Below are 56,394 nucleotides of genomic sequence, written 5' to 3'. Positions count from 1 at the left end.
GGAACACCAGAACACCACCGCCGCGCGGCAGGCCATCACCGGTCCGGATGGACACGTCATGAGATTCGCTACCTGGTTCTGCTGCAGCCCCGACGAGCTGTCCGTGTGCTAGCGCCAATTGATACGTCATGAGCTGAGTGTTGTCCTGAGCGCTGGTCGCCGACGGGACTTTTGTCCCCGTCTTGAGATCCACCACAACATAGTCCTCGCCGGCTTTTGCCAGCCGGTCGATGAACCCACGGATGGTGACATCAGGACCGATATCCACGGTGACGGGAACCTCGACGCCCACGGGCTCGAGCGAGACTGAACTCGAGAGCACCCAGCCATGGGTGCGGTCGATGAGGCGTTCAAAGTCCGCGCGTTCAGCTTCCCGGTGCCACGCTGGGCCTTCCACAAGCGAGTCGAAGGCATCGAGCACCAGCCGCTTCGCAGGCTCTGCGGCCGCGCCGCGGCCTAAAGCCTCCAAGAAGGCATGCGCCAGGTTGCCCCGCACGAGGTTGATGTTCGAGGAATCATCCTCCACCAGCTGCCCCAACACGGCGTTGAGCGGGCACGTGAGCAGGGCATCGACCCGGGACGGCGATACTGTGCTCGAACCACGCAGCGGAAGCTCGGAGGCCACGCCGCGCGCGGCCCACCAGTGATCCGGATGCGCCCCTGGGACCCCGGCCTTTGCCAAACGTGCCAACTGCCGTACCGCTTGGGAGCGCTCCGCCTCTCCGGTTTCCGGATCGGTAGCGCAGCGGCGTAGCTGCGCCACGAAGGAAGGCACTGACAACACCGAGACATCGAGGGGATCCACTTCCTCATCGCCACGTGAACCGCTATGCAGTGTGACCGGGCTCGGATCCGGAACCTCGAGGCCCAACTCGCGCGGCCAGGCCTGGCGCGCCAAGCGCTTGCCGGCTTCCCGGCGCGCTTGTGCACCGGGAACATCGACTCCGCGTGCAGAAAGGAATTCGTCGATGAAGCGGGAGGGCTCCTCCACCACATCGCCCTCCGGTGAATCCACCGCCACGATGAGCAGGCGGCTCAAGTGGCGGGTGGTAGCCACGTGGAAGAGGCGGCGCTCCTCCGCTAAGCGCCCGGACACGTGGCTCACCGGTGTGCCAGGCGTGATGTCGCGGTCGATGAGATCGATGAGGTCTTCTTGCCCAAAGAGGGAGCCGGTCTCCCCCACCGAGGGCCATGTGCCCTCTTGAACGCCCGCCACAATGACGGTGTCCCACTCGCGCCCCACCGCGCCGTGCGCAGTGAGGATCTCTACAGCATCGGGCAAGGCAGCGCGGCGATCGCGCACGCCGGTAGGCAGCTCCTGCTCCGTGATGTGCAGGATGAAGGATTCCAACGATGCCGCCGGACGGCGCTCGGCGTAATCACCGGCAGCGTCGAACAACGCCATCATCGCATCCAGGTCGCGGTCCGCCTGGGAGCCCGCGGCACCACCGCGCAGAGCCGCTGCCTGTAGGCGCGTGTCCAAACCGGTGGCCTGCCACACCTCCCAGAGGACTTCCTCAACGGCAGCTCCCGCGCGCAGGGCCGCACGCCCAGCAGACAGCACACCGCGAATGCGCGCCAGAATCGCTTCCTCGCGCTCCGTGAGAAGGTTATTGAAGTCCGGCAACTCACCGTCCAGCAGCTCACGCAGCGATTCCATTCCGCGCTGCTCCGGCTTCCAACGGCGCAGGCCGCGGATGAGTCGGCGCAATGTTACCGGGTCAGCTCCACCGACAGGCCCGGTAATTAGGTCCTCGAGCTCTGCAGGATCGAGTTCGTTCTCCAAGGCGCGCAATGCTAAGAGCACTGCTTTGACCAAGCGCTGCTCTGCAAGCACAACGTCTGTGGGATTGATATGTACCGGCACGCCAGCGCTAAGCAGTGTGCGACGGGCGGGACCAATATCCCCGGTGGAGCGCACTATCACCGCGATATCGCGCCATTGCACCCCGTCTTCGAGGTGGCGGCGGCGAACCGTATTAGCCAATACATCACGCAAAGTACCGCGGGAATCCACAACGCTGACGCACGCCGGGGAAGGCGTGCGGTGCGTAGAGTTCAGACGCAGCTCGTTCTCTGCTTCCCAAGTGGTGAGGAATTCCGAGTTGGCACCGCGGAAGGCAAAGACCGCTTGGTCGGGGTCACCACCAATCACTGTGAGTCGAGCGGTCTTCGCCAGCTCAGCAATCAATTGCCCTGAGGTCGGGTCCAGCAGCTGGGCATCATCGACCACGATGGTGTGCCATGGATGCTCACGCAGCAGCTCCGGGCGCAGAAGAACCTGGCTAACCAGCTCCGCAGCGGAGTAGGAATGCGAACCCGCCAGCGCCTGGGTGCGCTCATATTCGCGCAGGAACTCGCCCGCGGCTGCCCACATGGGCCGGGAGTAGCGCTGTCCCAGCTCTTCCAAATCTGAAGGCCCCAGGCCGCGTTCGATGGAGCGCAGCAACAGGTCACGCAGTTGGCGCGCAAACCCCACGTACTCAAGGGCTGGGCGCATCTCCTCCGGCCACGCGCCCCTGCCATCGGCAGCATGCCCCTGGAGCAATTCACGGATCACCGCATCCTGCTCAGCACCGGTAATGAGGCGCAGCCCTTCCTCGCTGCCTTGGCGCAGGAGCGCAAAAGCCAGCGAGTGTACCGAGCGCACCATCGAGGTCTGTGCGGCGTAGTCATCGAGGTTTTCAGCTAACTCGCGGCGCAGCAACGAGCCGGATTCCTTGGACGGGGCAACGACAAGGATGCCGGAGGCATCGGCGCCGGCGTTCAGTTGTGCCAAGACAACGTCGATAAGCAGGCTCGATACTCCCGATCCCGCCGCTCCCAGGACTCGCCACGTGCCCTGTTGCGGCAATGGCACGTCCCACGTGCGCGTGGCGGCACGACGTCTTCGGGGAATAAGGCGGACATCCGGCGAGGGGGGAAGCGTGACGCCGGTACGTGTGGGGGATTCGCTGCTGTACTTCACGCCCTACAGTCTGTCAGATGTTGCGGACACGAGGGCCGCTTCTACCCTTTCGATGTTCGAACGCACGGTCGCCTTTGACCGCGGGTGCAGGATATTGACGTAACGGCGGTATGCCACAGCACGCAAGAGCAACTGCTGTATACCGGGCACTGACGCAAAGCGAGCACAAATCTCATCGTCCACCGCCCCCGCAATGAGGCCATCCACCATGACCACCGCGGCGGACCAGCCCACCGGGCGCGGGGCCGCGGAAGGCACAATATCAGTCAGCGCCGGCGGGTTAGCCCCGGAGAACACCGTGGTCCCCAGGACATCCACGTGCGCGGTGACCAGCGGAAGCCCTGCAAGCTCAGTATCGGAATAGGCCTCACCGCTCTCCTCCCAGGCAGCCCTCTCCGCCCGCGCAAAAACATCTTCGCGCCTATCCATCGTGGGCAGCGGCGCCAGATCTAGGGCCTCATCGAGCCGCAGCGCCAACTGGGCAGTCTCATCAATGCGCCCGCGCAACTGCCCCTCCACGAACTGCGTGGCCTTCCACCCGGCAGCTGTGTAGCGCCCATCCGCCGTCAGCACCGGACGGGCAATGCGCGCTCCCGGCAGGCTTAGCTTCTCACGCACCTTGGCGGACCAGCTGGTCCACGCGCGAGCTTCGGCAAAGACAATATCCCCGACGCGAATCCCGTTATCCCAGGCAGGCCCCACGAGCTCTCCCTGCGTTCTGCGGGGATGGAACTCAGCGTTAAAGGCTGCAAGAACGGGCTCAGGAGGCAGTGGCATTGGGGAAACAGTCCTTTTTAGCTTCGGGCCGATTTACTCGGGTTTAGTGTGATCGGAACTTGCGGGAGTCGGATAGGGCCAGGGGTTCGGCTCACAGGCGACATCCTCATCCGGATAGATCTCGTTTGGCTCTTTCTCAAAGAGCTGCGCGTTATTTAAGCTCAGCGTCTGCTGCATCATGACCGGTGCGAGTTTACCGGCGCCGCCACAGGGCTGGTGCGCGGCGAATCCGATGGCGTGACCAAACTCGTGGTTGATCAAGTACTGGCGGTAATTGCCCACATCCCCCTCAAATGGTGCAGCGCCCCGGACCCAGCGGGACTCGTTGAGGTTCACCGTGGACTCCCCGGTAATGGTGGTATGGCACGAGGTTTCTGATTCCAACTGCGCGCCGCACAACTTCGCCGTGGTCCCCAGCGAGGTCAGGCGGATGTGCGTATCGGGATTGTCATCAGCCTTGACGTGGATGAACTCAAGGTCGCCGTTGGCGGTCCACCCGCGGGGGTCGGCCAGGGTGGCGTCGACCAGCGCTACGACGGCCCTATCGCCGCCATAGGCGGAGGTGTCCACACCATTTTCGATTTCGACTGAGAACCGGATGGTTTGCTTCCCGCCTTTACCCGCATGCATAGAGGATGGGCCCGCGTCGCGGTAGCTTTCGTCTCCTTGTTCAGTGAAATCACCGCCGGCGGGCAAGCCATCCTTGGCTGCGGCAACTGCGCTGGCATTGGCGGGATCAGGCCCCTTGCGCGAGGATGCGTCAACAGCCGCAGTGCTTGCCGACGTCTCCCCTGCCGCCGAGACCTCCGCTTCCTGGGCCGGCGAACGAAAAACATCAACCACCACCCACACCGTGATGACGACCATGACGGGGATCGCCACCACTCGCCACCAGCCGTACTCGCGAGCGAAACGCTCCACCGCCGAGACGAACTGTGGGCGCTGCTTAAGTTCCGCGGGATTATCCATGGCCATTTAGGCTACCCGCTGAGGCAGCGAGCGCGTACTTAGCCTGCGAATCCTACGGTGTGGGCGCGCACGGTGCCGATTTCCACGTAGACCACACGCTCGGTCCGCACGATATAGGTGCGACCCTTGGTGTCCTTCAATTCGAGAGTGGAGTTCTCCCCCAAAGCGTTGTTGATGGTCTGGGTCAGCTCTTCTCGCTCACCATCCGCGTGAATGACCAGTTCGCGGGCGGTATCGGCGAAGCCAAATTTGATGTCCATGTGGTGTCTACTCCCTTGAATCGTGTTCTTTAGTCCGTGCCATGAGGCCTGCGCCCCCGGCGCTCTAATGGCCCCACTATAGCCACGTCCTCTACTATCAAGGTGTGCTTGCCCCGAAATCATCCCGCGATTCCCGCGAATCCCCTACCTTTGCCGAGCTCGGCGTCGCCGTAGAGATCTGTGATGCCCTCGCTGAGAACGGGATTACGCACACCTTCGCCATCCAAGAGCTCACCCTGCCCATCGCCCTGAATGGCCACGACCTCATTGGCCAAGCGCGCACCGGCATGGGCAAGACCTATGGTTTCGGCGTGCCGTTGCTGGATCGCGTTTTCGATGACGCCGACATCCCGGAGCTCGACGGCACTCCCCGTGCACTGGTCATCGCGCCGACCCGTGAGCTGGCCATCCAGGTCAGCGGGGACCTCAAGGTTGCTGCCGCTAATCTTCCGCTCAGCGTCGTCACCCTGTGCGGCGGACGTCCCTACGAAGAGCAGATCACACAGATCAAGAGGGGCGCGGACGTCGTCGTGGGTACTCCGGGCCGCCTGCTCGATCTCTGCCAGAAGAAGCACCTGTCCTTCGACCAGGTCAGCGTTCTGGTTCTGGATGAGGCCGATGAGATGCTGGACTTGGGCTTCCTGCCGGATATTGAGAAGATTCTCTCCCTCCTGCACGGCAACCCGCACCAGACCATGCTCTTTTCCGCCACCATGCCCGGGCCCATCGTGACGTTGGCCCGCACCTTCCTCACCAAGCCGGTCCACATTCGCGCCGAGTCCGGCGACGCCCAACAGACCCATTCCTCCACGCGCAAGGTCACCTTCCAGGCACACCGCATGGACAAAATCGCGGTCTTGGGAAAGATCCTGCAGGCAGAAGGCCGCGGGCGCACCATCATTTTCACGCGCACCAAGCGCTCGGCAGCCGCCGTCGCAGACGAGCTAGCGCAGCGCGGCTTTAGCGTGGGCGCGGTCCACGGCGATTTGGATCAAAAGGCTCGCGAGCGCTCGCTCTCCGCCTTCCGCGAAGGCACCGTGGAAATACTCGTGGCCACGGATGTCGCCGCTCGCGGCATCGACGTCGATGATGTCACCCATGTCATCAACTATCAGGTGCCGGATGACCCCATGACCTTTGTCCACCGCATTGGCCGCACCGGCCGCGCTGGCCACACCGGCACGGCGGTAACGCTCGTCGGCTTCGATGAGCTGAGCAAATGGCAGATTATCAACGATGAGCTTTCTCTGGACCAGCCCGAGCCGCCACAGTGGTTCAGCACCTCTCCTGAGCTTGCGCAAGCGCTCGATATTCCCGAGGGTGTTTCTGACACCGTTGGTCCGCCCACCAAGGTGCTGGGCGCAGCGAAGCGTTCGGGCTCGCGCGGGGAATCGCCGCGTGGAGGCTCCTCGCGTTCCTCGGCGGCTTCCGCCCGCGCCTCTCGCCGCACCCGTTCCCGCAAACGCAATCCCCGTCAAGGAGGGCACCGATGAGCACCGAGCACACCCAGGAATCCCAGCTGGATAAGGCCCGGGCAAAGGTCGACTCGTCGAAGAAGGCTCCCATCCTGCGCTCCACGAAGGCGGACTGGATTGCCGTGGGCGCGATCAGTGCGGTCTGCGCCATCGCCATCGGCGGCGCGGTCATCACCGCACCCATTCATAAGGCGGAGCTCACCCCGGCGGTGGACGCCGCGTCCGGCGATGAACCGGCGCTTCTCGATGCCATCCCGAGCTCCCTCACCGAAGCCTTCAGCCTTCCCAACACTCTCGTGCCGGGACAGGCTCGCGCGGTATCCTCCAGCGGCCTGTTAATCACCCATGACGGCGATATGCTCAGCGCTTCGAACGCCTCCGGCGACGAAGTCTGGACCTATCAACGCCGCGATGCCGACCTGTGTTCGCTCACCACAGCGTGGAACAAAATTGTGGCTTCCTATGACGCAGGCAATGGTTGCGGCGATGTAGTGGCGATCGATGCCGCCACCGGCCAATACTCCGATACCCGTAGCGCCCGCAATTCCGAAGAGGTGGTCCCCATCATGTCGAATGACCGCGTGGGCACCGTTTCCGCAGAGCGCGTAGAGCTCTGGCGCTCGGATCTCGTGCGCTCGGTTGAGTACGGTGATGTCGACGCCAAACAGGAGCCAAACCTACAGCCCCACGAGGACTGCGCCATCACCTCAGCGCTGACCCGCACCGAAACACTGGGTGTCACCGAAACCTGCCCAGATTCCCCGGACTCCACGTGGCTGCGCATCCAAAATGCCACTCCTGAGGATTCCCGTTCTCCGGAAATTACAAAGGACATCGAAATTGAGGATCCTGGTGCGCGCCTCATCGCCTACGGCCAGGAGGCGGCCGCAGTCTTCCTCCCTGGCGATTCACCGCGCATCGTCTCTTATAGCTTCGAAGGTGAAACACTGTCTTCCACGGACGTTGAGCCTTCGAAGTCCATCACCAACGCCGCGTCCCCCTTTGCGCCCGCGATTGCGGATCTGCCGCACCACATGTCGTGGTTCGACGGCGAGCGTCTCTACCTCTTTACCCCTACAGAGCTCAAGGTGGATCACATTCTCGAGCAAGCGGTGGGAACCGGCGTCGCAGTCGACGAACGCCTACTCGTCCCCACTGAGGAGGGGATCGACGTGGTGAACTGGTCTACCGGGAAAACCGAGAAAACCATTCCCGTTGACCGTGACGGCTATTCCGGCCCGATTTCGCTAACGCTAGCGGGCACGGTCATCGTTGAGCAGCGCGGCGACACCGCTGTGGCGCTCACCGCCGCCTAGGCGTGCCCTACTAAAAGTGGCTTTCAGCCCACTGCGCCGTCTCGGGCCGCGCCATAAGCAGGTATAGGACGAGCCCGGCGCTTGCCAAGGTCACGATGCCTAGCAGCGCTGAGCCGCCGCTAAACATCTGAAAAGCCATGGCGCCCAGGATGAATTCCACCAGCACGATGGCTCCGCGGCCCCAGCGTTTGCCTTTGACGAAGGCCCACGAGCCGACGATGACAAAGCCAAACACGATAAAGATGAAGATGGCAGTGCCCAGGCCCACGAAGCTCGATGCGCCGGAATCAGACACCATGGAGCCGTTCTCAGCGCCAGCAACCTCACGGACTATGAGGAAGATGCCGAAAATGATAACCGCGATGGATTGGACCACGGCGATGCCGGCAGCCGCCATCACCGTACGCGGTGCACGGTTTTCGGCAGCTCGGTCAGGTGTCGTTGAGGGCTGGTTCTTCTTCTTATTCACGGGCGTTTAGTCTACTTCCCTGCCCCATGGTTTAGGCAGTCTCCACGCCAAAGCTTCACCCACTGCCAATTCAATTGCCCAATTCAATTGCCGCAGTACTCGCACGTCCTGTACTCAGCTTCGACTTTCCTCCTGCTGTGTTTTCGGGGGCAGCGAGGAGGTTGATGGATTTGACGCGATCCAGGTCACCACACTCACCCCAATCTCCCCGTCGCCGCAGGTAGGGGAACTACTGACAGGCTTCTTACAGCCGCCCACCCATTAGAAAAGTGCAAATTGGAAGAATTTATTTAGTGACGTTGGACACTTTTCGCCCTTTACCCCTAGCGGACTTTGAGTAAACGTGTCATTATTCTCAGGTAGCAAAAACAACGAGCTGTTAAATCAGTTCTTAACTCGGAGAATCCTTCGAGTTAACAGAAAGTGAACCACGGCGGCGTCGACGCTGGCCCTAACTCGAGACAGGGCCCCACTGACCGCAGACCAGTCCACTTACACCCAGTAGCACTCAGTTCAGTTCACCACCGTGGACTGCCCTTGGTGCGCCTACTTCGCCCACTGCTGTCAAAAATTTGTTAGGAGATTTCAATCATGGATTGGCGCCACGAAGCCGTTTGCCGCGACGAGGACCCGGAGCTCTTCTTCCCTGTCGGTAACTCCGGCCCCGCACTCACCCAGATCGCTAAGGCCAAGCTGGTCTGCAACCGCTGCCCAGTTGCCTCTTCCTGCCTCAGGTGGGCCCTCGAGTCCGGCCAGGATGCCGGCGTGTGGGGCGGCCTTTCTGAGGAGGAGCGCCGCGCTATCAAGCGCCGCAACCGCAGCCGCGGCCGTGCCCGTGTATCTGCCTAAACAGACACACCCCCGATTAACACCCAGGCATACCCTGCCGCTACAGTTGAATAAGTTCATTTACCCTTAACAGAAGGAGTACGCGATGAGCAAGCGTGGCCGTAAGCGCAAGGATCGCCGCAAGAAGTCCGCTAACCGCGGCAAGCGTCCTAACGCATAACGTCAGCATTCAGGGCTCGTTCCTCACCCCACCACCGTGGGCGGGAACGAGCCCTTTGCTTATCCCCAGGTAATTTCAGTCCTCGTAATCTGCACGCTAATGCGCTGGCGCAGCGACTGCGGCGCGGCCTGTCCCCCACAGCACTTGCGTACGAGTGCCCGAACTACTTCCTCGCTCTCAAGGCGTTGCTGGCAGGCATCGCACTGCGCAAGATGCTCGCGGATTGCCATAGCTCGCGCGTAGCTCGTCGATTCATCGAATAGTTCCCTAAAGAGCGCTTCAACCTCCGGAGAGTTACACGCACCGCAATTGCGTCCTGTTGCGCGTTCCATTACTTCTCCTCCATCTCTGGGTGGTTGCGACCAATGCCTTTTTCACGTGCTACGTCCTTCAACGCCGCGCGGAGCAGTTTTCTTCCGCGGTGGAGGCGGCTCATCACGGTTCCCAACGGTGTGCCCATCACGTCCGCAATTTCCTTATAGGCCAGACCCACTACATCCGCGTAGTACACCACCATGCGGTAGTCCTCCGGTAGGTCATTCATGGCCTCGGAAATCTCCGAATCCGGCATCTGCTTGAGGGCCTCGACCTCTGCCGATTCCAAGCCCGTGGAGTCATGCCCGGCCGTGGTATACAGCTGAAAATCGCTCAGCTCATCCGCTGAGGATTCCACCGGACGGCGCTTGGCCTTCCGGTAGGAGTTGATGTAGGTATTCGTCATGATGCGATACAGCCAGGCCTTGAGATTCGTCCCCTGTTTGAAGGAATCAAAGTTGCTATAGGCCTTGAGGTAGGTCTCCTGGATGAGATCCTCTGCATCCTGGGGGTTGCGCGTTAGGCGCATCGCTCCGCCATACAGTTGATCCAGCAAGGGCAAGGCTTGCTCCTCAAACAATCGCTGTTTCTGAAGCGTCTCGCTCGTCGTTTCGGTGGCCATGCTCACCATCCTAGCGCTCCGGTCTAGGGTGGATTCTATGGCCAAGAAGACCCCGCACGCCGCTACCCCCGCTCTCAAAATCCTCGAAGAGGCAGGCATAGACCACAGAGTCTCCACCTTCGACGGTGGCCGCGAGCACTTCGGCGACGCAGCCGCGGCGGCGCTCGACGTCGAGCCTGAGCGCATCTTCAAAACCCTCGTCATCGACCTGAGCGCCGGCAAAGGCCCCAAGCGCCAGCTCGCCGTGTGCGTCCTTCCGGTTACCAACCAGCTCAGCCTCAAGAAGGCCGCCGCTGCCTTCGGCGCTTCTAAGGCCACGATGGCCGCGCCTGCCGACGCCTCCAAATCCTCCGGCTACATCCCCGGCGGCATCTCCCCGCTGGGACACAAGCACATCCTCCCGACAGTGGTTGATGAAACGGCGCTGCTTTTCGACACCATCTTTTTCTCCGGTGGCAAGCGGGGACTCGACATCGAGATGAACCCGGAGGATCTCCCCCGTGTGCTCGACCTTTCCTTCGCTGACGTGCTCGCCGCCTAAACCTCACGCGCTAGAACTGTGATGTCTAGTGGCTTTTTGGACGTTTACGGCAGTGAAATAGCCGTACTAGTCAAAAATCTTGACATCACGGGGACGTGCCACCTATAGTCAGAGTCAGAAAGTAAGGACATGGTCCCTTGCTATGACTAAAAAGGGTCTTCTGGACGTATGCGCCAGATGGCTCTTTTTTATTGACTAGGACGCTTATTAAATACCTTTGATACCTGGCTTCGGGACGACACCCACGTTGCAATTTGGTGATCCATCGAATCAATCAATTCAAACGCTCTCCGCGATTCGACAATCACGTTCACATTCAGAAGACTGTCCATGTGAGCGACTTTATTACGCAAATCGTTACAGTGCGATACGTTCCAATACGTAATCGATCCGTCGGGGTCGGTCACATTAGGGAACGCAGACTTAATAGCCTGATTCCATAAAACTTGTCGTCCTACATTCTCGGGTGCAGCGTGATTAGCGTTAGGGTGATGATTCGGTAGTAGCGTACGCCAAAGACCGAAAGTCGTATGGGAAAGCACATCATCATGAGTGATAGCACAACCGTGACGAGGATGAGATGAAGGACGGCAATCTACCGCTGCTTGTGCACACCTAATCGCCGTTGACCTCTTGGAGCCGACAATCGAACGCAAGGGGCGAGGAGGCGGATCAAGTAGCCAGCTTTGAGGACCATTATTACGGGCGTTCCAAGCAAGCAATTCCTTGTCAATTGCGTTTCTCAGAAAGATTTCTGTTAACGCCAAAACATCTTTAACAGCAGACGATAACTCTGCATGCCATCCATATAACGCCAGCGCGCGCTTACAGTTCCCGCCACACTCATCCAAAAACGGTTGCATGCGAGCATCCGACAATCGGTCGACAATATGCCTTCTGTCCATACCAGTATCCAACCACATGTCTGGCAAATTCCACCGGCGTTAGCCGGTCGCCTTACGCCACTATGGACATAACACTCACACGCTAAAACAGGGTGAGCTAGAACAGGGTGGTCGACGGTGTTTCGTCGATAAGCTCTGCGTAGTCGTTGCGCACATTACCCACCGCCGAGTCCGCGGGGCGTGCCTGAAAGCCCCGTACGGTGCTCGGCTCCAGAAGCGCCTCCCCCGCCAGCCAGGGCGCGATTTCCTCCGTGGTCAAAAACTTGGGCAGCCGGTGGTGCAGCCATGCCATCTCCTCCGTGGCGTCCGTGGTCACCATCGTGGCCGACAGTCTATCCATCCCCGTGGCCCATAGCCCCGCCGCCCACAACAGGCCATCAGGGCCGGTGACGTAATAAGGCTGCTTCTTGGATTTCTTATCCTCCCCGGCCTTCCACTCGTAATAGCCGTCCAGAGGGATGACGCAGCGCTGTGCCTTGAAGGCATCGCGGAAGGAGGGTTTCTTCGCCACGGTCTCCGCGCGTCCGTTGAATAGCGGCGGGCCGTCCGGATCTTTCTTCCAGTGCGGAATAAGCCCCCAGCGTGCGGGCTCCACGCGAGCGGTATGCTCCTCGGTTCGGACGATGGCGATGGGCTGGGTTGGGGCGATGTTATACCGCGCCGGTGGCAAGCCTTCCGGCGCGTGGACCTCCGTGATGGACTCCCACGCGCCTACTTCCTCCAGTAGGGACTCGGTGAACAGAACAAATCTTCCGCACATGCCCTTTATTATGGACTACATGTCTGATTTCTGGAGCGCACCCCAACCGTCTGGGCCATTGTCCTGGGCGCAAAACCTCCCCGGGTCAAAATCGATGACCAACCGCGCCCTCATCCTTGCTGCGCTGGCTGACTCCCCGTCTATCGTCTATCACCCGCTGGTCTCCCGCGATACCAACCTGATGAAGGAGGCCTTGCAGGCCATGGGCGTGGGTATCTCCGAACAAGGCTCGCATCTTCATGTGACTCCCGGAAAGCTGCATGGAGCGAAGGTAGATTGCGGCCTAGCCGGCACAATTATGCGCTTTTTACCACCGGTGGCAGCGCTAGCGGATGGCCCCGTTGTCATCGACGGTGACCCTTATGCCCGCAATCGCCCCATGTCCACGATGACCGCGGCTCTGCGTGAGCTGGGCGTGGACATTGTGGGCGACAGCCTGCCGCTGACCATCACCCCCCACGGCGTTCCGGAGGGCGGCGAGGTCACCATCGATGCGTCCGCCTCCTCCCAGTTCGTCTCCGGTCTGCTCCTAGCCGGCGCACACTACCGCAATGGACTGATCGTGCGCCACGAAGGCGGCACAGTGCCCTCCCAGCCACACATCCTGATGACCGTCGGTATGCTGCGCGAAGCCGGTGTCCACGTCGAGGTGGGCGAGGACACCTGGGACGTGCGCCATGGTGAGATTGAAGGCCGCGAGTGGCGCATTGAACCGGATCTTTCCAACGCCACTCCGTTTCTTGCCGCTGCCGCCGTCTCTGGCGGCAGCGTGAGCATTCCGAACTGGCCGGAGGAAACCCACCAGCCGGGTGATGCCTTCCGAGGCATCCTGGAGCAGATGGGCGCGAAGGTCGAGTATGTCCCCCAGGCTCCCGGCGAAGAGTCTTACCTAAAGGTGACCGGCCCGCAGGAAGGCTTGCACAGCCTGCGCGGCATCGACCTCGACATGGGCGATATCGGTGAGCTCACCCCCACCGTGGCTGCGCTGTGTGCTCTGGCCTCAACGCCGTCGACACTGACTGGCATCGCACACCTGCGTGGCCACGAGACGGACCGCCTGGCGGCTCTCGCTGCGGAGATCAACGCCCTTGGTGGCAACGTCACCGAACTTGACGACGGCCTCCGCATCACCCCTGCCCCACTCCACGGCGGGGTATGGCATTCCTATGCGGATCACCGCATGGCGACAGCCGGAGCCATCATTGGTCTGACGGTCGAAGGAGTCGAGGTCGAGGACATCGACACCACGTCCAAGACTCTGCCTGGCTTTGCTGATATGTGGGAGGCCATGATCCGTGGCTAGGCGCGCAAGCAGCTACGACGAATCCGACGTCCGCATCCGGCCCGGAAAGGGGTCGCGACCGCGCACGAAGGACCGCCCGAAGCACAAGGATGCCAAGTTTGGCATGGTCATCACCAAAGACCGCGGGCGCTGGGGTGTCGCGCTTGATAACGACGGCCCCGTGGTTACCGCTATGCGCGCCCGCGAGATGGGCCGCACTCCGGTCGAGGTTGGTGATCGGGTCGGCGTCGTGGGCGATACCTCGGGTAAGAAAGACACCCTCGCACGCATCGTGAAGCTCGAGGAGCGCCGCTCCGTCCTCCGGCGCACCGCAGATGACACCGACCCTTATGAGCGCATCGTGGTAGCAAACGCCGACCGCCTACTCATCGTGAGCGCCGTGGCCGATCCGCCGCCGCGCTCCGGGTTCGTGGAGCGTGCTTTGATCGCTGCCTTTGCCGGAAATATCCAGCCGGTGCTGTGTCTGACGAAGACAGACCTCACTGATCCCACTCCGTTTGCACAGGAGTTTGCGGATCTGGATGTCACCGTGGTGGAGGCTGGCGTCGACGACGGGCTGGAGCACGTCTGTGCGGCCATCGACGGCCACGTCACCGCCCTCATAGGCCACTCGGGCGTGGGAAAGTCCACCCTGGTGAACCGGCTTGTTCCGGATGCCAACCGGGAGACCGGCGAGGTTTCCGCCGTGGGTAAGGGACGGCACACGTCGACGCAGTCGGTGGCGTTGCGTTTGCCCGCTGAAGGAAGCACGCCACACGGCGGCTGGATCATTGATACCCCCGGCATCCGCTCCTTCGGCTTAGCCCACATTGACGCGGAGAACGTCATCGAGGTCTTCGACGATCTTGCCGAAGCCATCGAGGACTGCCCGCGTGGCTGCACGCATGCCGGGCCACCCGCGGACCCCGAATGCGGGCTCGACCTAAGCATCGAAGAAGGCACGGCTTCTGCGCGCCGTCGCGATGCAGTGCGCACCCTGCTGACGTCCCTGCGCACCAATGTTGACTGGGCTTAAGGCCCATAGCGCCTTAAGCCCGAAGCTTCCTAAAGGAAGGGGCTTGCGCGTTCTTAAGGCACCGAGGCTTTAGATCGGGAGCATTGCCGTCAGCTGCGGCGGCAGGACGGTCTTCAGGTAGGGGCCTGCCGCGCGAAGCGCCATGAGGATTACGGCCAAGCCACCGGAAACCCCGAGGATGATAGCGCCGCCCGTGTCAATGTTGGAGGAGGTGTTGCCACCGCCTTCCTGTTCCTTATTGAGCTCTTCTTTCTTCGCACAGGCGTTGAGAGCTTTAACGTAGTCGGGCGCAATCTTGCGGAAGGCCTCCACCACCGCAATGTTGTTCTTGGCGCGCTTGGCGGATTCCTCACCACCGAGTTCAGCGTCTACCTCATAGCCAGCTAGGGCACGGTAGAGCTCTTCCGACTGATTCTCCACGTCACGTGCACGCTTTTCGGCGTCCTTGGGAAGAATCTTAAGGCCATCCTTCAGCAGGCTGCTATCGACATCGTTGTCCTTCGACTCCGCATTCTTAAGATCGCTCGCCTCCTCCTCGCTCAAGGTAATGGTGCACTTTTCATCCTTGATGGAAGTGGTCACGGCTCCGGCCGTGGGGGCAACGGCACCGCTGGCTAGGACAGCAACAGACACAGTAGAGACGGCAACTACCCGGCGAAGACGAGAGGAAGACATGCTGAGGGGACCTTTCGATCAGGCTGACTATTACCCCTGCAGGCTATCAGCATTTAGCCCAGCTTGGGCAGGTAATCACCGAACTCCTTGTACGCGGCCAGACCGATGCTCACGATGCCGAAAAGGATGGCGATAATAACGCCTGCCGGCCCCTGCGAAGAGCCCTCAAGAATTCGCAGCCACGGAGTCTTAGGCATCACGGCCATGTCGGGGTCCGGATTGCTGGGGTCCGGTTTGTTGTTAGCAGTTCCTTGAAGAGAGCTCCCCTGCGCGGTCTGGTTAGTCTGCACTGTCGGCGCTACTGCTTCCTCAGCTCCGGCAGCTGGCACTGAGACGAGAGATGCGGTGCTCAGGGCCGCAGCGGTGACAAGGCTAGCTAAGCGAGTTGCCTTCATGGTGGTGCTCCTTTTCTGGCGACGACAATAAAGGCTCAGATTAGCACCATGCATGAACCCACGGCGATGAAAGCCCAGAAAATACTTAGAGAAGCTCCACGAGGATAGGCAGTTCAGTCGGGTCATAGAAGGCCATGAAATTATCCAGGGCATCACCGACGGCGAGCTCAGCATCTTCGTCACCAAGGTCGGCGTTATCGATGGCGTCGATAGCCTTGGCAGTAGTGGCTTCGGACTCTTCGATGTCCACGTGGATGGCCTGAAGATTGTCCTTCGTGATGGTCGCGGGCTCCAGCGCCACGACCGGTTCCCCCATGTCCGGCTTCGGGGTCACCACGGACTCGTCCACGTCGACGGAAATGACGACTCGGCGGTGCGGAAACTTCTCCTCATCACCGATAGCCAAGAGCCTCAGCGAAGCCATAGATGCTTCGAGGAACGCGGAGTATTCGATCTCTTCCTCGTCACCCTCGGTGTAGAACTCGCGCAGCGCGGGGGTTAGCGCAAAACCCCAACCGCTGCGGGCAGCAAGCTGGCCGGTTTCCTCGAGCTCAGCCAGCATAGAAAAGGTTGCCGGCAGGAAGACGCGCACATCCTTCGACACTTAGAACTCACCTTCAATGTCGAAGACTGCCTGAACCTCTACGCTCGTGCGGTCGAAGACGGTGTAGAGCATGCCGACCATGCCGTTTTCCACCGCCGCACGCACGTTAACGATGGAGTCATCCACCATGACGCAGTCATTAATCGGCAGATCAATGGCATCCGCTGCGGCTTGGAAAGCAGCGCGCTCCGGCTTCTCAGCGCCGACCTCACCAGAAAGCACAACGGCATCAACGATGCCGCGGTATTCCCACTCACGAATGTGCTCAGCGCCCGGGCCGCCCGGATCGTTGGAAAGGATTGCGGTGGCAACTCCGTTTGATTTCGCGGCGGCGAACAGATCCCGCCAGCGCTTGACGTCTTCTTCGGTGCCGTCAAGAACGCCTACAAAATCGACGATGAGTCCACGCATATTATCTACCCTTCGCATTGAACTGTGTTTATCGTCCGAAAGTATAGCGAACATACCGCCTGCCCGCTCTCACCGGCTTATGCACTGCAGTGCTCTAGCCGCATATAGGCCTACCGTGGCACAATGAACGTGCGTCCACCTTCCTTCACCGCGCCCGCCCCGAACCTAGCCTTCGTGCACTCCTCCGCCCCGCTTATCGCGGAAGAGGACGCGATCCCCATGTACACCCCCATCCCTGGCATGAGCCATTTGCAGCTGTATGTCGCCCCACAGCGTATCCGCTACGAGCGTCAACCTACTGCGGGTGACCTCGCTACGCGGAAAGAGATCCACGGGCTTGTAGTCATAGTTCTAGAAGTTGCCGCCGCGCTGCGGCCTTTAAGCCACCTCAACAACCCACGTTTTGCACCGGAAATTGCAAACCATGTCCGCGCTTGGCGGAAGGCCCAGGCGTCCTCGGAGTGGCGCGGAGGGATGGCGCTGCGTAGCTTGCATGCGCGCTCGAATGGCGAGTTCTTCGGCTCAGTGCTGATGGGATCGACGCGACGCGCCTTTACCGGCGCCGCCGTTGGACGGCACCTGAGTTCCTTCCGGTTGCTTTCAGTCGGCATGCATCCCCACGGCAACGGGGAGCCGGAAGTTTAGAAAAGCGACCCCAGCTTGATCAAGATTGGCGTCCAGTCGATGCCCGCGAATGCAGCGGAAGCACTCACCAAAGCCAAACTGATACCGCCGAACATCGTGGCCCCCACTACCGGTGATTTCTTGGTGGTTTCTTCCACACTTTCCGGCGTGGCCACTGCGCCACACTCGGTGGGGACAATGTCCTGGGAGCTGAGTACCGTGTCCTTGGCGGATACATCTCCCTGCGAGCTCAAGACGGAAGAGAGCTGGCACTGTTCTTCGGGAGCAAGCTCCACAGCAGATGCAGCCGCGCCGCCACCCAGCAGGGTGGCAGATGCGAACACGGATAGACCTACTCGCACAGACAAGCGGCGCATACTCACTCAACCTCCGAAGAATAATAATTACTAATTTGCCAGTATATACCTAAGTGCCTCCAATAAAAAAGACGCCGCGGGGAGTACTTCCCACACGGCGTCTCGGAAGTGCCTCAGCGCTCAATAACGCTGTGGCGTTGGCATTTACTAGGCTTCCGCCTCGTCCGCGGCATTCGCCTCTTCCTGCGCCTTGAACTGCTTACGCAACATAAACAGCTGGCGCACAGTTTCTTCCTTCACAGCTTCGTTCATGGCGTTGAACATGTCGCCGCCCTCCTTCTGGTATTCCACCAGAGGATCACGTTGTGCCATTGCACGCAGGCCAATGCCCTCCTTGAGGTAGTCCATCTCATAGAGGTGCTCACGCCACTTCTGATCAATGATCGGCAAGATGATCATGCGCTCTGCATTGCGCATCTGGCTCTCGCCGCCGATGGCGCTGACGGACTCTTCAAGTTTGTCGTACTCGGAGTTGGCATCAGCCACCAGTGCATCGCGCAGCTGCTCAGCGGAGATTTCGCCGGCGGAGCCGTACTCGGTACCGTCGACAAGCTCCTCATGCGTCTTGGTCGGCCCATACAGGGACTCCAAGGCATTCCACAACTCGTCCAGGTTCCAGTCCTCCACATAGCCGGTGGCCGTAGCACCCGCCACGTAGGCAGACACGGTGTCGTCGATCATCTCGCGGATGTTGTCCTTGATGTCGCTGGCCTCAAGGATGTCGTGGCGGGTAGCGTAAACCACCTTGCGCTGTTCGTTCAGCACCTCGTCGTACTTGAGCACGTTCTTACGCATCTCAAAGTTCTGGTTCTCGACCTGCGCCTGTGCGCCCTTAATAGAGTTGGACACCATCTTGGCCTCAATTGGCACGTCATCCGGCACGTTGAGGCGGTTCATCATGTTCTCCATGGACTGGCCCACGAAGCGCACCATGAGCTCATCACGCATGGACAGGTAGAAGCGGGTCTCGCCCGGGTCACCCTGGCGTCCGGTACGGCCGCGCAGCTGGTTATCAATACGACGCGACTCGTGACGCTCGGTGCCCAGCACGTACAGTCCGCCGGCCTCGCGGACCTGGTCACCCAGCTTCTTGGAGTGTTCCTTTTCGCGATCGATTTCGGCGTCCCAGGCCTCCTGGTACTTCTCTTCATCTTCGAAGGGATCGAGGCCGCGATCGCGCAGCTTTTCATCCAGGATGACCTCGGGGTTACCGCCGAGCACGATATCGGTACCACGGCCAGCCATGTTGGTGGCTACGGTAACGGTGCCGGGGCGACCGGCACGGGCGACGATCTGACCCTCTTCCTCGTGGTGCTTGGCGTTAAGCACCGAGTGCTTGATCCCGCGCTTGCTCAACAACTGGGAGAGGTATTCGGAGCGCTCCACCGAGGTTGTACCCACCAGCACCGGCTGGCCTTCGGCGACGTGTTCCTCAATGTCATCAACCACCGCGGCGAACTTCGCCTCTTGGGTCTTGTAGATACGGTCGGAGTGGTCGATACGTTGGTTCGGCTTGTTCGTCGGAATCGGAACCACATCCAGACCATAGATGGAGTGCAGCTCGGCTGCCTCGGTCTCTGCGGTACCGGTCATGCCGGAAATCTTCTCGTACAGGCGGAAGTAGTTCTGGAGCGTAACGGTGGCCAGAGTCTGGTTCTCGTTCTTAATCTCCACATCTTCCTTAGCCTCAATGGCCTGGTGCATGCCCTCGTTATAGCGACGGCCAGCAAGCACGCGACCGGTGAAGCTATCCACGATGAGAACCTCGCCGTTGCGGACGATGTAGTCCTTATCACGGGTGAAAAGCTCCTTGGCCTTCAGGGCGTTGTTGAGGTAGGACACCAGCTGGGAATGCTCTGGGGCGTAGAGGTTCTCAATGCCCAGCTGGTCCTCAACGAATTCCACGCCTTCCTCCAGCACACCGATGGTGCGCTTCTTGTGGTCCACCTCGTAGTGGATGCCTTCGCGCATCTTCGGCGCCAGCTGGGAGAAGACGCCGTAGAACTGGGAGGAGCCGTCAACCGGACCGGAAATGATGAGCGGGGTACGGGCCTCATCGATAAGGATGGAGTCAACCTCATCCACGATGCAGAAATTATGGCCGCGCTGGACCGTGTCATTGAGCGAGCGGACCATGTTGTCGCGGAGGTAGTCAAAGCCCAGCTCGTTGTTGGTGCCGTACGTAATATCGCACGCATATGCTTCCTTGCGATCCGCAGGGCGCATCTCAGAAAGGATGACGCCCACGGTAAGGCCCAGCCAGCGGTGGACACGGCCCATCATCTCGGCGTCACGCTTGGCCAGGTAATCGTTGACCGTCACGATGTGCACGCCCTTGCCCTCCAGCGCATTGAGGTAGGCCGGCAGCAAGGAGGTCAGGGTCTTGCCCTCACCGGTGCGCATCTCGGCGACGTTGCCGAAGTGCAGGGCTGCACCGCCCATGATCTGCACCTTGTAGTGCTTCTGGTCGAGCACTCGCCAGGCTGCCTCACGCACGGTGGCAAAGGCTTCGAGAAGAATGTCATTCATCTTCTCGCCGTCCGCCAGGCGCTTCTTAAACTCGTCGGTCTTAGCCTTTAGCTCATCATCCGACAGCGCCGCGAATTTATCTTCTAGGGCAATAACATCATCTGCAATTTTAGCCAGGCGCTTGACGGTGCGTCCCTCACCGGCACGGAGCAGCTTGGAAAGTCCAAACACGTCTAGATAATCCTTCTTGTCGCGACAAATAAGTTAACTCGTCGCCATTGTACTCACTAGCTTTTCTGTAATGATTCGCCACCCAACCCAAAGTGCGAATCCGGCCACTGCCCCGCGCCCCTCTTGCGGCCGCCTCCTCCCCACGCAAAGCTCAGCAGACAGGGATTAATGGATGTTAATAGAGACTTAAGAAAGCTCCCTGCCCCGCTGCGCGCGTGCGCTGCGGGGCAGGGAGCCTGTGGGTTGGGGCGCTAAGGCCCTTGGAGGCTTAGGCCTTAAGCATCAGCATCCGTCAGGGAGATGAGACCGTAGTCGAATGCGTGGCGGCGGTAGACCACGGAAGGCTTGTTGTTCTCTTCGTTGATGAAGAGGTAGAAGTCGTGGCCAACCAGCTCCATCTCACTGAGTGCATCATCAACAGACATCGGGGTGGCGGGGTGCTCCTTGAAGCGCACAACCTGGCCCGGGCGAACATCCTCGACGGTCTCTGCGTAGGGGTCGATGTAGCGCTCTTCCTTGGCCGGCTTGGCTGCTTCAGCCTCGGCGACCAGCTCAGCGGCAATCTCACCAGTACCCTTCTGCGCGCGGTGGCCGGACTTCACGTTCTCGCGACGTACCTTGACCTTGCGCAGGGAGCGCTCCATCTTGCCCAGGGCGGTTTCGAGCGCGGCGTAGAAGGAATCTTCCTTAGCCTCGGCGCGTGCGATGTGGCCCTTACCAGTGGCGGTGATCTGCAGGCGCTCAGCCTCGGACTCGCGGCGCGGGTTCGGCTCGTGCTGCAGCTCCACGTGGAAGAACGTCAGGGTCGGATCAAGACGCTCGATCTTGGCCAACTTTTCAGTGACGCGGTCCTGGAAGTGCTCCGGAACCTCCACGTTGCGGCCGGTGATGGTGACCTGAGCGTTGGTCTGCTGGGACATGAAATGCCTCCCTATTCTCGTGGGGACTGAATGACTGCACATTCTGCGGACGCTCACAGCCCTGTGATGAGGGGCTTGATGCCCGCTTCCCTGTGACACCCCTCATGCTACCACTGGTCATAACCAACCCGGTCAGTGGCCCCCTCTGCGCATGCTTGGCGACGCCCCTCCTTACGCATCTGCCAGCACAATCGCGCCGGCCACGTCACCCCCGATGGCCCACACGCGAGCGGCGCTGGCGCGAAGAGTTGCGCCGGTCGTGATGACGTCGTCGACAAGCAGCACACTGCGTCCCTCCAGCTCGCGCGCACAAGGCCGCAAGAGCACTGCCCTGCGCATATTGTCGGCGCGTTCCACCGCGCCGAGCTGCGACTGGTCCGCACTACCTTCGGCCGTGCTCAAGGCATTGAACACGTCCCAGCCCGGAAGCCGGGCGGACGCCGCCTGGCACAGCGCAGCGACGGGATCACCACCGCGCTGGCGGGCCGACGACGCGCGTGTGGGCGCCGGCACGAGCAGCGCGGTCTCCGGAATATCACCGCGTGCGCGCAGGTACTCGATGCCGGCAGCCAACACCGCACCGAGGTGAGCTCGCACCGCCTGGTGCCCGCGTTCCTTCATAGCGATGATGACCCCACGGCGAATATCGGAATAGGGGCCAAGGGCCCAGGCCGGAAAACCTAGGGGCTGCGGGCGTTCCACGCGACGTGGCACCTGTCGAAGGTGTTCCTGGCAGGCCGTGCACAGCACCCCGCCTGCAGTGGTCTCACCGCCACACCCCGCGCACGGGCGCGGCAGGAACAGTTCCAGAAGTGCGGCGGCGGCCTCCCCTATCCCCCGGTTTTTCGGCATGCGCCCCACTCTAGCGCGACTCTAGCGCGCGATGATGGGTGAGGAGCGCACGCCCTGCAGACCTTCGACCTCACGCCAATAGGAGCGCTCGGACCCGCCCGCAGGAAGCTGCAACAGGGCATGCGCATCGGTGACGTAGTGCGTCGACGGTGAGGACGCCACCGCCACCACGGGCGCGGTGATGTTTCCGGTAGGCAGTGTTGTTGCCGAAGAACCATCTTGCTCGATGCGCCACACCGGAGAGTTCGAAGCGGAGGTACCCACGAGCAGGGAGCCGTCCGTCTGCCACTCCACCGACAGCGCCGAACCGGTCAGCTCCGGGCCCACCTGGTGGACGTTGACTATGCGGCGCTCTCCCGACGTCGCGCGGGCAACCACGCCGGTGTACACGCTGCCGTCGATAATCATGGCGATGCGCGCTCCCGTGAGTGACAGACGGATGACCGAAATCTCTCCCTCCACGTTCTCCAACGCGGAGGTGTCAACCTCGGCGGTGCTCAGCTCTCCGGTGGCCGGAGAACGCGTCACGCGGACCACGTGTTTGCCGTCGACGACGGTCCACGCCACCTGGCCGCCCACCTCAAAAGTGGGGCGGGCCAAAGTCTCGCCCTTGATCGAATTCTCGAGCTCGTGGCCCAGCTCGCCCATCGTTAGCTGCGACTCCTTCTCGGAGCGCTTGCGCACGGCGGCCACCATCCCCTCATCGGAGATATCGGCGGACTGAATGTCATGAATCTGTCCGGCCATGCCCGGCACCTCGGCGCTGCCTTCACCCTTAACCTCAAGCAGCGAACCATCGTTGACTGCATAGAGCTTGGGCACCGATTGGGCGGCTACCTCGGGGTTAAACTCCGCGAAATCATCAATGGTCATCTCCTCCATGCCATCCACAAGCGGGCTGCCATCGATGGTGGCGCGGACGGAGTTCGTGATCTCGGCGTTGTTGAGGGTCCACACCAGCTGGGCGGCGAACTTAAGGCGCTCCTCCTGAGTCATCGAAGCCATGCCGCTGAACTCATAGACTCCATCATTGATTCCCAAAAAGGTGGCGTCCTTGGGGATCAGGCTGGAAGTTGCCGGCGCGATATCGGAGGATGGTCCCTGCAGCAACAGCGTGACCAGCTCCGAGGCAATCGAATCCTTTCCCGAATAAAGCCAGCGACGATCCGCCACAAGCAGGCGTTGAGTCGTATCGAAAAAGTACAGCGACTGCGGGCGATAGCGATTGCGCAATTCGGTGCGCTCAATCACGGCACCGGTAGGCAGATCCGTAATGCGCCATTGCCCATTGAATTGGCGCAGCCGAACGGTCGCCTCAAGACGCGAGTTATCGGGGACATAGGCCCCGCCGTTGGCCAGACGGCCGATGATATTGCCGCGCACCGAATACTCCAGGGCACCGTCCTCCATGTTCGAGGTCACCAGATCGATGGAGTCCACCACGAGAACGGTGTCAGTAGGGTCCCAAGAATTGGCTATCTCAGAGGAAAGGAAGGTGCGTGCGGCAGCGTAGTTTCCGGTGGGAATCGCCACGGCCGAATAGAAGTCACGGACAAGCAAGTCAGGTTCGCTATCGGCGCGCGGCTCGACGACGGCATCGTCGGCCCGGTCATGCGGTTCGAAGGTACTAATCACCTGCGGATCGGTGTTATGTGGCAACGTCGAACAACCAACGAGAGCGGTGAGTGCGACGCAACTGAGTACTGCGAGCGGGCGGCGGGCTGGAATCATCGCTGAGCCTCCTCCTCGAAGTCGGACACGCTGTCTTGGTTAAAAGGCGGCTCCACGGCGCGGGCCTCACGCTCGGAGGGCCACACAATCCCGTTGTCCGTTTCTGCTTTAACCGCAGGAGCCTCCGGATCAGCGCTCAGCTCAAGAGCGGATTGTTCCTCTGCTTCTATGGGCTTCGGTGCCCCCGGCTCTTCCAGAGCAATGGGCTCGGACTCCACCTGCTGCCCCGGGGTGCGTGGAAGGATCAATCGGAAGCGCGAGCCTATACCGTAGTAGCCGATGGCGTCGAGCGTGCCCCCATGGAGCACGGCATCCTCGCGAGCGATGGCAAGGCCCAAGCCGGTTCCACCAGAATGGCGCTTGCGCGAAGAATCCGCGCGCCAGAAGCGGTTGAACACCAGCTCTTCTTGGCCTTCCTTGAGCCCCACACCGGAGTCGGTGACGGCGATGCCGACGGCGTCCTCAGTCGCGCCGACGTCCACGATGATGGGATTGCCCTCAGAGTGGTCGATGGCGTTCGCGAGCAGGTTGCGCAGGATGCGCTCGACGCGACGCGAATCGCATTCCACGGCGACGGGTTCCTCCGGCACATGAACGACGACCTCCACTCCGAGCTCCGAGGCGAGGTGCTCCACTTGGCTCAGCGCGGAGTCCACGCAGGAGCGAATGTCGATGGAGGCCGTGGAGAGGTCAGCCACGCCGGCATCGTGGCGAGAGATCTCCAACAGGTCCGCGAGCAAGTCCTCGAAGCGATCCAGCTCCTTGATGAGCAGCTCCGCCGAGCGCTTGGTGTAAGGGTTGAATTCATCCGCATCTTCCGCGATGACATCCGCCGCCATGCGCACCGTTGTCAATGGCGTGCGCAGCTCGTGGGACACGTCAGAAGTGAACTGCCGCTGGAGATCGCCATACTCCTCCAGTTGGGTGATCTGCTTAGACAGCTTATCTGCCATGTCGTTAAAGGAGGAGGCGAGGCGGCCCATTTCATCGTCTGAGTTGACCACCATGCGCTCACGCAGGTGGCCGGCAGCAAAGCGCTGCGCAATGCGGGAGGCGGAGCGAATCGGGACGATCACCTGCTGGGTGGCCAGCCAGGCGATGCCAACGAGGAGGACAACCACCACCACTCCGGCAGCCGAGAGCAAACCACGCATGAGCGCCATCGTGGATTCCTCAGATTCCATTGACAATACGAGGTAGACCTGGGTATTCGGGATGTCGCTTTCAATGGGCGTGCCCACCATCAGCGCGTTGTAGGTTGCTCCCGATTGCTGGTCCACCGTGGCGTATTGCTGCACGACTTGGCCCCGGCCAACGAGCTCGCGCATCCCGTCGGGGATGCGGTAGCCCTCCGGGGACGTCGTGGCCGTGCCGTCGGAATTCTCCACGACGATGACCGGTTCATACACGGCCTGGGCGTCGGGTTGTTGCGCCGATAATTGGCCCAAGGCGGCGCGTGCAGAATTGATGCGCACCTGCGTTGAGTTTGCCGTACCGGTGGCATCGATCTGCTGTTCCACGGCCACGCGGGCGCGATCGAGCTCCTGTAGCGCCGTGTCCTCCTTCTGGCTCACCAGCTGCTGCGTCAGCACCGACACCAGCGCGTAGGCCAGGATGATCATGACCACCGTGGAGGCCACCAACATCATGCCCAGGACACGTGTCTGCAGGGAGGTGCGCCAGCGCTCGACGACGCCATCCCGGACTCGCCTTAACCAACCAAAAATAGCGGCAGTCCTTTACTCGGCGGTTTTCCCGGTCTTATACCCCACGCCGCGCACGGTGAGGACGATGTGTGGATCCTCGGGGTCGTGCTCAATCTTCGCGCGCAGGCGCTGGACGTGCACGTTGACAAGGCGCGTATCGGACGCGTGGCGGTAACCCCAGACAGATTCAAGCAGCGCCTCGCGAGTATGCACCTGGCCGGGCTTGCGCGCCATCTCCAGAAGAAGGTCGAACTCCAGCGGAGTCAGCGAGATCTCCTCGCCGCCCTTGCGGGTAACGGTGTGCTCGGGGACGTCGATAAGCAGGTCCCCCACCTCAATAATTTCTCCCGTGCCCCCATCGATTCGACGCAGGCGCGCGCGGATACGGGCGATGAGCTCCTTCGGCTTGAAGGGCTTGGTGATGTAATCATCCGCACCCGATTCGAGGCCGAGAACCACATCAACGGTGTCTGTCTTCGCCGTCAGCATGACGATGGGCACCGAGGACTCAGTACGAATGGCGCGGCAAATATCCACGCCATTCATGCCCGGAAGCATGAGATCCAACAGGATCAGATCCGGGTCATGCTCGCGGAAGGCCGGGATCGCCTCATTTCCATCGTTAACGGCAATAGGCTCCAGCCCTTCTGCCTCGAGCACGATGGTGAGCATTTCGGCGATTGCCGGGTCATCATCCACGACCAAGATTTTCGGTGCCACTTTATTGTTCTCCTACAAGCTCCTTGACAGCTTGGATAATCATATCGGCATCCGCGGTGGCGATCCACCGCCCTGCCCACTGCTGCTCTGCTAAGCGACGGTAGGCGGCCGCCGTGCGAGACTGCAACGCGGCATCGCGCTCATAGCGGTCGCGGTTGCGCCCTTCATCCTCTGCTGCACGGGCCACGGCACGCTGACCGGCAAGGGCGACGTCGGTATCCAAAAAGATCTGCAGCTGCGGCACCGGCAGGCCGAAGCGTTCAAACTCGAGCTCATAGATCCAATCGACGATGAGCTCACCGCCGACCCGCGCGGCGGAATACGCAGCGTTGGACGCCACATAGCGATCCAAGATGAGCAGGCTATCCGTGGACTCAGCGGCGGCAAGGAGCTGCTCTTTGGCTCCGTGCCGATCCAGCGCAAAGAGCGTAGCCATTCCATAGACCGAATCGGTCAGATCCCCCATACACCCATACAGGGCCTCCTGCGCGAGCTGCGCATGGATGGACTCTTCGTAGCGGGGAAAGCTCAAGACTTCGACATCGCAGGCTAGTTCTTCCCGCAGGCGCTGGGTAATGGTGTTTTTACCCGCGCCATCGATTCCTTCAATACTGATCAGCATGCTGTTATATCTAGCGTGTACCTAGTGCTGCCGTTAGGACAAGGCCTCGATGAAGGGCTCGAGGTCGTAGTCTTCCTCGACCTCTTCGAGCAACTCCAGGGCATGTTCGTTGAGGTTTTCGCTGCCGGATCCGGCGAGATCCCGGATGAAGGGATAGTCTTCGACGACTTCTCCGGCGCTGAACGGGGCGCCTGCCCAGATCGCGGCTATCGTGGCCGCCGCCAAGGCGTTACGCTGCTCCTCCTCGGTCTGTTCTTCGCCCGAGACCGCAAGCGCGCAGGCATCATCTACCGCGGCAACGATTTCTTCATCCTCAAGGTCTGCCAGTTCATCCAGGAAGTCGACGTTGACCTCGTCGGCGAAGATGTCCTCATCCCATGAGCTCATTGCTTTCTCCTTCATCCTTAAGTGAATTAGGGGTCTGTGTTTTTATCCGCGTTCGTGCATCCACGGTGGGCCGGTGCAGCTTCGCGGGCGGGCGCTCCGCGCAGCCGGTATCTAATCCAATTTCTACCATTCTTTAGATGCCCTCATGCAAGGCTTCGGTCAAGAGCGCGGTTTTATTACGGTCACATCGCTCCGTGCCGTCTTCCGACTGCCTCTCCTCCTGTCCTCCTCCATATGCTGCATTTCGCCCACTGCCCTATGCCACGCCTAAACGGGGAATTTTGCCCAGGCCATTTACTATCTCCGGATTCGTGTTATCGTTGTTACCGACTTGTGACATTTACGCAGGCTTTTGTGCAGGAAGGAGAGCGCCCCGCATGACGAGCAGTTCACGCCGCATCTTGGTCTTTGTCGCGGCCGGCCTCCTCTGTGCCGTCGCCGTAGGCGTCGCAGTGTGGCGCATGAGCGCGCCCGAATCCGTCGTGTCTAAGCCCTCCGCTGCCACCGCCGTGTCGAGCACCGCGTCTTCCGCTCCCTCGACAACGCATTCCTATACCACCACGGCTTCCCCGACATCCACGCAACCGAAGCAATCGAAAACTAATGTCGCCGCACCGGCGGAGGATCCCTACCTGGCGCCGAATGCCGTGGTGAACCGCACGGAGCCGATTGGCCCCACGGCCGTCTACCGCCCGGACAATGTTTCCTCACTGCAGAACCAGCAGCCGCAGGCAACTCCGAACAATCCGTACCCGCAGGCGCCGGTCAGCACGGCCCCTGCCGTGCCGCCATCGGACGGCTCTACTCCGGCCTCCGAAACACCGATTCCGGGTACTCCTCAGCAAAGCTCCGAGCCCACTCAGCCGTCGGCCACGCCGGAATCTCAGACCGCCGTACCGCAAGAGGGCCCAGTGGAGGACCAGGACGGCAACCAGCCCGCTGAGCAGCCGCAACCCAAGGAACCTACGCCCTCGCAGAACACTGGAGTTCCTGAACCGCTTGGCTCCTTCATCCCGCACCCCGCCGGGTTCACTCAGAACGCGCCCGCGCCTGATGCGGAGCCGAAAGCGCAACAGGGCGAGCCTATCGATGCCGCTCCACAGGGCGGCGAGGTACAAGGCGCCGATGTAGTGGAAGCAGTGGAGCGCGAATCCGCGGCTTACCGCACCAACGAGGCCGCCCCGACTCCCGCCGCGCCGACGGATGATGCTCCCGCGGCGGAAGAGCCTTCCGCAGCGACCCCCACCGCTGCTCATTTAGCCGACAACGGCGAAACTACCGCCGCATCAGCATTGACGCAGTCCGCCTAATACCCGCGCCGTTAACTAAACGGCCGCCGACTAAACGCGGGCGATAAACACCTCGGCGTCTTCGCCACCGGTGGAACGAACGATGGCGGCCGGGTCGCTAGCGGGAATCCACGCCGCGTGACCCGCGCCAAGGCTGACGTTTTCTGCCTCGGCATTGCTCAATGCCACCGAGCCGGAGGTGCACAACACAATCATGGGGCCATCGCTGTCGACCTCGACGCTCTCCTCACCAGAAAGCTCGACGCGGTCCAACAGAAACTCCTCAATCGGCACTGGGTAGGACCATGCCTCTGCACCCTTTATGCCTCCTGTCTCGGCTGCATCTTTCAGGTCCACGCGCGGATCTTCTGCCGCCTGGTAGGTGAGGACCTTAACCAGCTCGGGGACGTCGACAAACTTCGGGGTCAGGCCACCGCGCAGCACGTTATCGGAGTTGGCCATGATCTCTACGCCCAGGCCAGAGACATAGGCATGCAGCTGCCCGGCGTCAAGGTAAATCGCCTCCCCTGGCTGCAGGACGATGTGATTGAGCAGCAACGCGCCCAACACGCCGATATCCCCCGGGTATTGCTCGTTGAGCTTGGCCACGGTGGCCATCACGGTGGCCATCCACGGCTCGCCCGCCTGGTTGCCGCGCAGGCGCTCGCCCGCCGCTACCACCGCGCTGATCAGCTCCTTGCGCTTGGCACCCGGGATCGTAATCCACGTGGTAAACAGCGCGCGGAGGCTGTCGCCTTCAGCGGCAGGATCGGTGTCGAGCATGCCCTCGTAGTGAGCCAGTTCTTCGCAGTCCAAGGCCGCAAAGAGGCTGCGGGTCTGCGCTAGCGGACGGAAACCCGCCATGGCGTAGAACTCCGTGAGCGCCACGATGAGCTCTGGCTTGTGGTTGTCATCCTTGTAGTTGCGGTTTGACGCCGTGAGGTCGATTCCCGCCGCGTTCTCGCGGGCGAAACCTTCCTCGGCCTGCTGCTTCGAAGGGTGCGCCTGCAGCGACAGCGGCTCTGCAGCCGCCAGAATCTTCAGCAAGAAGGGAAGGCCGGCGCCATACTTGTCAGCCACCCGCTGCCCCAGCTGGCCTTGCGGATCCGCCGCGATGATCTCATCCAGCTTTTCTCCCTCAATCGTTGAGGGATCCGCCGGGTGCGCACCAAACCACAGCTCAGCAACCGGGCTTTGAGCCTCGGGCTCGCCGAGCAGCGTCGGAATCAGCGTGCGCGAGCCCCACGAGTAATTGCGGGCAGCACTGGTGAGCAACTTCATTGACTTCCTCTATTTCACGTCGTAGGCGGTCGCGGCATAACTGCGCGTAATCAACTGCAGCGCGCGGGCCAATTCCCCACAGGAGGTATCGGCGCTCGCCGCTGCGAACGAGTGGGGAAGGTTCGCCTCTTCCTGTCCCCATAAAACAATTTTCAAGGGTACCAAAGGCTCTTCCGATTCAAACGGGTCATAGAAGATGTCCGTCGGATTTGTCTGCAGAATCGGTCCTAAGCCTTCCGCGTCGACGACGGTCCCGCCTAGCCCATGGACTGCCCACAGCGTGCCCGCCATGCGGGCAACGAGAGCGTCGAGGTGCACCCGCGTGCGCTCCTCCGAGAATGCATAGGGATCGGGTCCACAGCTGTGGATGATTCGGCCGCCTTCCGCAAATTCACGCAACGCGCGCCCGGGGTTCGTCGTGGAATCGCGCTGCGGTGACAGCGCTTCCAGCTCGCGGTCCACGGCATCGGCAACGTCCTCCAGCCGGCGGGAGACCAACACCGGGTCTTCGCTTAACACCGCGCTCACCGCATGCACGGCCGTGATGGCGCGCACCGGTGAAATCCCTTCGGCCGTGGGAAGGGTGTCGATGACGACGGTGTCCTCAGGAGCATCCTCGATCTCATTCAGCAGAATCGTTGTCGCCCCTCGGCGCGCGGCGTCGTGCAGCGCGCGCTCTGCCCATGGGCTATCCCCCGCCACCACCACGACGTCGAGGGCACCGGTAAAGAGCGGCAGCGATTCGCTGACCATGATGGGAACCTCAGCGGGCTCGGCTAGGCCCACGGCGACGTGGGCAGCGGCGCGGGAAACCTGGTCAGCGGCAAGGACGACGATGCTGCGCGGGCGCAGCCCACCCAGCACGCGAGCCAGCTCCGGTACGGCGGCGGCCACCACGCGAGCTTGCGCGCCTTCGTGGGCGATGTCAAAGAAGCTCACGGATTCGGGGTCATAGGAAGTCATAAGCCCGAGCATAGCTAGGATGAGTGGCCATGAGCATTCATCCGGTAGTCCTTGTCGGCGGCGGCCCTGGCGCGTGGGATCTCATCACCGTGCGCGGCATGCGGGCGCTGCAGGAAGCCGAGGTCATCGTGGCTGATCACCTCGGCCCCACTGCCCAGCTGGATAAGCTGTGTGATGTTGACGCCAAGGAGCTTATCGACGTCTCCAAGATCCCCTACCGCGCCCAAGTGGCCCAGGAGCGCATCAACGAGATCCTCATCGAGCACGCCCAGGCAGGCCGCCGGGTGGTCCGCCTCAAAGGCGGCGACCCGTACGTTTTCGGTCGCGGCTTCGAAGAGCTCACCGCACTTACCGCCGCGGGTCTCCCGGTGGAGGTCATCCCCGGAGTGACCTCGGCGGTGGCCGTCCCCGCGCTGGCAGGAACGCCGGTGACTCACCGTGGCGTCGTCCATGCCTTCACGGTGGTCTCCGGGCACCTGCCGCCAGGACACCCCAAGTCCTTGGTGGATTGGGCAGCACTCGCGCGGTCTGGGGCCACACTTTCGGTCATCATGGGTGTGAAGAACGCGGCGGCCATTGCCACCGCGCTGATCGACGCCTCCCTTTCCCCCCACACCCCCGTGCACATCATCCAGGAGGGCTCCCTCAACGGTGAGCGGGCATTCCACTGCGAGCTGGCTCAACTAGGAGCCACAATGGAGGAAAACTCGGTGGCTCCGCCAGCGGTCATCGTTATCGGCGAGGTTGCTGGGCTCTAGTCAACGCCTATACGGCAGGTTTCTATGATCGCGGCGAGCTCACGCCGACGGGTTCTGAATCCTCCGCAGGAGTGCCGGCAGGAAAGCCATCGCGTCCGGTCGGCTCCGTGGTTTCGACAACGCGGCTGCCGCCCCGCTGGGGCGCGGTGCTGGCACCGCTGTGCTCGTTTTCCTTGCCGCCAGCGCGGCGCGCACGGCGGGCGTTTCCCCACACAGTCACCGCCACGCCCAGAACGAGCGCGATGAACTGCACGATGAGGGTCTGCGGGTGCTGCAGGGCCCACCCCAAAGCTTTGGGGATGTTGAGCGCCACGATGGCAGTTCCGACGAATCCACCGAGGGGTGTGGGATTGATGCGGGAAATGAGCCACGCCGCAACCGGCGCAGTGATCGCCCCGCCGATAAGCAGGGCCACGACCGCGGCAGCGTTGGCCACGATTTCTTCCCAGAGGCCAACGATGAAGCCTGCCGTCGCGCCAAAGGTAACAAGGAATTCTGCGGTGTTGACGGTGCCGACAATGCGCCGCGGTTGTTCGCGGCCGACCGCCAACAGCGTCGAGGTGGAAATCGGCCCCCATCCGCCGCCACCCGAGGCGTCGACGAAGCCTCCCAGCACTCCGAGGCCGGCGAGGAAAGGAGTCGAATGCGGCCGGGATTCTCGCGGTGCGGCGCTGCGCGTTCGCGAAAAGCGCCAGACCAGGTTGATGCCCAAGGCGATGAGGATGGCGGAGGTTACGGGCGCGGCTGCTTCCAGTGAGAGGTTGGACAGAACCGCCGCCCCGATGAAGGCAGACAGGCCTCCCGGCACACCGAGCTTGAGCACGGTGGGCCAGTGCACGTTGCCGAAGCGCCAGTGGCTGATTCCGGAGACCAGAGTGGTGCCGAGCTCCGAGGTGTGCACTACCGCAGAGGCTGTTGCCGGCCCCAGACCAGCCAGCAACAGGATGGTGGTAGAGGTTACGCCAAAGCCCATTCCGATGCCGCCGTCGACAAGCTGCGCGGCAGCACCCGCCAGCGCGATGAGGATGAGGCTACGCATGGGCCACCTCCGCATAGCGATGGGACACAATGCCGGCGAGGGCCTCCCCTAGCGGAGGGAGCACACGCCTGGGCTGCTCACTGGTATGCCTAGAATCCCCTTCGAGGCGATCCAAGAGCAAGCCGGGACTCACGAAGAGCGGCACGACGACTTCCTGATTCCCCTCCGGCCCCACGGGCCGGCGCTCGCCGCGCGTAGCAAAAGAGACCTCCGCCGCGCAGCCGGTGAGCTCGCCCACGCGCCGCGCCAGATCAGCTACCGCAGCATTAGCACGCTCATCGGAGGAACCGACGGAGTACACCACGACGGTATCCGTTCCTTCCGGCACCTGCTGCGCGAGCAGCCTTGCCATATCCTCCCCGGTGCCGAGGCCGCGTGCTTGGCGGAGGGTGACTCCGGAGGCCGCGGAGGCCTGGGCCAGTGCAGCGGGGACGTCGACGCGCTGGTGGTAGCCCTCTGTAAAAAGCAAGGGCACAACAATCGCCTCGCGCACGCCTTGTTCAGCAAGGTTGTGCGCGGCCTCTTCGAGGGGAGGATCATTGAACTCGAGGTGCGCGGCGGTGGCTGGCGCACCGGCAAGCTCGCCGGCAGCGCGGGTCAGGGCCGCCACGCTCGCTGCGGCCGCGGGATGGCGCGAGCCGTGCGAGAGGGTCAGCAGTGCGGTGGTGGAATTCGGGGCTGTCATGACTGGGCGGTGTCCTTTTCCTTGGCGGTGGCGGTGGAGTGGCCGCGGCGAGCGAGGGAGCGCTGCAAAGCCTCCGTTGAGGACACCGCCGGCGCGGGCGCTACGGGGGCATCATCTTGGCCATGGAAACGCACGGAAAAGATCCGGAGGCACTCTTCGCACTTCCACGCAAAGTCGTCTTCCTCGTCTGGGAAAAGATCGGTGCCGGCACAGTAGGGGCAGTACGCCGGGTGGTTGCGGTTGGGGTTGGGCTTGCGGCGGAAATTCATTGCAAGTCCTCCTCGTCCGCGCGCAGCACCCAGTGGCGGAACTGTTCGCCGTCTTCGCGCTGCTCCTTATATTTATTGACCAAGCGGATGACGTAGTCGGGCACTTCATCGGCCACCACCTTGTGCCCGCGCAGCTTGCGGCCCCAGTCCGGGGATAGGCCGAGGGCACCGCCGAGGTGGACCTGGAATCCTTCGACGCGATTGCCATCAGCATCGGTCACGATCTGTCCTTTAAGCCCGATGTCAGATACCTGCGAGCGCGCGCAGGCATTGGGGCAGCCGTTGAGGGCGATGGACAGCGGCACGTCGAGGTCGCCAAGGGTATCTTCCAGGATATCGACAAGCTCGATGGCGCGGGCCTTGGTGGTCACGTGGGCGAGCTTACAAAATTCCAGGCCGGTGCAGGAGATGACGCCGCGGCGGAACTCCGAGGGCTGGGAGTACAAGCCCGTCTCATCCAAAGCGCGGGACAGGGCGGGGATATCCTCTTCCTCAACGTCGAGGAAGAGGAGCTCCTTCATCGGGGTGGTACGGATGCGGCTAATGCCGAACCTCTCCGCCACGTCGGCGATGGCGATGAGCTGCTCGCCGGTGGCATGCCCCACAGTGGGCTTGACACCCACGTAGAACTTGCCGTCCCGCTGGCGGTGCACGCCGAGGTGGTCGCGGTTACCGGGGGCGATGGGGAGCGGGAGGCCGTCGAGAAGCGGCGCGTCCAGATACTCCTCTTCTAGGACCCTGCGGAACTTCTCAATGCCCCACTGCGCCACCAAGAATTTCAGGCGCGCGCGGTTGCGGTTTCGGCGGAAGCCATAGTCGCGGAAGATGCGCGCAACACCGGCCCACACCTCCGGGACGCGCTCAAGCGGGATCCACGCGCCAAGGGATTGCGAGAGCATCGGGTTGGTGGACAGGCCTCCGCCCACGAAGCAATCGAAGCCCGGCCCGTACTCGGGGTGCTCGGTGCCAACAAAAGCGATGTCCTGGATTTCGTGCGTCACGTCCTGCCGGGAGTTACCAGAAATGGCGGTCTTAAACTTGCGCGGGAGGTTGTGAAACTCCTCGCGCGGGAGATAGTTGTTCTTAATCTCCTCGATGGCCGGGGTGGCGTCGATAATCTCGTCGGCCGCCACACCCGCTACCGGTGAGCCAAGGATGACGCGGGGCACGTCGCCGCAGCCCAGCAAGGTATCCAAGCCGACGGAGCGCAGTTTCTCCCAAATAGCGGGGACATCTTCAATCTGAATCCAGTGCAGCTGAATGTTCTGGCGGTCCGTAAAGTCCGCGGTGGAACGGGCATAATCGCGGCTAATCTCGCCTACCGCGCGCAGCTTGGCGGGATCCGCGCGGCCCCCGTCGAAGCGCACGCGCATCATGAAGTATTCATCCTGCAGCTCGGCGTTGGTGAGCTTGGAGGTCATCTCACCGCCCAGGTTCTGGTTGCGCTGGGTATACAGGCCCAACCACTTAAAACGCGGGGCAAGATCCTCGGCGGGGATGGAGGAGAAGCCCTGCTTCGAGTAGACATCGATGACGCGCTGGCGCACGGCTAAAGCGTCGTCGGCCTGCTTGATCTCCTCGTCAGCGTTAAGCGGGGCAGTGCCGTCGATCTTCCACTGGCCTTCCGGTTTTTTCGTGCGTGGCTTTCGCTGTGTGGCGGTGGTCATAATCTGCTGCCTTTCGTCGGTTACTGAAAACCTACCGGTCTAGCCAAAACAGACAAAGCAGTCTTTTTTATTTTCGCCCGAATATGCAAAGCACGCTGGGTTTATGCCACAATGTTCTCCGAATGTAATTAGGCCCAGTTGCCCTACAGCAGACAAGCCGGTTCAATGAAACCCACGCTTGTTTAGACCTAAGCTTTCGTTAGTTACTACAACATTCCGAAAGGCCATCATGACCCAGCAGCCCCTGAAAGTAGCCGTCATCGGCGCCGGCCCAGCCGGCATCTACGCCTCCGACATCCTGGTGAAGAAGACCGGCGGCAACGTTCAGATCGATCTCATCGAGCAGATGCCAGCCCCCTTCGGGCTCATCCGCTACGGAGTGGCTCCGGACCACCCGCGTATTAAGGGAATCATTAACTCCCTGCACCGAGTGCTCGACACCGAACAGATCCGCCTTCTGTCCAACATCACTGTGGGCCGCGATGTCACCGTCTCCGAGCTTGAGGAATACTACGACGCCGTCGTCTTCGCCACCGGCGCCGTTGGTGACCGGGGCATGCAGATCCCCGGCTCCGATCTCGAGGGCATCCACGGCGCCGGCGAGTTCGTCGGCTTCTACGACGGAAACCCGCGCTTCGAGCGCTCCTGGGATCTCTCCGCCACCGACGTCGCGGTGATCGGCGTGGGTAACGTGGGCCTGGACGTGGCCCGCATCCTGGCCAAGACCGGCGATGAGCTTAAGGAAGCCACCGAGATCCCCGATAACGTCTACGAGTCCCTGGCTAAAAACCAGGCCACCACCGTGCGCGTCTTCGGCCGCCGCGGCCCGGCACAGGCTAAGTTCACCCCGCTGGAGCTTAAGGAGCTCGACCACTCCCCCACCATCAACGTGGTGGTGGACCCAGAGGACATCGACTACGACGAGGCCTCCCTCAAGGCCCGCGAAGAGGCCAAGTCCTGCGATCTGGTCTGCCAGACCTTGGAGGGCTACGCCATCCGCGAGCCCAAGGAAGCTCCGCACACCCTGCAGATCCACCTCTTCGAGCAGCCGGTGGAGTTCATCGGTGAGAACGGCAAGGTCACGGCAGTGAAGACTGAGCGCACCGCCCTCAACGGCGATGGCTCCGTCACCGGCACCGGCAAGTTCACCGAGTGGCCGGCACAGGCCGTCTACCTGGCCGTGGGGTACCGCTCCGATGCCATCGAGGGCGTTCCCTTCAACAAGCAGAAGAACGTCATCAACAACGACGGCGGCCACGTTGTCGACCTCGACGGTGACGTCGTGCCGGGCCTCTACACCACCGGCTGGATCAAGCGCGGCCCGGTGGGGCTCATCGGCAACACCAAGTCCGATGCCACGGAGACCATCGGCATGCTGCTTGCCGACGCCGATGCGGGCAACCTCTCCCACTCCCGCGAGGAGGACATCGTGGAACTCTTCAAGTCCAAGGGCTTGGAGCACCTGACCTGGGAGGGCTGGAAGAAACTGGACGCCGCCGAGCGCGCACTGGGTGAGGCAGAGGGCCGCGAGCGCAAGAAGTTCGTCGAGTGGGAAGAGATGGTCACCCACTCTCGCGACTAGACCGGCCAGCATGGCTCGGCCGCTCTCTTCGGCTGAGCCGCCTATGCTTTGGCCTACCCCAGCCCAACTAAAACCAAAACTGCCCTATCTGACGAAGTTATCTCTCTCGCCGCGATAAACGCTGGGAAAATCGTCAGATAGGGCAGTTTTTCTTCAAGGAATTAGTGCGTCACACGCTAGGCGCGGATGATACCGAGGACCTCGTCGACGATGGCCTGCACCTCATCAGCGGTCTTGGCCTCAACGTTGAGGCGCAGCAGCGGCTCAGTGTTGGAGGCGCGGACGTTGAACCACGCGTCGGTGCCCTTCAGCTGTACGGTCACGCCGTCGAGCTCGTCGACGGACTCAATCTTGTCCGCCAACGCATCGAGCACGCGCTGCGTCGTAGCCTTCTGGTCATCCACGGTGGAGTTGATCTCACCCGAGGCCTCATAGCGCGAGTACTGCGCCATGAGCTCGCTCAGCGGCTTGTCCTGCTCACCCAGAGCAGCCAGCACGTGCATGGCAGCGAGCATGCCGGAGTCCGCATTCCAGAACTCCTGGAAGTAGTAGTGCGCGGAGTGCTCGCCACCAAAGACCGCCTTCTCCTTGGCCATCTGGGCCTTGATGAAGGAGTGACCCACGCGGGTACGCACGGCCTTGCCGCCCTTCTCCGCGATGAGCTCCGGAACGGTCTTGGACGTAATCAGGTTATGGATGACGGTGGCACCAGGGAACTTATCCAGGTAGCGCTCCGCGACCAACGCACAGATGGCGGACGGGGACACCGGCTGGCCCTTCTCATCCACCACGAAGCAGCGATCCGCATCGCCGTCGAAAGCAAGGCCGATATCCGCCTTCTGTTCGACGGTGAACTTCTGCAGGTCCACCAAGTTCTTCGGATCCAGCGGGTTAGCCTCGTGGTTGGGGAAGGTGCCGTCGAGCTCAAAGTAGAGATCCCGAACGTCGAAAGGCAGGCCCTCAAAGACCGCCGGGACGGTGTGGCCACCCATGCCATTCGCGGCGTCGACAGCCACGACCAATGGGCGGGAGTTCTCCAGCGGCACCAGGCCGCGAAGGAATGCCGCGTAGTCCGGAAGAACCTCACGCTCAGTGACGGTGCCCGGCTCACCGTCGAAGGCCGGGGTGCCGTCGATCAGCATGTCCTTGATCTGCTCCAGCCCCGTCTCCTGCCCCACCGGAACAGCGCCCGCGCGGCAGAGCTTGATGCCGTTGTACTTAGCCGGGTTGTGGGAGGCGGTGAACATAGCGCCCGCGCAATTGAGGTGGCCGGCGGCAAAGTACAGCTCATCGGTGGACGTGAGGCCGAGCTGGATAACATCAAGGCCCTGCGCGGCAGCGCCCTCAGCAAAGGCGGCTGCCAGCTGCGGGGAGGACGGACGCATGTCGTGGCCCACTGCCACGGTGGTCTCCCCTTCCCCGCGGAGGATGGCGGCGTAGGCCGCGCCAGTATCGCGCACGAGGGTTTCGTCGATGTCCTCACCCACGACGCCACGGACGTCATAGGCCTTGATCACTGCATTGAGCTGTTCACGAGTTCGCATAGCCCACAAGCATACCCCCGTCAGTCGCGGTAATCCGCGTGCGACGAACTAGTCGGCGTCCGGAACCACCGTCAGGTGAGCGCGGCGGCGCTGGCGGGCATCGTGGACGCGGCGGGTTCGGAACACGGGGTGGTTCGAATTCCGCGGATCCGCGCCGTCGAAAGTAGCGGAATAGTCAATGGGATCGGCGCCGGAACCAGCAGTGGAATCATCCACCAGGCCAGTGGTCACGCGCCCGGCCTCCCGGACCGCCTCGGCGAGAGCTGTAAGGTCATCGTCCTCATCGAGCTCGATGCGGTCAACGCGCACCATTTCCCATCCTTGCGGGGCGGTAATTCGTGCGCTGTGCTTTTCGCACAGATCCCAGGCATGGGGATCGGTTTCTTCGGAGAGTGGGCCCACGACGGCGGTTTGCTGCGCGTAGGCGTAGGTCAACGTCGCCACGGCGGGACGGCCGCAGCCGGGGCGGGAGCAATGGCGAGAGCTATTCACGAGCCCAAGTCTAAACCCTAACTTGAGATTTAGATAGTTCAGCGCGGCGCGTCTCGCCACGAGCCCGCCTCGATGCGGCTTAGACTAAGCCGCATGACCACGCCCCGCCCGCATATTCGCCCGGCCCGCCACCGCCATGGCCGTGGTGCCCGCGGGCCGCTGTTGCCGCAGAATACGCCGCGCTACCGCAGCAGCGCCGAGCGCTTCGACATGGCCGCGCTCGAGGCCTACGCCCCCATTCACAATGCCTTTGCCGAGCAGCTCACCGGACTCGATCTCGCCGTTGATACCGTGCCCCGCATGCGCCTCTCAGTTGATATGACTGTGTTGCCGGATGAAATCATCGCCGATGGCCCCGTTCCGCTCGGGCGCATCGTCCCAGCGGGCGTGGATTCCGAAGGCCAACCCACGCGCGCCCGACTCGTCATTTTCCGCATGCCCGTGGAGGAGCGCGTGCACTCCGCGCAGGAGCGTGAAGAGCTACTGTCCACGGTGCTAACCGCTCTGGTGGCCAATTACCTCAACGTCGATCCCGGTGATATCGATCCGCGTTTTACTTGGTAAAGGCTAGGGGTGCAGAGCGCCCCTGCCCTAAAACCACTACTCCCCCTCACCGCCGAGACCCGAGCCAAATGACATAGGACTAGGCAGTGAGGGGGAGTACTGATGTTGGTTAGTAGCTGCTTTGAGCTCTAACCAATCTCACGCTTGAGGCGGCGACGCTCACGGTCCGAAAGCCCGCCCCAGATACCGAAGCGCTCGTCATGCTCCAAGGCATACTCGAGGCATTCATCGCGCACCGCGCAGGCCTGGCAGATGCGCTTGGCCTCGCGGGTAGATCCTCCCTTTTCCGGGAAAAATGCTTCTGGATCCGTCTGGGCGCACAGCGCCTGGTCTTGCCACTCCTGCTCGACGGCACCAAAGAGTTCATCGAGCGACATCTCTGCAGCAGCACCGCCACGGAGAATAGCGCTGTTATTCGTTGTATTGTCCACGCCGCTTCCTTTCTCCGAGGTCGTTTCTCTCTTGATTCGATGGCACCGACCCTACACCGAAAAGATTTTTCGGTGCCGTGCCCGCCGTGCCGTTGATTACACTGATGTCATTTCACACCGAATCACTAAATATCGTCAACCTGTCGCGGGAGATTTTTCGGCGGCTCCAGCGAAAACGCTGTACAGCATCCTCAACTTTCACATCCGTCACAGATTACCTATCTAGGGGGCAATCATCGGGGGTACTACATGTAGTGGCCACCCCCAACCCTGTGAACAATTCTAAGGTTGCTTCGGCGTGTCGCCACCCAGTTGGGCAAAACACATGGATCTCAATCGCACCATGAAAACCATGCGTCACGCCCAAAAGATACGGAAAGCACCGAGAAGGTTCCTTCCTTCCCGGTGCCTTTTCTTCTTTTTACGGCGCAGCGCTTAGGCGTCGGAGCTGAAACGCACGCCAGCGTCCGGAATGCTCACACCCGGGAAGACGCGCATGCCGCCCTGCAGTTCGCAACGCGCGCCAATGGTGGCGCCTTCACCAATAACGCAGCCATCAATATGCGCGTTGGCACCGATATGCGCGCCCGAGGCAATGATGGAGTTATTAATGATGGCACCCGGCTCAATGGTCACGCCGTCGAAGACCACCGTGCCGTCCAAACGCGAACCCGCCCCAATGACAGACCCGCGGCCCACAGCCGTACCCGACAGCAACAGCACGCCACCGGCAATACCCGCGGACTCATCCACCACGGACTCGCCCGTGCGGCCCACCAGCAACGGTGAATGCGCAATGCCGCGTACCAGATCGGAAGAACCGCGGACGAAATCATCCGGGCGGCCCATGTCGCGCCAATAGGAGTTGTCCACGTGCCCAACCACTAGGCGGCCGGACTCCAGCAGCTGCGGGAAGGTCTCGCGCTCCACGGAAACCACACGGCCCTCCGGGATGGTCGCAATAACATCCTTCTTAAACACGTAGCAGCCAGCGTTAATCTGGTTCGTCGGCGGATCCTCGGTCTTCTCCAAGAAAGCGGTCACCCGCCCGTTGGAATCCGTCGGGACGCAGCCAAACGCGCGGGGATCAGCAACGTTGAGCAGGTGCATCGTCACGTCGGCATCCTTCGAGTGGTGAGTATCGAGGATGCCGTTGAGGTCCATACCGGACAAAACGTCACCGTTGAACACCATGACCGTATCCTGGCGCAGCTTGTCGTAGACATTGCGGATACCGCCGCCCGTACCCAGCGCGGTTTCCTCCACGACGTACTCGATCTCCAGACCCAGATCTGAGCCGTCCCCGAAGTACTCCTCAAAAACCTCCGCCTTATACGAGGTGGAGAGCACCACGTGCTCAATCCCCGCGTCCTTGATGCGGGCGAGGAGGTGCTGAAGGAATGGGTAGTTGGCCGTGGACAGCATCGGCTTCGGTGTGCCAATCGTCAGCGGGCGCAGGCGAGTGCCGCGACCTCCCACCAGAATGACGGCATCGGCCGTCGATCCCCACTGGGGCGCTGATTCAGTCATATCGTTCCTTAATCTCTTTTCAGATAAGCCACCGTTAGTGTATAGGCGCACCTAGCTCAGGAGCCGTCGCGGCACGCGCTTAATACCAGCCCACGTACTCGCAGCCCCAGCCACAGGGCCACGCGCAGGGGCGCTTGGTACCAGTGCGGGTGCCTGTCCGCCTGGAAGCGATAGGCCGAATCATGGTGCGCGCGCAACATTGCGCCGCGGTGCGCCTGCGTCGAATGGCCTTTGGCGTGGGTAATCACCGCCGTGGGGCAGAAGATATTGCGCCAGCCGGCGCGGACGAAGCGGTCACCTAAGTCCACATCCTCCAAATACATGAAGTAGCGCTCATCAAAGCCGCCAATCTGTTCAAAAGCCTCCCAGCGCACCAGCAGGCAGGAGCCGGACAACCACCCGGCGGGGCGCTCGCTGTCCATATCGGCGTCATCGCGGTAGGCGCGCGACCACGGGTTGGAGGGCCAGATCGTTCCGAACAGCGCATGGCCAATTCCCGTGAGCAACGTGGGCACTGCGCGCGCCGAAGGATAGTTACTGCCATCCGGCTCCACGATGCGCGGCCCCACCGCCGCGGCATCCGGGTGGCGGCGCGCGCACGCGATCAGCTCATCCAGGGAGCCTTCGCTAAAGGTCACGTCTGGGTTGGCGATGAGGAAAAATTCGTCATCGACTCCACGCGCACGCACAAAGCGCGCGCCGGCGTTCATCCCCGCGCCGTAGCCGATGTTGCCGCCGGTATCGAGGAATTCCACGTCCACGTGTTCCCGCGCGGCGGCTTCCGGCACCCCGTCGGTCGAGCCGTTGTCGGCAAGGATGGTGAGGGTAGGGCGGGACGTCGCCAAGCGCAGCGATGCCAAGAAGTCGCTGAGGTAACGGCCGGGAGAAAAGGTCACGGTGACCACGGCCAGGGGTTTCTGTAAATTCTTCACGATGAATCTGAGCGTACCCAACGCCAACGCGCGCACGCGCCCGCGACACTGCTTCACGTTTTTGCAGCGAGCTCACCTAAACTAGTCCCGTGACTTCCCCGAACTCCCCGCGCGCCGCCCGCCATATCCAGGCCGCGCCCTCGCAGTCCGCGCCCACCGCCCAACGAGGCTCGACGCCGGTGAAAGCCATCGTCGCTTTCTTGTCCGCCGTCGTCCTCGTGGTCTCCGGCGTGGGTTACTTCACCGTGGGCAAGCTGGGAAATGACATCTCCTCTGCGTCGAACCTGGCGCTGGGCAACCAGGGTGGTTTCAAGGACAGCAGTCTCGATGGCGCGGTAGATATCCTGCTCGTGGGCAAGGACTCCCGCACCGACGCCAAGGGGAATCCGCTTTCCGAACAGGAGCTGGCAGATCTGCATGCCGGCGTGGACGAAGGAGAGGAAAACACGGACACCATCATGGTGATCCGTATTCCGAACGATGGCTCGCGCGCGACTGCGGTGTCCATCCCGCGCGATACCTATGTCCACGACAGCGAGTTCGGAAACACCAAGATCAATGCCGTCTTCGCGCTCCACAAGTCCGCCAAGATGGAGGAGCTCCAGCAGGAGAACGCTGAAGCTGAGGCAGCAGGTAAGAAGCCTCCTCACACGGAGAAGGAGATGGAGAAGGAGAGCACGGAGGCCGGCCGTGCTGGTCTCATCTCGATGGTGCGCACGCTCACGGATGTCAGCGTTGATCACTACGCTGAGGTGGGGCTCTTGGGCTTCGTGCTGCTTACCGACGCCGTCGGGGGCGTCGATGTCTGCCTCAACAATGACGTGGATGATCCGATGTCCGGTGCGAAGTTCCCGAAGGGGCGCCAGACCCTCAAGGGCTCCGAGGGCTTGTCCTTCGTGCGCCAGCGCTACGACCTGCCGCGCGGCGACCTCGACCGCATCGTGCGCCAGCAGGCCTACATGGCCTCGCTGACCTCGAAGGTTTTGGATTCGGGAACGCTGACGTCCCCGGGCAAGCTCAACAAGATTTCCGATGCCGTGGAGCGCTCCGTTGTCATCGATGATGGCTGGGACATCATGGGATTCGTCACCCAGCTGGCCGGTTTGGCCGGCGGCAACGTGACCTTTACGACGATCCCGGTGACCTCCATTACCGGCGTAGGCGATTATGGCGAATCGGTAGTGACCATCGATACCGTGGAGGTCCACCGCTTCATGGATGATCTGGCCAAGTCCCAAGAGAAGGCTGAGGAAGAAAAGAAGTCTGAGGATGCCCCAACCGACCAGGAAGGCGAAGACGGCGAAAAGCCCGTAGCCGAGGACCTCAACCTCCACGTCCTGAACGCCGGCACCGTCGACGGCATGGCCGGCGGAATCGGCGCGTGGTTGAAGAACGTGGGCTACACCGTTGAGCGCACCGCCAATGCGCAGTCGGGCCTGTATACCGAGTCCCAGATTGTGGCCGCGGATGCCAACGATGAGCGCGCCCAAGCCTTGGCTGAGCAGCTCGGTGGCCTGCCGGTCACGGCCAACGAAGAGCTCGATCCGGATACCTTCATCGTGGTGGCTACCGATGACTACTCCGGCCCGAAGGATGACTCCGCGCAAGAAGAGGAGGCTTCCGCCGAGACGAGCGAAGGCGGCGACACCCAGCAGGTGGGTACCCCGGGCGATGACTTCGGTACTGCGGAGGTGGCACCGGAAATCGACGCCGGCGGCGACGGCCCGCGCTGCGTGAATTAAGAGCGCCGTGGCGGGCTGAGCGCCCGCCACCTACGATGGGCGGACATGGAACTCCTTCAGCATCTCTTGTCCGCCGATGCCTCCGCTCCCCGCCTCAGCGTCTACAACGAAACTGACGGCACCCGCATGGACTTCTCGGCGCAAACGCTGGAGAACTGGACCTCCAAGATTGCCAACATGCTGTTGGAAGAGCTCGACCTTGAGCCTGGCACCGATTCTCGCATCCTCATCGACCTTCCGGTGTCGTGGCAGGCTGCCGTCATTGCGCTCGGGGCACTAGCCGCGGGCATCCCCTTTGACATTACGGATGGTGCGGCTGCCCCAGAACCACACGCCGATGATGTCGCCGTAGTTTTCACCTGCCCGGAGGCCTACCTCGAGGCCACCGCCGGCTCGGCTTCTACCCCACTGGTCGACACGGTGCTGGTCACGCGAGATCCTTTTGGCCGCGGCGTTGTCGAAAGCGGCGGCGAGTTGCCGCTCGGCACCATCGACTTCGGCCCCACGGTGCGCTTTTATGGCGATCACTTCTATGGTTCTACCACTCCGCTTCCGAAGCTTTTCCCCACGGATTTGGGCGCTGAGCGCGTGTTGTCTCCAGGGTGGAGCGACACCGCCTCCTTCCAACGTGCTGTGTTAGAGCCACTGGCTGCGGGTGGCTCGGCCGTCATCGTGTCCGGATTGTGCTCGGCGGACCGCTTGGAGGAAATCGCGGCCAACGAGAAGGTCACTGTCCGCGCTTAAAACTTGTCGTGAGATAGTAGACCGATGTTCAGCTGGCTCTACGTCTTCATCGGCCTACTCATCCTCGTGGGCACAATCTGCCAGGGAACCATCGGATTCGGCCTGGGCACCATCGCCACCCCAATCTTGGCGCTGATTAAGCCGGAGCTTGTTCCCACGCTTATCCTCCTGCTGGCCTTCGTCATTTCAACCACGACGATGCTCAAGTCACGCTCAGCGGTGTCGTGGGACATCGTGGCCATTTCCTCCATCGCGCGAATACCCGGCTCCCTGCTCGGCGCGTGGGCCATTGCCTCCCTCTCCCACCGCGGGCTCTCCCTTTTCATCGGCTGCGCCGTCATTTTTGCCATGACCTTGTCTAGTCTTGGCTGGTCGCCGAAGCGAACCACCACCAACATCGCGGTGGCGGGCGTTGCCTCGGGGTTCCTGGGCACGTCGACCTCCATCGGTGGGCCACCCATGGCGTTAGTGCTCAAGGGATACGACCCCGCCCGCATACGCGGCACCCTGTCGGGCACGTTCATCATTGGCTGCGCCATCTCGCTGGCCACCTTGGCCTTGAGCGGGCAAATCACCAGCCTGCAGCTCACCGCGGCCGCAGCCTACCTGCCGGTAGCCATCGTGGGCCTCATCGCCGCCGGCTACCTCAACCGATTCATCAACGCCACGGTGCTCAACCGCATCGTCATCATCGTGGCCATCAGCGCGGCTGTGGCGCTCATTGTTGAGGGGCTGGTTGCTACCTAGCGCCCGCGGCCCACTGCTAGGACCACTCGCCACACTGCCCGTTCTGCCAAAGTTATCGCCTCCGACTCAAGATCTGTCAATAACTTCGTCATCTAGGGCAGTTGGGTGGCTCCGGGAAATCTGGCGGTTCCGGGTAATCGGGTGGCTCAGGCAAGTCGGGCGGCAGATACCCTAAGTGCTCGCTGTATTCCCAGGGCTTTGGCTTGGGCGGCAACACTCCCTCATGCCAGAAGCCGATGAATTTGAAGTAGCGCTTCTCGAAGTCCGGATTCCTGGCATTGGCTATCTGGTCGATGACATAGTCCAGATGATGTGCCACGCAATGACCTGTGTAGCGCAACGTGAGCCACCCAATCAGCGCACCCTCGTTGTTCTTCCAATGGTCTCGTAGCCATGCCTCTCGCTGGGAATGGAATTTCATCCCGTTGATTTCTACCGCAACCTTGAGCTCTGGGAGCACGATGTCCCAGGTGTAGTGGCCGATAACAACGTTGCACTCAACTTTGAGCCCACGCCTCTTCAGTCCCTTCGCCACCTTGACCTCCGCACCGGAATCCGTGAACAGGGCGGCTTGCTCCAGCATCCGTTGGCTTGCAACAGGGATGACATTGAGTGCTTCGCGGTGGCTGTCCAAGCGAGCACGCCCCGACTTCGAAGAATAGATAGATTCGAAGACGCGAATCCCCAGATCAGGACTAACGGACTTCATAGCGACAAGAGGATTAAGAATCCGGATCCCCGACAAAGTGACAAAACTAGTGACGCTCACCCGCGAGTGCACATAAAAGGTCGATGTCGGCATCCTCTCTGCACTAGCGAGCCTCAGCGGAAAAGTGACAGGCTCGCCAAGGAGTACCTGGGCAGCCGTTGTACCTGTCGCCTTAAGGTATGGACGGTGCTCCTGCAACAGCTTCAAAAGCTCTAAAGGCTCGGGCCTGCCCCAGACGTAGATTCCCTTGGCGATTCTCGCAATCTCCCCACGGCTCACGCGAGTTGCAAGCGCGCCTTTAGATAGGCCGCGCACAACGCCATGGTTCATGTCATTCCCCCCGGAAAGTTTGGCCTCCACGCTAACATGGCGCCCCGCCACATGCCGAGCAACTGCCCGTTCTGCCAAAGTTATAGCCTCTGATTCAAGATCTGGCCTGATTTTTGGCAACAACGACAGTTATGCCCAATGCAAACTAAGCATGCAAACTAAGCAGACCCTAGCGAAGCGACCCCTCAATAAAACTGCGGAACCGCCGAGCAATCTGCTCTATCTCCTGCCCCGCGAAGTGGCCCAGGGACCATGCCGCCACCAGTGGCACACCGCCCAGCGCGCGCTCGCCATCAACGACATCAAAGCCCACCAGCCGCGCCGGCTGCAGCTCCGTCATTAAAGCTACAGCTCGCCCGGCACGCGCCAAGGCGCATAACGTCGCCGTATCATCGCACTCCACGTGCGAGCCCAGGGCATAGCCAGCCGTGCCCACGAAGGAATCCACCACCCCGCGGGACACGCTGCGCCGCGAGGGCAGCGCCACATTTTCCTGCAGCAAGCGCTCGACCTCCACGCTGGTCGAACCCGCGCACTCCAGCGCCAGCGGGTGCGTTGGCGGCACCCAGGCGCGCACCGGAATCGTGCCCAGCGGCAAGGAAGCCACGTCATTGCCCGGCGGGATGGTAGCAATCACCATGTCGGCGGTTCCTTCCAGAGCGTCGAAGACGTCGTAGTGCGAGACCGGAGTCGTCGTAAGCAGAGGAATCGACGAGCCGGCGGCCTCTATAAACGGAGCGAGAAGCGTCGACATCGTCGTCGGCGTGGCCGCCACGCGCAGCGCCGGAATTCTGCCAGCCCGAAGTGCCTCCACCGCCTGCCCGGCGCGCGCGGATGCAGCGAGGAGGCGGCGGCAGGTAGGGATGAGGGCATGCGCTGCGTCGCTCAGCACAAGCGCAGATCCAGCGCGCACGAAGAGCTCAAGGTCCAGCTCCTTTTCAAAGCGCCGGAGTTGGCGGCTCAGCGCCGGCTGAGTAATTCCGAGGCGTGAGGCGGCAGCGGTCACCGTCCCGGCCTCAGCCACCGCGAGGAAATATTTGGCCTTCACCATGTCCATTCCCCTACTTTTACCAGCCCCCATGCCCTATATGCATGGCTTTAGAGCTTTAGCAGCATTAGACAACATGACATCACCAAAGAATAATGAGACCACTACCACAACAAAGCCAAGGAGGTTCTCCATGTCACATGTCGGCGCTGCCATTGCCGCATCACTTGCCGCGCACAATGTGCCCCGCGCATTCCTCGTACCCGGCGAAAGCTTCCTTCCCGTGTTGGACGGACTCTACGATTCCCCCGTCGAAGCCATCGTCTGCCGTCACGAAGGCGGCGCCACCTACATGGCTGAGGCCCACGGCAAAGCCACCGGCCAGCCCGGCGTAGCCATGGTCACCCGCGGGCCCGGCGCGGCCAACGCCTACGTCGGCATCCACACCGCTTGGCAGGACGCTACCCCGCTCGTCCTCTTCGTCGGCCTCATCCCCACCTCGGACCGCGACCGCGAATCCTTCCAGGAATTCGATCCCAAGGCGTGGTTCGGCACCCAGGCCAAGCAGGTCTTCGTCCTCGACGATCCGGAGCGCGCCTCTCGCGTCGTGGCCGAAGCATTCTTCCAGGCCCAGCAGGGCCGCCCCGGCCCCGTCATCGTAGGGTTGCCGGAAGATGTTCTCCACCAGGAGTTCACCGGCACCATCCACCCGCCCATCCCGGTTGCGGAAGGCGCGCTTTCCGACGATCACCTGGACCTCCTCTCCCGCGAACTGAGCCGCGCAGAGCGACCACTCATTTTTGCCGGCGGTCCGCGCTGGACCCCGGAGGCCGCGGAGAAGATCACTCGCTTCGCCGAAGAGCAGCGCATCCCGATCATTCAAGACTTCCGCGCCGCCGACCGCGTGCCTTTCGACTCCCCCGCCAACGCCGGCTGGCTCGGCTACGGCCGCGACCCCCGCGCGGCGCAACTTTTGGAAGCCGCCTCCCTCGTCATCGAAATTGGTGCCGTTCTCGGTGATGTTCCTACCGACGGCTATACCTTGCGCCAGTCACCGCAGGCGCGCAACATCGCCATCAACCCCGATACCAGCCTGCGCGGCCACTCGGTGGCGCTGCTAGAACACATCGTGGCAAGCCCGGCCGCCTTCGCGGAGGCCGTGGACCGCCTAACCGTCGAGGGCACGGAGCAGCGCGGCGAGTGGTTTGATTCCGCGCACGCGAACCACCTCGACTTCGCCACCCTTCCCGAGCCGGCGGACTACCGCCCGGGTGAAGAGGGCACCGCCCACATGGAGGCCATCCTCGCAGCGCTCCACGAGCAGTTGCCCAAGGATTCCATCTACACCTTTGGCGCCGGCAACCACTGCATCTGGGCCCAGCAGTTCCTGCGCTCCTCGGTCTACCCGTCCCAGTTCAGCGTGCGCAACGGCTCGATGGGCTACTCCATCCCGGCCGCTGTGTCCACCAAGCTACAGTTCCCGGAGCGCACCGTGGTCACCATTGCTGGCGATGGCGAATACCTCATGAACGGCCAGGAACTGGCCACCGCGCTGCAATACGGCGCGCCTTTCCTCATCATCGTGATGTCCAATGGCGAGTTCGGAACCATCCGCGACCACCAGAAGAAGCACTTCCCCGATCGCGTCTCCGGCACGCAGCTGGTGAACCCGGATTTTGCTGCCGTCGCCCGCGGCTTCGGTGCCCACGGCGAGCTCGTCACCGATGACGCACAAGCACCGGAGGCCGTGGCCCGCGCTTTGCACGCCATCGCCAACGACGGGGTACCGGCACTGATCAACGTCATCACCGACCAAGAGCATTCCCTGCCTATTCCGCCCACCAACTAAAGGAGGCTCATCATGAGCTCTACCAACACTCCCCCAACAACCACGCCACCCACCACTGAGCTGAAGGAGGGCGAGCACATTGTGGGCGATGGGGTCGTCGCCAAGCAGCGCCCCGCCGCCTCCACCGCATCGTGGATCATTACGCTCTTCGGTACCGCCGTGGGTGCCGGCATCCTCTTCCTGCCGCTCAACGCCGGTGGTTTCGGGTTCTGGCCGCTGGTCTTCGCCACGGTCTTCATTTTCCCGCTGGTGTATTTCTCACACCGCACCTACGCGCGCATCGTCGCGGGCGCACCCAAAGAGGACCACGGCAAGGACATCCTCGAGCTGGTCTCGCAGTACCTGGGCAAGGGCCAAGGAATCGCCTTCGCGGTGCTGTATTGGATCACGGTCTTTTCCACCGTCCTGATTTACGGTGTCTCCATCACCAACGCGGTGGATAGCTTCATCGTCAACCAGCTGGGCGGGCCTTCGCTCGACCGGTGGCTACTGGCCATGCTCTGCGTCGGCGTCATGACCGGCGCCTTCGCCATCGGCCGCAAGCCCATGATTTGGCTGGCCCAGGTGCTGGTGTACCCGCTGATTATTGCGCTGGCAATCACCTCCATTTACCTCATCCCGCGCTGGGACCTGCAAAGCTTCCTTCACTTTGATGACGGCTCGGATGGCTACGGCGGCATTTTCAAGGGAATTTTCCTCATCCTGCCGGTGCTGGTCTTCTCCTTCTCCCACATGGCAGCGCTGTCGCAATTCGCCCTCGATATGCAGCCGCAGTACGGCGAGAAGACCGAAAAGCGCGTCTCCCGCACGGAGTTCTACACCTCCATCCTGCTCGTGGTCTTCACCATGTTCTTCGTCTGGTCCTGTGTCCTCGCGCTCGGCGCCGACGGCATGAATGAGGCTCTCGAGCAAAACATCCCGGTGCTCTCCTACTTCGCCAACGTCACCGGCACGCCGTTCATGGCCTACATGGCCCCCATCGTGGTCATCTGCGCCATCGTGTCTTCCTACTTCGGCCACATGCTCGGCACAGAAGAGGGCACGGAGTACCTGCTGAAGAACGCCGCTCCACAGCTGGCGGAGAAGGTCTCGCACCGCACGCTGCTCAACATCATTTATGTCATCGCCTTCGTGTGCACCACGCTCGTGGCGATCTTCAACCCCTCCATTATTTCCATGATTTCCGTGGTCTCCGGTGTCTTCGTGGCGTTCATCGTTTACCTGGTTCCGGTGTACATGTTCAAGAAGTTGGACGTGTACAAGCACTTCCGCAATGACCCGTGGAACTACTTCGTCTTCGGCATGGGCCTGCTGATTATGGCCGTGACCATCTGGGACATGATTTAGAAAGGACGTGATTATGCTTCGCAATGATCTCTCGAGCTTCCCCGAGTACAAGGTGGGCAAGGACTTCCCCAACGCGCTCAAGCTCTCATCCAATGAGGTCCCCTTCCCGCCAGCTGAGGACATCATCGCCGCGGTTGCCGACGCCGCCCGCACCACCAACCGCTACCAACAGCCCGGCAGCCTGGAGCTCACCAATGCACTGTGCAACTACTTGGGCGTGCCGGCGGATAATATCTTCGTCTCCGCGGGCTCCACGCCCATCCTGCAGGCCACCATCTTGGCGTCCTGCCACACCGGCGATGAGGTCATCGTGCCCTGGCGCAGCTTTGAGGCCTATCCCCTGTACGTGCGCATGGCCGGCGCGGAGCCGGTTCTGGTCCCACTCACGGAGGATTACCGCGTCGATCTGGAAGCAGTACTCGAGGCGCTAACGGAGAAGACCAAGCTCATCATCTTGTGCAACCCCAATAACCCGACGGGCACCGTGATTACCCGCGGTGAATTCCGCGCCTTCATGGACCGGGTGCCCAAGGATGTCGTCGTGCTGTTGGATGAAGCCTATTGGGAATACAACGACGCCCCCGATACCCCGGATTCAGTGGAGGAATACCAGCGCTACCTCAACCTGCTCGGCGTGCGCACCTTCTCCAAGGCGTGGGGTTTGGCCGGCATGCGCGTGGGCTACGCGGTGGCAGGCGAAGAGATCATCAACGCGTTGCGGCTGCTCTCCCTGCCGCTGACGGTGACTGCCATGGCGGAAACCGCCGCCGTGGAGGTGCTCAAGCGCCACGACGAGCTTGCCGACGCCGTCGAGATCACCAAAGCACAGCGCGACCGCGTCTGCGCGGAGCTGGGGGCTGAGAAGTCCTACGGCAATTTCGTGTGGCTGCCGCGCGCGGATGCCGCGGAGGTGGAAACGAAGATGCTCGATGAAGGCGTGGTCATCCGCCGCTACCTCGACGAAGGCGTGCGCGTGTCCATCACCGATGAGGCCGAGACCACCCAGTTCTTGGAGGCCTGGAAGCGCGCGGGCATTGAGCCTTGGAGGAGCTAGCTATTCTTCTCGTCGGGGAGATCTGACAGGAGGGCTTCAAGGCCTAAGCGGAACGGCTCGTCGGCGTAGGGATTCCTCTGATCCTGACTCTCTGCCATGGAGGCGTCCGGTGAAAAAGCACCGCGCGCATCGGCCAGTGCCGGTGCGCGCGCCTCACTATCCACCGGAAGGTCAAAGATGTCTTCGGGGGCGTGGACGTCGTAAGCACTGCCATAAATGAAAGATTCCAACGCCACGATGCGTGGCATGATGGCCGAGCTTGGAAGACCAGTCAGCTTCAAAACTCGGGCTAGCACTTCGTACATTTCAACCGTACGAGGTGCTCCAGAAATAGGTGTCAACGCAATAATCCGCACGAGCGGAACATGCCGTGCGCAGACATCGCGGTAGGACGTTGCCCAACGTATGAGTGCATCGCGGGGTGAGAGTGTCGGGGTGGCCTCCAATGCGGCATACAAGGAACTGCATTCCACTTGCTCCATGACTGCATCTTCGATCAACGCGAGCAAATCATCTTTCCCCGAAACGTGGTTGTATAAAGCGCTGGTTCCCACGTTTAGACGGCGGGCAATGCGCGCCATTGTGAGTTTTTCATATCCTTCTTCCCCCACAATGGTGAGCGCAGCCTTAGCGATTTTTTCGCGCGTAACCAGCGCTTTATGGGGACGACCTTTAGACCGATGTGAACTCACAGCTTCAAAACCTTGTCTCACGTTACGTTCCTTCTGTACAGTGATACGAGACACAAAATGAATGATGTTCATTTTGCCACACCTGCCCCTTCATCGTCCCATAGGAACGGAGACACCTTCATGACTTCACTCGTCAATCCAGACAATCCCGTTATCGAGCGCGATGTCGTCGTTATCGGCGCCGGCCCCGCTGGCCTCATGGCCGCACATACCCTAAAGAAGAAGGGCCTGAGCGTAGCCGTCCTCGAAGCTCGCGAGCGCGTCGGCGGCCGTACCTGGAACGGCAAGGTCAAGGATGCACAGGGAGTCGAGCACTTCGTAGAGCTCGGAGGCCAGTGGATCTCCCCCGACCAGACCCGCCTCATCGAGCTCGTTGATGAACTCGGCCTCGAAACTTTCTCCCGCTACCGCGAGGGCAAGTCGATCTACGTCTCCCCTGATGGCACCCGCCACGAGTACGAAGGCACTGTATTCCCAGCCGATGAGAAGACCATTGCTGAGATGGACCGCCTCATCAAGATCATGGATGAACTCGCAGCGGAAATGGACCCCGCAAACCCTTGGTCCCACCCGCGCGCCAAAGAGCTAGACTCCATCTCTTTCCGCTCTTGGCTTGAGGAGCTTTCCGACGACACTGAGGCCATCGACAACGTTTCGATTTATGTGGCGTCCGGCATGCTGACCAAGCCCTCCTACACGTTCTCCACTCTTCAAGCAGTGCTCATGGCTTGCTCCGCAGGCTCCTTCAGCAACCTTGTCGATGAGGACTTCATCCTGGATAAGCGCGTCGTCGGCGGTATGCAGTCCGTTTCCTTAACTCTTGCCAAGGGCTTGGGCGACGATGTCCACCTCGGCACTCCTGTGCGCGAGCTTCACTGGGCGGAGCCGGATGCATCTACCGCGGACGAACTCAACAACATCAAGGCAGATGTTCGCAATGGTGTCGCGGGTAATGGCGAGGCTGGAAACGTTACCGCCATTTCGGAGAAGGTCACTGTAAAGGCCCGTTTCGCCGTTCTGGCTGTTCCGCCAAACCTGTACAACCGCATCTCCTTCGTCCCGCCGATGCCGCGCGACCAGCAGATTGCGCACCAGCACATCTCCATGGGACTGGTTATCAAGGTCCATGCCATCTACGACACCCCGTTCTGGCGCGAAGAAGGACTCTCCGGCACCGGCTTTGGTGGCGGTCGCCTCGTTCAGGAGGTTTACGACAACACCAATTACGGCAAGAATTTTGCCGAATCGACCGCAGATAAGGAAGACACCTACGGCACCCTCGTGGGCTTTGTCTCCGACGTTTATGCAGAGGAGATGTGGCACCTGCCGGCTGAAGAGCGCAAAGAACGCATTCTCGACGCCATGGCAGATTACCTTGGCCCAAAGACCAAAGAGCCCATCGCTTTCTACTTGTCTGACATGGCAGCCGAAGAGTGGACGCGTGGTGCCTACGCTACCTCCTATGATCTCGGTGGACTCTCGCGCTGGGGGCACCTCCAGAATCAGCCGACCGGCCCCATCTACTACGCATGCTCCGACATCGCTGCGGAAGGTTACCAGCACGTCGACGGCGCAGTACGCCAGGGCGAGATCGCCGCACTGGCTATCGCAGAGCAAGCAGCGAAGGCTTAAACATGGCTCCCGCAAGTTTCCCTCGCCGCAGCACTAGTGGTTGCATCCTCGTGGGCTACGTCGCTACCGATTTCGGCAAAGACGCGTTGCGCTTAGGAATTGCTCTCTCAAAAGAGCGCAACGTGCACCTCGAACTCGTTATGGTAGCCCCCGCGCATAGCTCCTTCTCGGGCGTTTACCCGCACGACCGTGGCTATGACTCCATTGTGGAGGAACAAATCGCTGGATGGCTGGAGGAGGCTCTCGCGGAGGTTCCTGAAGAAATCACTGCAACCGCACGCATCGTGACGGGAGATTCCGAAGCTGCCGCGCTCTGCGAAACTGCGGAGACCCTTGGTGCTGACTTGCTCGTCGTTGGTGCCCGGAAGGGCGGCCTCTTCGGACGTTTCCAGATGGGTTCCGCGGTCAATGCGCTCTTGCACTCTGCCCCCGTTCCTGTCGCGCTCGCGCCGCGCGGATACTCCTACCCAGGCCCTATCACTCGAGTCACGACCTTCTTTGGCCCTCGCCGTGGCACCTCCGATGTCATTGCGATCGGCCTTGATCGTGCGCGTCGCCGTGAGATTCCCTTGCGCCTCGTCTCGCTCGTCCTAAGCGGTGAGTCTGACATGCATGGGCTCGGAACCGACGTGCCCAGTGCGCTCAATGCTTATGCCAACCGAAAACTGGCTGACTCCGCTCAACACATGCTTGACGCCGGACACGCCACCACCGAGGTGGCGTCTGGCAAGGACGTCAGCACAGCCCTAGAAAAGTTGAGCTGGCAAGACGGCGAAATCGCCGTTGTCGGTTCCTCCCGTATGGCCGTTCCTGGACGGCTCTTCTTAGGCTCAACAGCGTCTCGAATGCTCCGCTTGATCCCAGTCCCCATGATTGTTGTGCCCGCCGGCTACATGCAAGCCGGCGAAGAAAACAATCTTCTATCGAAAGGTGGTGACAACACATGACCACCACGACCCCTTCGACGCCAACCACCCACTCGGTAAATGAGACAGCGTCGGACAAAGGCCTAGCTACGGGCCGCGTCGGATTACTTGGCGCAGTCGTCATTGGCGTCAGTTGCATCGCCCCTACCTATACGCTGACCTCCGGTATTGGCCCAACGATTTCAGCTGTGGGTCAATACGTCCCGGCAGTGCTGTTGCTGGGCTTCATCCCCATGCTGCTTGTAGCGTTTGCCTACCGCGAGCTCAACAACGCAGTCCCTGATTCAGGTACTTCCTTCACGTGGGCTACAAAGGCCTTCGGCCCGTGGGCCGGCTGGATGGGAGGATGGGGGCTTATCACCGCCACGATTCTGGTGCTATCAAACCTGGCGGCGGTGGCCGTCGATTTCTTCTACCTACTTCTTGGTCAGCTCTTCAATAACCCGGCTATTAGTGATCTGACCCGGAACCTGTGGGTTAATATCCCGACTACCTTCGTCTTTATCGCTATCGCGGGCTACATTTCTTACCGCGGACTCGACTCAACTCAAAAGCTGCAGTATGTACTCGTTGCGATTCAGATTGCTGCCATTGTGCTTTTCGACGTCGTCGCAATCCACAACGCCTATAACAACGGCGGATTCGACTTCACACCGATTTCGCTCGAATGGTTCAACCCGGTTGGCATCGGTAGCTTTTCCCTCATTGCTGCGGGCATCTCACTGTCTATCTTCATGTTCTGGGGATGGGACGTAACCCTCACGATGAACGAGGAAACAAAGAACCCCGAAAAGACGCCCGGTCGTGCAGCTACGATCACGGTGCTCATCATCATCGCGCTGTATATCCTCACCGCGCTGGCAGTCATCACTTGGGCCGGCACAGGTGACACGGGCCTGGGCGCTGGTAATCCAGAAAACCAGGAATCGATTTTCGCGGCACTTTCAGAGCCCGTCTTGGGTAAGGCCTCGATCCTGATCTATATCGCGGTCCTGTCCTCTTCCTTCGCCTCCCTGCAATCCACGATGGTGGGCCCCGCCCGCACCTTGCTGGCCATGGGCTACTACCGCGCATTGCCGCCGGTGTTCGCAAAGATCAGCCCCCGCTTCCGTACACCGTCGACGGCCACCATTGTTTCCGCTGCAGCAGCAGCCGTGTTCTACGCGGTAACCCGCCTTAT

The 56,394-nt window shown here is 61.5% G+C and carries 56 protein-coding genes (2 of these 56 running past the window's edge); 21 read left to right on the top strand and 35 right to left on the bottom strand.

The genetic code is table 11. The features are described 5' to 3' along the window. The 4 genes in view from ACUY3D_RS02365 to ACUY3D_RS02350 are tightly spaced (at most 33 nt apart) and all read right to left on the bottom strand, a layout consistent with a single transcriptional unit that may run on beyond the window. Positions 1–2,968, bottom strand: partial view of an ATP-dependent helicase gene (locus ACUY3D_RS02365; protein WP_448240267.1) — the 5' portion only. The gene continues 209 nt to the left of window position 1, outside the view; the window shows 2,968 of its 3,177 coding nt (coding positions 1–2,968); it begins with the start codon at positions 2,966–2,968; its stop codon lies beyond the left edge, outside the window. 3 nt (positions 2,969–2,971) lie between these two features. Next, a complete protein-coding gene (locus tag ACUY3D_RS02360) occupies positions 2,972–3,745 on the bottom strand; it encodes a hypothetical protein (protein ID WP_070532463.1) in 774 nt (257 codons plus the stop codon). Between the two features lie 33 nt (positions 3,746–3,778). Next, entirely contained in the window at positions 3,779–4,720 is a 942-nt protein-coding gene (locus ACUY3D_RS02355; RefSeq protein WP_448240266.1) for a DUF3152 domain-containing protein, read from the bottom strand. 32 nt (positions 4,721–4,752) lie between these two features. Further along, positions 4,753–4,974 carry a DUF3107 domain-containing protein gene (locus tag ACUY3D_RS02350; protein WP_070520196.1) on the bottom strand — a complete coding sequence of 74 codons (222 nt, stop codon included), beginning with the start codon at positions 4,972–4,974 and terminating at the stop codon, positions 4,753–4,755. Positions 4,975–5,078: 104 nt separating this feature from the next. On the opposite strand from ACUY3D_RS02350, the gene ACUY3D_RS02345 reads away from it, so the two are divergent. Continuing rightward, a complete protein-coding gene (locus ACUY3D_RS02345; RefSeq protein ID WP_070684149.1) occupies positions 5,079–6,467 on the top strand; it encodes a DEAD/DEAH box helicase in 1,389 nt (462 codons plus the stop codon). Continuing rightward, on the top strand, positions 6,464–7,765 hold the full coding sequence (locus tag ACUY3D_RS02340) for an Rv3212 family protein (protein WP_448240265.1): 1,302 nt from the start codon (positions 6,464–6,466) through the stop codon (positions 7,763–7,765). Before ACUY3D_RS02345 ends, ACUY3D_RS02340 begins: the two co-directional genes overlap by 4 nt. A gap of 10 nt (positions 7,766–7,775) precedes the next feature. On the opposite strand, the gene ACUY3D_RS02335 is transcribed toward ACUY3D_RS02340, so the two are convergent. Then, positions 7,776–8,234 (bottom strand): hypothetical protein, encoded by a 459-nt coding sequence (locus ACUY3D_RS02335; protein WP_070564918.1) that lies wholly within the window; start codon positions 8,232–8,234, stop codon positions 7,776–7,778. A 591-nt stretch (positions 8,235–8,825) separates the two neighbouring features. Here ACUY3D_RS02335 and ACUY3D_RS02330 point away from each other — a divergent pair. Beyond that, positions 8,826–9,083, top strand: coding sequence for a WhiB family transcriptional regulator (locus ACUY3D_RS02330; RefSeq protein WP_070564916.1), 258 nt, complete (start codon positions 8,826–8,828; stop codon positions 9,081–9,083). Between the two features lie 85 nt (positions 9,084–9,168). After that, positions 9,169–9,243, top strand: a complete 75-nt coding sequence (locus tag ACUY3D_RS02325) for a 50S ribosomal protein bL37 (protein ID WP_100227335.1) — start codon at positions 9,169–9,171, stop codon at positions 9,241–9,243. Between the two features lie 59 nt (positions 9,244–9,302). Here ACUY3D_RS02325 and rsrA read toward each other — a convergent pair whose 3' ends face one another. Together rsrA and ACUY3D_RS02315 are read right to left on the bottom strand one after the other, a co-directional pair. Continuing rightward, complete coding sequence (rsrA, locus tag ACUY3D_RS02320; RefSeq protein WP_070520186.1) at positions 9,303–9,575, bottom strand: mycothiol system anti-sigma-R factor; 273 nt, start codon at positions 9,573–9,575, stop codon at positions 9,303–9,305. Further along, positions 9,575–10,180 carry a sigma-70 family RNA polymerase sigma factor gene (locus ACUY3D_RS02315; protein ID WP_070532479.1) on the bottom strand — a complete coding sequence of 202 codons (606 nt, stop codon included), beginning with the start codon at positions 10,178–10,180 and terminating at the stop codon, positions 9,575–9,577. The genes rsrA and ACUY3D_RS02315 overlap by 1 nt, the downstream gene beginning before the upstream one ends. A gap of 37 nt (positions 10,181–10,217) precedes the next feature. On the opposite strand from ACUY3D_RS02315, the gene ybaK reads away from it, so the two are divergent. After that, positions 10,218–10,721, top strand: a complete 504-nt coding sequence (ybaK, locus tag ACUY3D_RS02310) for a Cys-tRNA(Pro) deacylase (protein WP_448240264.1) — start codon at positions 10,218–10,220, stop codon at positions 10,719–10,721. Positions 10,722–11,723: 1,002 nt separating this feature from the next. Here ybaK and ACUY3D_RS02305 read toward each other — a convergent pair. Further along, a complete protein-coding gene (locus tag ACUY3D_RS02305) occupies positions 11,724–12,386 on the bottom strand; it encodes an SOS response-associated peptidase (protein WP_070522597.1) in 663 nt (220 codons plus the stop codon). Between ACUY3D_RS02305 and aroA the strand changes: the two genes are divergently transcribed. Then, complete coding sequence (gene aroA, locus ACUY3D_RS02300; protein WP_448240263.1) at positions 12,385–13,689, top strand: 3-phosphoshikimate 1-carboxyvinyltransferase; 1,305 nt, start codon at positions 12,385–12,387, stop codon at positions 13,687–13,689. The genes ACUY3D_RS02305 and aroA overlap by 2 nt on opposite strands. Then, the gene (gene rsgA, locus ACUY3D_RS02295; RefSeq protein WP_070597304.1) at positions 13,682–14,704 is read left to right on the top strand and encodes a ribosome small subunit-dependent GTPase A; all 1,023 of its coding nucleotides are present in this window, start codon (positions 13,682–13,684) and stop codon (positions 14,702–14,704) included. Before aroA ends, rsgA begins: the two co-directional genes overlap by 8 nt. Before the next feature lie 69 nt (positions 14,705–14,773). On the opposite strand, the gene ACUY3D_RS02290 is transcribed toward rsgA, so the two are convergent. From ACUY3D_RS02290 to ACUY3D_RS02275, 4 genes are all read right to left on the bottom strand, one after another. Beyond that, on the bottom strand, positions 14,774–15,379 hold the full coding sequence (locus ACUY3D_RS02290; protein ID WP_070624430.1) for a hypothetical protein: 606 nt from the start codon (positions 15,377–15,379) through the stop codon (positions 14,774–14,776). Positions 15,380–15,432: 53 nt separating this feature from the next. After that, the gene (locus ACUY3D_RS02285; RefSeq protein ID WP_448240262.1) at positions 15,433–15,774 is read right to left on the bottom strand and encodes a hypothetical protein; all 342 of its coding nucleotides are present in this window, start codon (positions 15,772–15,774) and stop codon (positions 15,433–15,435) included. 85 nt (positions 15,775–15,859) lie between these two features. Beyond that, positions 15,860–16,366 (bottom strand): DUF6912 family protein, encoded by a 507-nt coding sequence (locus ACUY3D_RS02280; RefSeq protein ID WP_448240331.1) that lies wholly within the window; start codon positions 16,364–16,366, stop codon positions 15,860–15,862. Between the two features lie 12 nt (positions 16,367–16,378). Beyond that, positions 16,379–16,789: an HAD-IA family hydrolase gene (locus tag ACUY3D_RS02275; RefSeq protein ID WP_070522579.1), complete on the bottom strand. Its 411-nt coding sequence runs from the start codon at positions 16,787–16,789 to the stop codon at positions 16,379–16,381. A gap of 123 nt (positions 16,790–16,912) precedes the next feature. Between ACUY3D_RS02275 and ACUY3D_RS02270 the strand changes: the two genes are divergently transcribed. After that, the gene (locus ACUY3D_RS02270; protein ID WP_227486282.1) at positions 16,913–17,434 is read left to right on the top strand and encodes a hypothetical protein; all 522 of its coding nucleotides are present in this window, start codon (positions 16,913–16,915) and stop codon (positions 17,432–17,434) included. On the opposite strand, the gene ACUY3D_RS02265 is transcribed toward ACUY3D_RS02270, so the two are convergent. The 9 genes from ACUY3D_RS02265 to ACUY3D_RS02225 form a co-directional block, all read right to left on the bottom strand. Next, the gene (locus tag ACUY3D_RS02265) at positions 17,431–17,757 is read right to left on the bottom strand and encodes a hypothetical protein (RefSeq protein WP_232755616.1); all 327 of its coding nucleotides are present in this window, start codon (positions 17,755–17,757) and stop codon (positions 17,431–17,433) included. The two genes, ACUY3D_RS02270 and ACUY3D_RS02265, sit on opposite strands and share 4 nt — an antisense overlap. A 180-nt stretch (positions 17,758–17,937) precedes the next feature. Then, positions 17,938–20,490 (bottom strand): preprotein translocase subunit SecA, encoded by a 2,553-nt coding sequence (gene secA / locus ACUY3D_RS02260; RefSeq protein ID WP_144268749.1) that lies wholly within the window; start codon positions 20,488–20,490, stop codon positions 17,938–17,940. A 275-nt stretch (positions 20,491–20,765) separates the two neighbouring features. Next, the gene (gene hpf, locus ACUY3D_RS02255) at positions 20,766–21,410 is read right to left on the bottom strand and encodes a ribosome hibernation-promoting factor, HPF/YfiA family (RefSeq protein ID WP_070522571.1); all 645 of its coding nucleotides are present in this window, start codon (positions 21,408–21,410) and stop codon (positions 20,766–20,768) included. A gap of 171 nt (positions 21,411–21,581) precedes the next feature. After that, a complete protein-coding gene (locus tag ACUY3D_RS02250) occupies positions 21,582–22,262 on the bottom strand; it encodes a ComF family protein (protein ID WP_448240261.1) in 681 nt (226 codons plus the stop codon). A 21-nt stretch (positions 22,263–22,283) separates the two neighbouring features. Beyond that, positions 22,284–23,993: an MtrAB system accessory lipoprotein LpqB gene (gene lpqB, locus ACUY3D_RS02245; protein ID WP_070522565.1), complete on the bottom strand. Its 1,710-nt coding sequence runs from the start codon at positions 23,991–23,993 to the stop codon at positions 22,284–22,286. Then, positions 23,990–25,663: an MtrAB system histidine kinase MtrB gene (mtrB, locus tag ACUY3D_RS02240; RefSeq protein WP_255365779.1), complete on the bottom strand. Its 1,674-nt coding sequence runs from the start codon at positions 25,661–25,663 to the stop codon at positions 23,990–23,992. Before mtrB ends, lpqB begins: the two co-directional genes overlap by 4 nt. A 69-nt stretch (positions 25,664–25,732) precedes the next feature. Beyond that, the gene (gene mtrA, locus ACUY3D_RS02235; RefSeq protein WP_070684131.1) at positions 25,733–26,419 is read right to left on the bottom strand and encodes an MtrAB system response regulator MtrA; all 687 of its coding nucleotides are present in this window, start codon (positions 26,417–26,419) and stop codon (positions 25,733–25,735) included. Between the two features lies 1 nt (position 26,420). Then, the gene (locus tag ACUY3D_RS02230; protein ID WP_448240260.1) at positions 26,421–27,041 is read right to left on the bottom strand and encodes a dTMP kinase; all 621 of its coding nucleotides are present in this window, start codon (positions 27,039–27,041) and stop codon (positions 26,421–26,423) included. A 33-nt stretch (positions 27,042–27,074) separates the two neighbouring features. Beyond that, positions 27,075–27,428 (bottom strand): DUF4259 domain-containing protein, encoded by a 354-nt coding sequence (locus tag ACUY3D_RS02225; protein ID WP_070522555.1) that lies wholly within the window; start codon positions 27,426–27,428, stop codon positions 27,075–27,077. A 377-nt stretch (positions 27,429–27,805) separates the two neighbouring features. Here ACUY3D_RS02225 and ACUY3D_RS02220 point away from each other — a divergent pair, with 377 nt between their 5' ends. Further along, complete coding sequence (locus tag ACUY3D_RS02220; RefSeq protein ID WP_448240259.1) at positions 27,806–28,738, top strand: DNA-directed RNA polymerase II; 933 nt, start codon at positions 27,806–27,808, stop codon at positions 28,736–28,738. 30 nt (positions 28,739–28,768) lie between these two features. Here the strand turns inward: ACUY3D_RS02220 and manA are convergent, their stop codons facing one another. Both manA and ACUY3D_RS02210 read right to left on the bottom strand, forming a co-directional pair. Then, on the bottom strand, positions 28,769–29,998 hold the full coding sequence (gene manA / locus ACUY3D_RS02215) for a mannose-6-phosphate isomerase, class I (protein ID WP_070564891.1): 1,230 nt from the start codon (positions 29,996–29,998) through the stop codon (positions 28,769–28,771). A 9-nt stretch (positions 29,999–30,007) separates the two neighbouring features. Then, on the bottom strand, positions 30,008–30,961 hold the full coding sequence (locus ACUY3D_RS02210; RefSeq protein ID WP_448240258.1) for an exopolyphosphatase: 954 nt from the start codon (positions 30,959–30,961) through the stop codon (positions 30,008–30,010). Positions 30,962–30,990: 29 nt separating this feature from the next. On the opposite strand from ACUY3D_RS02210, the gene cobA reads away from it, so the two are divergent. Beyond that, entirely contained in the window at positions 30,991–31,719 is a 729-nt protein-coding gene (gene cobA, locus ACUY3D_RS02205) for a uroporphyrinogen-III C-methyltransferase (RefSeq protein WP_448240257.1), read from the top strand. Between the two features lie 22 nt (positions 31,720–31,741). On the opposite strand, the gene ACUY3D_RS02200 is transcribed toward cobA, so the two are convergent. Genes ACUY3D_RS02200 through ACUY3D_RS02185 form a run of 4 tightly spaced genes read right to left on the bottom strand, consistent with a single transcriptional unit; the run spans position 31,742 to position 35,379 of the window. After that, positions 31,742–32,758, bottom strand: a complete 1,017-nt coding sequence (locus ACUY3D_RS02200) for a sulfite exporter TauE/SafE family protein (protein ID WP_448240256.1) — start codon at positions 32,756–32,758, stop codon at positions 31,742–31,744. Beyond that, positions 32,751–33,443 carry a sirohydrochlorin chelatase gene (locus tag ACUY3D_RS02195; protein ID WP_070530858.1) on the bottom strand — a complete coding sequence of 231 codons (693 nt, stop codon included), beginning with the start codon at positions 33,441–33,443 and terminating at the stop codon, positions 32,751–32,753. Before ACUY3D_RS02195 ends, ACUY3D_RS02200 begins: the two co-directional genes overlap by 8 nt. Next, positions 33,440–33,712: a hypothetical protein gene (locus ACUY3D_RS02190; protein ID WP_448240255.1), complete on the bottom strand. Its 273-nt coding sequence runs from the start codon at positions 33,710–33,712 to the stop codon at positions 33,440–33,442. Before ACUY3D_RS02190 ends, ACUY3D_RS02195 begins: the two co-directional genes overlap by 4 nt. Next, entirely contained in the window at positions 33,709–35,379 is a 1,671-nt protein-coding gene (locus tag ACUY3D_RS02185) for a nitrite/sulfite reductase (protein WP_448240254.1), read from the bottom strand. The genes ACUY3D_RS02190 and ACUY3D_RS02185 overlap by 4 nt, the downstream gene beginning before the upstream one ends. A gap of 229 nt (positions 35,380–35,608) precedes the next feature. Between ACUY3D_RS02185 and ACUY3D_RS02180 the strand changes: the two genes are divergently transcribed. After that, positions 35,609–36,961 carry an FAD-dependent oxidoreductase gene (locus tag ACUY3D_RS02180; RefSeq protein ID WP_101735955.1) on the top strand — a complete coding sequence of 451 codons (1,353 nt, stop codon included), beginning with the start codon at positions 35,609–35,611 and terminating at the stop codon, positions 36,959–36,961. 176 nt (positions 36,962–37,137) lie between these two features. Here ACUY3D_RS02180 and ACUY3D_RS02175 read toward each other — a convergent pair whose 3' ends face one another. Both ACUY3D_RS02175 and ACUY3D_RS02170 read right to left on the bottom strand, forming a co-directional pair. After that, positions 37,138–38,505, bottom strand: a complete 1,368-nt coding sequence (locus tag ACUY3D_RS02175) for a phosphomannomutase/phosphoglucomutase (protein WP_448240253.1) — start codon at positions 38,503–38,505, stop codon at positions 37,138–37,140. Between the two features lie 48 nt (positions 38,506–38,553). After that, a complete protein-coding gene (locus ACUY3D_RS02170; protein ID WP_083299235.1) occupies positions 38,554–38,997 on the bottom strand; it encodes a DUF3499 domain-containing protein in 444 nt (147 codons plus the stop codon). A gap of 93 nt (positions 38,998–39,090) precedes the next feature. On the opposite strand from ACUY3D_RS02170, the gene ACUY3D_RS02165 reads away from it, so the two are divergent. After that, entirely contained in the window at positions 39,091–39,561 is a 471-nt protein-coding gene (locus ACUY3D_RS02165; RefSeq protein ID WP_070522522.1) for a metallopeptidase family protein, read from the top strand. A 128-nt stretch (positions 39,562–39,689) separates the two neighbouring features. Here the strand turns inward: ACUY3D_RS02165 and ACUY3D_RS02160 are convergent, their stop codons facing one another. The 3 genes from ACUY3D_RS02160 to ACUY3D_RS02150 form a co-directional block, all read right to left on the bottom strand. Then, on the bottom strand, positions 39,690–39,938 hold the full coding sequence (locus tag ACUY3D_RS02160; RefSeq protein WP_005528147.1) for a WhiB family transcriptional regulator: 249 nt from the start codon (positions 39,936–39,938) through the stop codon (positions 39,690–39,692). Between the two features lie 489 nt (positions 39,939–40,427). After that, the gene (gene manB / locus ACUY3D_RS02155; protein ID WP_070522520.1) at positions 40,428–41,522 is read right to left on the bottom strand and encodes a mannose-1-phosphate guanylyltransferase; all 1,095 of its coding nucleotides are present in this window, start codon (positions 41,520–41,522) and stop codon (positions 40,428–40,430) included. Positions 41,523–41,578: 56 nt separating this feature from the next. After that, complete coding sequence (locus ACUY3D_RS02150) at positions 41,579–42,454, bottom strand: glycosyltransferase family 2 protein (protein WP_070522600.1); 876 nt, start codon at positions 42,452–42,454, stop codon at positions 41,579–41,581. 89 nt (positions 42,455–42,543) lie between these two features. Here ACUY3D_RS02150 and ACUY3D_RS02145 point away from each other — a divergent pair, with 89 nt between their 5' ends. From ACUY3D_RS02145 to ACUY3D_RS02135, 3 genes are read left to right on the top strand one after another with little or no spacing between them, the layout of a single operon-like run. Then, entirely contained in the window at positions 42,544–44,196 is a 1,653-nt protein-coding gene (locus ACUY3D_RS02145; protein ID WP_448240252.1) for an LCP family protein, read from the top strand. A 45-nt stretch (positions 44,197–44,241) separates the two neighbouring features. After that, positions 44,242–44,940, top strand: a complete 699-nt coding sequence (locus ACUY3D_RS02140; RefSeq protein ID WP_144268746.1) for a TIGR03089 family protein — start codon at positions 44,242–44,244, stop codon at positions 44,938–44,940. A gap of 24 nt (positions 44,941–44,964) precedes the next feature. Further along, positions 44,965–45,687, top strand: a complete 723-nt coding sequence (locus ACUY3D_RS02135; RefSeq protein WP_144014358.1) for a sulfite exporter TauE/SafE family protein — start codon at positions 44,965–44,967, stop codon at positions 45,685–45,687. An 88-nt stretch (positions 45,688–45,775) separates the two neighbouring features. On the opposite strand, the gene ACUY3D_RS02130 is transcribed toward ACUY3D_RS02135, so the two are convergent. Both ACUY3D_RS02130 and ACUY3D_RS02125 read right to left on the bottom strand, forming a co-directional pair. After that, positions 45,776–46,726 (bottom strand): DUF559 domain-containing protein, encoded by a 951-nt coding sequence (locus ACUY3D_RS02130; RefSeq protein ID WP_448240251.1) that lies wholly within the window; start codon positions 46,724–46,726, stop codon positions 45,776–45,778. A gap of 169 nt (positions 46,727–46,895) precedes the next feature. Next, a complete protein-coding gene (locus tag ACUY3D_RS02125) occupies positions 46,896–47,777 on the bottom strand; it encodes a LysR family transcriptional regulator (RefSeq protein ID WP_448240250.1) in 882 nt (293 codons plus the stop codon). 130 nt (positions 47,778–47,907) lie between these two features. On the opposite strand from ACUY3D_RS02125, the gene ACUY3D_RS02120 reads away from it, so the two are divergent. From ACUY3D_RS02120 to ACUY3D_RS02110, 3 genes are read left to right on the top strand one after another with little or no spacing between them, the layout of a single operon-like run. Further along, positions 47,908–49,563, top strand: coding sequence for a thiamine pyrophosphate-dependent enzyme (locus ACUY3D_RS02120; RefSeq protein ID WP_448240249.1), 1,656 nt, complete (start codon positions 47,908–47,910; stop codon positions 49,561–49,563). Between the two features lie 12 nt (positions 49,564–49,575). Then, positions 49,576–50,910, top strand: coding sequence for an aromatic amino acid transport family protein (locus ACUY3D_RS02115; RefSeq protein WP_448240248.1), 1,335 nt, complete (start codon positions 49,576–49,578; stop codon positions 50,908–50,910). 13 nt (positions 50,911–50,923) lie between these two features. Continuing rightward, positions 50,924–51,964: a histidinol-phosphate transaminase gene (locus ACUY3D_RS02110; protein WP_144675463.1), complete on the top strand. Its 1,041-nt coding sequence runs from the start codon at positions 50,924–50,926 to the stop codon at positions 51,962–51,964. Here ACUY3D_RS02110 and ACUY3D_RS02105 read toward each other — a convergent pair. Further along, positions 51,961–52,728 carry a TetR/AcrR family transcriptional regulator gene (locus ACUY3D_RS02105; RefSeq protein WP_448240247.1) on the bottom strand — a complete coding sequence of 256 codons (768 nt, stop codon included), beginning with the start codon at positions 52,726–52,728 and terminating at the stop codon, positions 51,961–51,963. The genes ACUY3D_RS02110 and ACUY3D_RS02105 overlap by 4 nt on opposite strands. A gap of 48 nt (positions 52,729–52,776) precedes the next feature. On the opposite strand from ACUY3D_RS02105, the gene ACUY3D_RS02100 reads away from it, so the two are divergent. The 3 genes in view from ACUY3D_RS02100 to ACUY3D_RS02090 are tightly spaced (at most 2 nt apart) and all read left to right on the top strand, a layout consistent with a single transcriptional unit that may run on beyond the window. After that, positions 52,777–54,288 carry a flavin monoamine oxidase family protein gene (locus ACUY3D_RS02100; protein ID WP_070523320.1) on the top strand — a complete coding sequence of 504 codons (1,512 nt, stop codon included), beginning with the start codon at positions 52,777–52,779 and terminating at the stop codon, positions 54,286–54,288. Between the two features lie 2 nt (positions 54,289–54,290). Continuing rightward, positions 54,291–55,235: a universal stress protein gene (locus ACUY3D_RS02095; protein WP_448240246.1), complete on the top strand. Its 945-nt coding sequence runs from the start codon at positions 54,291–54,293 to the stop codon at positions 55,233–55,235. Next, positions 55,232–56,394, top strand: partial view of an APC family permease gene (locus tag ACUY3D_RS02090; RefSeq protein WP_070523326.1) — the 5' portion only. It continues 391 nt past the right edge of the window; 1,163 of the gene's 1,554 nt are visible here — the first part of the coding sequence; the start codon lies at positions 55,232–55,234; its stop codon lies beyond the right edge, outside the window. Before ACUY3D_RS02095 ends, ACUY3D_RS02090 begins: the two co-directional genes overlap by 4 nt.

Source organism: Corynebacterium guaraldiae (genome assembly GCF_053480195.1).
This window is presented reverse-complemented; position numbering and strand designations above follow the sequence as displayed.

Coding starts and splice junctions, on each gene's coding strand:
- ACUY3D_RS02105 (WP_448240247.1), bottom strand. CDS start 52,728: ATGAACATCATTCATTTTGTGTCTCGTATCACTGTACAGAAGGAACGT.
- ACUY3D_RS02360 (WP_070532463.1), bottom strand. CDS start 3,745: ATGCCACTGCCTCCTGAGCCCGTTCTTGCAGCCTTTAACGCTGAGTTC.
- hpf (WP_070522571.1), bottom strand. CDS start 21,410: ATGTCCCAGCAGACCAACGCTCAGGTCACCATCACCGGCCGCAACGTG.
- lpqB (WP_070522565.1), bottom strand. CDS start 23,993: ATGATTCCAGCCCGCCGCCCGCTCGCAGTACTCAGTTGCGTCGCACTC.
- ACUY3D_RS02185 (WP_448240254.1), bottom strand. CDS start 35,379: ATGACCACCGCCACACAGCGAAAGCCACGCACGAAAAAACCGGAAGGC.
- ACUY3D_RS02120 (WP_448240249.1), top strand. CDS start 47,908: ATGTCACATGTCGGCGCTGCCATTGCCGCATCACTTGCCGCGCACAAT.
- ACUY3D_RS02115 (WP_448240248.1), top strand. CDS start 49,576: ATGAGCTCTACCAACACTCCCCCAACAACCACGCCACCCACCACTGAG.
- ACUY3D_RS02285 (WP_448240262.1), bottom strand. CDS start 15,774: ATGAAGGCAACTCGCTTAGCTAGCCTTGTCACCGCTGCGGCCCTGAGC.
- rsrA (WP_070520186.1), bottom strand. CDS start 9,575: ATGGAACGCGCAACAGGACGCAATTGCGGTGCGTGTAACTCTCCGGAG.
- ACUY3D_RS02125 (WP_448240250.1), bottom strand. CDS start 47,777: ATGGTGAAGGCCAAATATTTCCTCGCGGTGGCTGAGGCCGGGACGGTG.
- ACUY3D_RS02305 (WP_070522597.1), bottom strand. CDS start 12,386: ATGTGCGGAAGATTTGTTCTGTTCACCGAGTCCCTACTGGAGGAAGTA.
- ACUY3D_RS02350 (WP_070520196.1), bottom strand. CDS start 4,974: ATGGACATCAAATTTGGCTTCGCCGATACCGCCCGCGAACTGGTCATT.
- ACUY3D_RS02225 (WP_070522555.1), bottom strand. CDS start 27,428: ATGAGCTCATGGGATGAGGACATCTTCGCCGACGAGGTCAACGTCGAC.
- ACUY3D_RS02220 (WP_448240259.1), top strand. CDS start 27,806: ATGACGAGCAGTTCACGCCGCATCTTGGTCTTTGTCGCGGCCGGCCTC.
- ACUY3D_RS02195 (WP_070530858.1), bottom strand. CDS start 33,443: ATGACAGCCCCGAATTCCACCACCGCACTGCTGACCCTCTCGCACGGC.
- ACUY3D_RS02100 (WP_070523320.1), top strand. CDS start 52,777: ATGACTTCACTCGTCAATCCAGACAATCCCGTTATCGAGCGCGATGTC.
- ACUY3D_RS02095 (WP_448240246.1), top strand. CDS start 54,291: ATGGCTCCCGCAAGTTTCCCTCGCCGCAGCACTAGTGGTTGCATCCTC.
- ACUY3D_RS02230 (WP_448240260.1), bottom strand. CDS start 27,041: ATGCTGATCAGTATTGAAGGAATCGATGGCGCGGGTAAAAACACCATT.
- ACUY3D_RS02355 (WP_448240266.1), bottom strand. CDS start 4,720: ATGGCCATGGATAATCCCGCGGAACTTAAGCAGCGCCCACAGTTCGTC.
- ACUY3D_RS02200 (WP_448240256.1), bottom strand. CDS start 32,758: ATGCGTAGCCTCATCCTCATCGCGCTGGCGGGTGCTGCCGCGCAGCTT.
- cobA (WP_448240257.1), top strand. CDS start 30,991: ATGAGCATTCATCCGGTAGTCCTTGTCGGCGGCGGCCCTGGCGCGTGG.
- ACUY3D_RS02160 (WP_005528147.1), bottom strand. CDS start 39,938: ATGTCGCTCGATGAACTCTTTGGTGCCGTCGAGCAGGAGTGGCAAGAC.
- ACUY3D_RS02130 (WP_448240251.1), bottom strand. CDS start 46,726: ATGAACCATGGCGTTGTGCGCGGCCTATCTAAAGGCGCGCTTGCAACT.
- ACUY3D_RS02175 (WP_448240253.1), bottom strand. CDS start 38,505: ATGCGAACTCGTGAACAGCTCAATGCAGTGATCAAGGCCTATGACGTC.
- ACUY3D_RS02140 (WP_144268746.1), top strand. CDS start 44,242: ATGGAACTCCTTCAGCATCTCTTGTCCGCCGATGCCTCCGCTCCCCGC.
- ACUY3D_RS02330 (WP_070564916.1), top strand. CDS start 8,826: ATGGATTGGCGCCACGAAGCCGTTTGCCGCGACGAGGACCCGGAGCTC.
- manA (WP_070564891.1), bottom strand. CDS start 29,998: ATGAAGTTGCTCACCAGTGCTGCCCGCAATTACTCGTGGGGCTCGCGC.
- ACUY3D_RS02270 (WP_227486282.1), top strand. CDS start 16,913: ATGAACGTGCGTCCACCTTCCTTCACCGCGCCCGCCCCGAACCTAGCC.
- ACUY3D_RS02180 (WP_101735955.1), top strand. CDS start 35,609: ATGACCCAGCAGCCCCTGAAAGTAGCCGTCATCGGCGCCGGCCCAGCC.
- aroA (WP_448240263.1), top strand. CDS start 12,385: ATGCCCTTTATTATGGACTACATGTCTGATTTCTGGAGCGCACCCCAA.
- manB (WP_070522520.1), bottom strand. CDS start 41,522: ATGACTGAATCAGCGCCCCAGTGGGGATCGACGGCCGATGCCGTCATT.
- ACUY3D_RS02340 (WP_448240265.1), top strand. CDS start 6,464: ATGAGCACCGAGCACACCCAGGAATCCCAGCTGGATAAGGCCCGGGCA.
- ACUY3D_RS02210 (WP_448240258.1), bottom strand. CDS start 30,961: ATGACTTCCTATGACCCCGAATCCGTGAGCTTCTTTGACATCGCCCAC.
- ACUY3D_RS02290 (WP_070624430.1), bottom strand. CDS start 15,379: ATGTCTTCCTCTCGTCTTCGCCGGGTAGTTGCCGTCTCTACTGTGTCT.
- ybaK (WP_448240264.1), top strand. CDS start 10,218: ATGGCCAAGAAGACCCCGCACGCCGCTACCCCCGCTCTCAAAATCCTC.
- ACUY3D_RS02250 (WP_448240261.1), bottom strand. CDS start 22,262: ATGCCGAAAAACCGGGGGATAGGGGAGGCCGCCGCCGCACTTCTGGAA.
- ACUY3D_RS02315 (WP_070532479.1), bottom strand. CDS start 10,180: ATGGCCACCGAAACGACGAGCGAGACGCTTCAGAAACAGCGATTGTTT.
- ACUY3D_RS02165 (WP_070522522.1), top strand. CDS start 39,091: ATGACCACGCCCCGCCCGCATATTCGCCCGGCCCGCCACCGCCATGGC.
- ACUY3D_RS02135 (WP_144014358.1), top strand. CDS start 44,965: ATGTTCAGCTGGCTCTACGTCTTCATCGGCCTACTCATCCTCGTGGGC.
- ACUY3D_RS02110 (WP_144675463.1), top strand. CDS start 50,924: ATGCTTCGCAATGATCTCTCGAGCTTCCCCGAGTACAAGGTGGGCAAG.
- ACUY3D_RS02275 (WP_070522579.1), bottom strand. CDS start 16,789: ATGCGTGGACTCATCGTCGATTTTGTAGGCGTTCTTGACGGCACCGAA.
- ACUY3D_RS02190 (WP_448240255.1), bottom strand. CDS start 33,712: ATGAATTTCCGCCGCAAGCCCAACCCCAACCGCAACCACCCGGCGTAC.